General features: G+C 64.4%; 65 protein-coding genes and 1 tRNA gene (1 of these 66 running past the window's edge). 55 read left to right on the top strand and 11 right to left on the bottom strand.

The genetic code is table 11. The features are described from left to right. Positions 1-459 precede the first annotated feature (459 nt). From QM712_RS01990 to QM712_RS01970, 5 genes are all read left to right on the top strand, one after another. The gene (locus tag QM712_RS01990; RefSeq protein ID WP_415021342.1) at positions 460-705 is read left to right on the top strand and encodes a hypothetical protein; all 246 of its coding nucleotides are present in this window, start codon (positions 460-462) and stop codon (positions 703-705) included. A gap of 394 nt (positions 706-1,099) precedes the next feature. Further along, positions 1,100-2,662 carry a 2-isopropylmalate synthase gene (locus tag QM712_RS01985; protein ID WP_415021341.1) on the top strand — a complete coding sequence of 521 codons (1,563 nt, stop codon included), beginning with the start codon at positions 1,100-1,102 and terminating at the stop codon, positions 2,660-2,662. Positions 2,663-2,914: 252 nt separating this feature from the next. After that, positions 2,915-3,928, top strand: coding sequence for a TRAP transporter substrate-binding protein (locus tag QM712_RS01980; RefSeq protein WP_415021340.1), 1,014 nt, complete (start codon positions 2,915-2,917; stop codon positions 3,926-3,928). Positions 3,929-4,123: 195 nt separating this feature from the next. Beyond that, complete coding sequence (locus QM712_RS01975) at positions 4,124-4,696, top strand: Spy/CpxP family protein refolding chaperone (protein WP_415021339.1); 573 nt, start codon at positions 4,124-4,126, stop codon at positions 4,694-4,696. A gap of 169 nt (positions 4,697-4,865) precedes the next feature. Further along, a tRNA-Lys gene (locus QM712_RS01970) sits at positions 4,866-4,941 on the top strand. A gap of 108 nt (positions 4,942-5,049) precedes the next feature. Here the strand turns inward: QM712_RS01970 and QM712_RS01965 are convergent. The 8 genes from QM712_RS01965 to QM712_RS01930 all read right to left on the bottom strand — a co-directional run bounded on the left by QM712_RS01965 (position 5,050) and on the right by QM712_RS01930 (position 8,766). Continuing rightward, positions 5,050-5,547 (bottom strand): GIY-YIG nuclease family protein, encoded by a 498-nt coding sequence (locus QM712_RS01965; RefSeq protein ID WP_415021338.1) that lies wholly within the window; start codon positions 5,545-5,547, stop codon positions 5,050-5,052. Then, a complete protein-coding gene (locus tag QM712_RS01960) occupies positions 5,544-6,845 on the bottom strand; it encodes a hypothetical protein (protein ID WP_415021337.1) in 1,302 nt (433 codons plus the stop codon). The genes QM712_RS01965 and QM712_RS01960 overlap by 4 nt, the downstream gene beginning before the upstream one ends. Positions 6,846-6,881: 36 nt before the next feature. Continuing rightward, positions 6,882-7,202: a hypothetical protein gene (locus tag QM712_RS01955; RefSeq protein WP_415021336.1), complete on the bottom strand. Its 321-nt coding sequence runs from the start codon at positions 7,200-7,202 to the stop codon at positions 6,882-6,884. Next, positions 7,193-7,327: a hypothetical protein gene (locus tag QM712_RS01950; RefSeq protein WP_415021335.1), complete on the bottom strand. Its 135-nt coding sequence runs from the start codon at positions 7,325-7,327 to the stop codon at positions 7,193-7,195. The genes QM712_RS01955 and QM712_RS01950 overlap by 10 nt, the downstream gene beginning before the upstream one ends. A 3-nt stretch (positions 7,328-7,330) precedes the next feature. After that, a complete protein-coding gene (locus QM712_RS01945; protein WP_415021334.1) occupies positions 7,331-7,552 on the bottom strand; it encodes a hypothetical protein in 222 nt (73 codons plus the stop codon). Further along, the gene (locus QM712_RS01940; RefSeq protein WP_415021333.1) at positions 7,549-7,767 is read right to left on the bottom strand and encodes a hypothetical protein; all 219 of its coding nucleotides are present in this window, start codon (positions 7,765-7,767) and stop codon (positions 7,549-7,551) included. The genes QM712_RS01945 and QM712_RS01940 overlap by 4 nt, the downstream gene beginning before the upstream one ends. Then, complete coding sequence (locus QM712_RS01935; protein WP_415021332.1) at positions 7,764-8,045, bottom strand: hypothetical protein; 282 nt, start codon at positions 8,043-8,045, stop codon at positions 7,764-7,766. Before QM712_RS01935 ends, QM712_RS01940 begins: the two co-directional genes overlap by 4 nt. 100 nt (positions 8,046-8,145) lie before the next feature. Continuing rightward, positions 8,146-8,766: an XRE family transcriptional regulator gene (locus QM712_RS01930; RefSeq protein WP_415021331.1), complete on the bottom strand. Its 621-nt coding sequence runs from the start codon at positions 8,764-8,766 to the stop codon at positions 8,146-8,148. 375 nt (positions 8,767-9,141) lie between these two features. Between QM712_RS01930 and QM712_RS01925 the strand changes: the two genes are divergently transcribed. From QM712_RS01925 to QM712_RS01845, 17 genes are all read left to right on the top strand, one after another. Next, positions 9,142-9,453, top strand: coding sequence for a hypothetical protein (locus tag QM712_RS01925; RefSeq protein WP_415021330.1), 312 nt, complete (start codon positions 9,142-9,144; stop codon positions 9,451-9,453). A gap of 5 nt (positions 9,454-9,458) precedes the next feature. Beyond that, entirely contained in the window at positions 9,459-9,593 is a 135-nt protein-coding gene (locus QM712_RS01920; RefSeq protein ID WP_415021329.1) for a hypothetical protein, read from the top strand. Then, complete coding sequence (locus QM712_RS01915; protein ID WP_415021328.1) at positions 9,590-9,937, top strand: hypothetical protein; 348 nt, start codon at positions 9,590-9,592, stop codon at positions 9,935-9,937. Before QM712_RS01920 ends, QM712_RS01915 begins: the two co-directional genes overlap by 4 nt. Beyond that, positions 9,934-10,125: a hypothetical protein gene (locus QM712_RS01910; RefSeq protein ID WP_415021327.1), complete on the top strand. Its 192-nt coding sequence runs from the start codon at positions 9,934-9,936 to the stop codon at positions 10,123-10,125. Before QM712_RS01915 ends, QM712_RS01910 begins: the two co-directional genes overlap by 4 nt. Continuing rightward, a complete protein-coding gene (locus QM712_RS01905) occupies positions 10,122-10,448 on the top strand; it encodes a hypothetical protein (RefSeq protein WP_415021326.1) in 327 nt (108 codons plus the stop codon). The genes QM712_RS01910 and QM712_RS01905 overlap by 4 nt, the downstream gene beginning before the upstream one ends. A 45-nt stretch (positions 10,449-10,493) precedes the next feature. Beyond that, positions 10,494-10,796, top strand: coding sequence for a DUF6948 domain-containing protein (locus QM712_RS01900; RefSeq protein ID WP_415021325.1), 303 nt, complete (start codon positions 10,494-10,496; stop codon positions 10,794-10,796). Then, positions 10,787-11,287, top strand: a complete 501-nt coding sequence (locus tag QM712_RS01895; RefSeq protein WP_415021324.1) for a hypothetical protein — start codon at positions 10,787-10,789, stop codon at positions 11,285-11,287. Before QM712_RS01900 ends, QM712_RS01895 begins: the two co-directional genes overlap by 10 nt. Then, positions 11,284-11,547, top strand: coding sequence for a hypothetical protein (locus tag QM712_RS01890; RefSeq protein ID WP_415021323.1), 264 nt, complete (start codon positions 11,284-11,286; stop codon positions 11,545-11,547). Before QM712_RS01895 ends, QM712_RS01890 begins: the two co-directional genes overlap by 4 nt. Before the next feature lie 413 nt (positions 11,548-11,960). After that, a complete protein-coding gene (locus QM712_RS01885) occupies positions 11,961-12,230 on the top strand; it encodes a hypothetical protein (RefSeq protein ID WP_415021322.1) in 270 nt (89 codons plus the stop codon). Then, the gene (locus tag QM712_RS01880) at positions 12,227-12,682 is read left to right on the top strand and encodes a hypothetical protein (protein WP_415021321.1); all 456 of its coding nucleotides are present in this window, start codon (positions 12,227-12,229) and stop codon (positions 12,680-12,682) included. Before QM712_RS01885 ends, QM712_RS01880 begins: the two co-directional genes overlap by 4 nt. Beyond that, positions 12,675-12,974, top strand: a complete 300-nt coding sequence (locus tag QM712_RS01875; protein ID WP_415021320.1) for a hypothetical protein — start codon at positions 12,675-12,677, stop codon at positions 12,972-12,974. Before QM712_RS01880 ends, QM712_RS01875 begins: the two co-directional genes overlap by 8 nt. Before the next feature lie 9 nt (positions 12,975-12,983). Then, the gene (locus QM712_RS01870; protein ID WP_415021319.1) at positions 12,984-13,454 is read left to right on the top strand and encodes a hypothetical protein; all 471 of its coding nucleotides are present in this window, start codon (positions 12,984-12,986) and stop codon (positions 13,452-13,454) included. Beyond that, positions 13,451-13,600 carry a hypothetical protein gene (locus QM712_RS01865; protein WP_415021318.1) on the top strand — a complete coding sequence of 50 codons (150 nt, stop codon included), beginning with the start codon at positions 13,451-13,453 and terminating at the stop codon, positions 13,598-13,600. Before QM712_RS01870 ends, QM712_RS01865 begins: the two co-directional genes overlap by 4 nt. Positions 13,601-13,618: 18 nt before the next feature. Next, a complete protein-coding gene (locus QM712_RS01860) occupies positions 13,619-14,317 on the top strand; it encodes a hypothetical protein (protein ID WP_415021317.1) in 699 nt (232 codons plus the stop codon). Beyond that, the gene (locus QM712_RS01855) at positions 14,314-15,462 is read left to right on the top strand and encodes a toprim domain-containing protein (RefSeq protein ID WP_415021316.1); all 1,149 of its coding nucleotides are present in this window, start codon (positions 14,314-14,316) and stop codon (positions 15,460-15,462) included. Before QM712_RS01860 ends, QM712_RS01855 begins: the two co-directional genes overlap by 4 nt. Then, positions 15,459-17,420: a hypothetical protein gene (locus tag QM712_RS01850; protein ID WP_415021315.1), complete on the top strand. Its 1,962-nt coding sequence runs from the start codon at positions 15,459-15,461 to the stop codon at positions 17,418-17,420. Before QM712_RS01855 ends, QM712_RS01850 begins: the two co-directional genes overlap by 4 nt. Then, entirely contained in the window at positions 17,417-17,884 is a 468-nt protein-coding gene (locus tag QM712_RS01845; protein ID WP_415021314.1) for an HNH endonuclease, read from the top strand. The genes QM712_RS01850 and QM712_RS01845 overlap by 4 nt, the downstream gene beginning before the upstream one ends. On the opposite strand, the gene QM712_RS01840 is transcribed toward QM712_RS01845, so the two are convergent. After that, positions 17,881-18,198 carry a hypothetical protein gene (locus QM712_RS01840; RefSeq protein ID WP_415021313.1) on the bottom strand — a complete coding sequence of 106 codons (318 nt, stop codon included), beginning with the start codon at positions 18,196-18,198 and terminating at the stop codon, positions 17,881-17,883. The genes QM712_RS01845 and QM712_RS01840 overlap by 4 nt on opposite strands. A gap of 531 nt (positions 18,199-18,729) precedes the next feature. Here QM712_RS01840 and QM712_RS01835 point away from each other — a divergent pair. The 17 genes from QM712_RS01835 to QM712_RS01755 all read left to right on the top strand — a co-directional run bounded on the left by QM712_RS01835 (position 18,730) and on the right by QM712_RS01755 (position 39,996). Then, positions 18,730-19,305: a hypothetical protein gene (locus QM712_RS01835; protein WP_415021312.1), complete on the top strand. Its 576-nt coding sequence runs from the start codon at positions 18,730-18,732 to the stop codon at positions 19,303-19,305. A gap of 327 nt (positions 19,306-19,632) precedes the next feature. Next, complete coding sequence (locus QM712_RS01830) at positions 19,633-21,246, top strand: hypothetical protein (RefSeq protein WP_415021311.1); 1,614 nt, start codon at positions 19,633-19,635, stop codon at positions 21,244-21,246. A 69-nt stretch (positions 21,247-21,315) separates the two neighbouring features. Then, a complete protein-coding gene (locus QM712_RS01825; protein WP_415021310.1) occupies positions 21,316-21,654 on the top strand; it encodes a hypothetical protein in 339 nt (112 codons plus the stop codon). Beyond that, positions 21,655-23,280: a portal protein gene (locus QM712_RS01820; protein WP_415021309.1), complete on the top strand. Its 1,626-nt coding sequence runs from the start codon at positions 21,655-21,657 to the stop codon at positions 23,278-23,280. A gap of 89 nt (positions 23,281-23,369) precedes the next feature. Continuing rightward, positions 23,370-23,579, top strand: coding sequence for a hypothetical protein (locus tag QM712_RS01815; RefSeq protein WP_415021308.1), 210 nt, complete (start codon positions 23,370-23,372; stop codon positions 23,577-23,579). Next, complete coding sequence (locus tag QM712_RS01810; RefSeq protein ID WP_415021307.1) at positions 23,576-24,460, top strand: hypothetical protein; 885 nt, start codon at positions 23,576-23,578, stop codon at positions 24,458-24,460. The genes QM712_RS01815 and QM712_RS01810 overlap by 4 nt, the downstream gene beginning before the upstream one ends. Before the next feature lie 45 nt (positions 24,461-24,505). Next, positions 24,506-25,030 (top strand): hypothetical protein, encoded by a 525-nt coding sequence (locus tag QM712_RS01805; RefSeq protein ID WP_415021306.1) that lies wholly within the window; start codon positions 24,506-24,508, stop codon positions 25,028-25,030. 200 nt (positions 25,031-25,230) lie between these two features. Beyond that, positions 25,231-26,139 (top strand): phage capsid protein, encoded by a 909-nt coding sequence (locus tag QM712_RS01800; protein WP_415021305.1) that lies wholly within the window; start codon positions 25,231-25,233, stop codon positions 26,137-26,139. Positions 26,140-26,203: 64 nt separating this feature from the next. Continuing rightward, positions 26,204-26,704, top strand: a complete 501-nt coding sequence (locus QM712_RS01795) for a hypothetical protein (RefSeq protein ID WP_415021304.1) — start codon at positions 26,204-26,206, stop codon at positions 26,702-26,704. Positions 26,705-26,760: 56 nt separating this feature from the next. After that, positions 26,761-27,399, top strand: coding sequence for a hypothetical protein (locus QM712_RS01790; protein WP_415021303.1), 639 nt, complete (start codon positions 26,761-26,763; stop codon positions 27,397-27,399). A gap of 3 nt (positions 27,400-27,402) precedes the next feature. Then, positions 27,403-29,631 carry a hypothetical protein gene (locus QM712_RS01785; protein WP_415021302.1) on the top strand — a complete coding sequence of 743 codons (2,229 nt, stop codon included), beginning with the start codon at positions 27,403-27,405 and terminating at the stop codon, positions 29,629-29,631. 5 nt (positions 29,632-29,636) lie between these two features. After that, positions 29,637-30,275, top strand: coding sequence for a hypothetical protein (locus QM712_RS01780; RefSeq protein WP_415021301.1), 639 nt, complete (start codon positions 29,637-29,639; stop codon positions 30,273-30,275). Next, positions 30,275-32,980 carry a transglycosylase SLT domain-containing protein gene (locus tag QM712_RS01775; RefSeq protein WP_415021300.1) on the top strand — a complete coding sequence of 902 codons (2,706 nt, stop codon included), beginning with the start codon at positions 30,275-30,277 and terminating at the stop codon, positions 32,978-32,980. Before QM712_RS01780 ends, QM712_RS01775 begins: the two co-directional genes overlap by 1 nt. Beyond that, positions 32,977-35,343, top strand: coding sequence for a hypothetical protein (locus QM712_RS01770; protein WP_415021299.1), 2,367 nt, complete (start codon positions 32,977-32,979; stop codon positions 35,341-35,343). Before QM712_RS01775 ends, QM712_RS01770 begins: the two co-directional genes overlap by 4 nt. After that, positions 35,340-37,769, top strand: a complete 2,430-nt coding sequence (locus tag QM712_RS01765; RefSeq protein ID WP_415021298.1) for a hypothetical protein — start codon at positions 35,340-35,342, stop codon at positions 37,767-37,769. The genes QM712_RS01770 and QM712_RS01765 overlap by 4 nt, the downstream gene beginning before the upstream one ends. Positions 37,770-37,816: 47 nt before the next feature. After that, on the top strand, positions 37,817-38,062 hold the full coding sequence (locus tag QM712_RS01760) for a spike base protein, RCAP_Rcc01079 family (protein ID WP_415021297.1): 246 nt from the start codon (positions 37,817-37,819) through the stop codon (positions 38,060-38,062). Continuing rightward, complete coding sequence (locus tag QM712_RS01755) at positions 38,062-39,996, top strand: SPRY domain-containing protein (RefSeq protein WP_415021296.1); 1,935 nt, start codon at positions 38,062-38,064, stop codon at positions 39,994-39,996. Before QM712_RS01760 ends, QM712_RS01755 begins: the two co-directional genes overlap by 1 nt. Here the strand turns inward: QM712_RS01755 and QM712_RS01750 are convergent. After that, positions 39,993-40,901: an FkbM family methyltransferase gene (locus tag QM712_RS01750; RefSeq protein ID WP_415021295.1), complete on the bottom strand. Its 909-nt coding sequence runs from the start codon at positions 40,899-40,901 to the stop codon at positions 39,993-39,995. The genes QM712_RS01755 and QM712_RS01750 overlap by 4 nt on opposite strands. Before the next feature lie 143 nt (positions 40,902-41,044). On the opposite strand from QM712_RS01750, the gene QM712_RS01745 reads away from it, so the two are divergent. The 9 genes from QM712_RS01745 (at position 41,045) to QM712_RS01705 (ending at position 48,312) form a co-directional block, all read left to right on the top strand. Next, positions 41,045-41,740, top strand: coding sequence for a hypothetical protein (locus QM712_RS01745; RefSeq protein ID WP_415021294.1), 696 nt, complete (start codon positions 41,045-41,047; stop codon positions 41,738-41,740). Next, a complete protein-coding gene (locus tag QM712_RS01740) occupies positions 41,737-43,809 on the top strand; it encodes a hypothetical protein (protein WP_415021293.1) in 2,073 nt (690 codons plus the stop codon). The genes QM712_RS01745 and QM712_RS01740 overlap by 4 nt, the downstream gene beginning before the upstream one ends. After that, on the top strand, positions 43,806-44,312 hold the full coding sequence (locus tag QM712_RS01735; RefSeq protein ID WP_415021292.1) for a hypothetical protein: 507 nt from the start codon (positions 43,806-43,808) through the stop codon (positions 44,310-44,312). Before QM712_RS01740 ends, QM712_RS01735 begins: the two co-directional genes overlap by 4 nt. Before the next feature lie 102 nt (positions 44,313-44,414). Continuing rightward, complete coding sequence (locus tag QM712_RS01730; RefSeq protein WP_415021291.1) at positions 44,415-44,681, top strand: septal ring lytic transglycosylase RlpA family protein; 267 nt, start codon at positions 44,415-44,417, stop codon at positions 44,679-44,681. Beyond that, positions 44,681-45,484: a M15 family metallopeptidase gene (locus QM712_RS01725; RefSeq protein WP_415021290.1), complete on the top strand. Its 804-nt coding sequence runs from the start codon at positions 44,681-44,683 to the stop codon at positions 45,482-45,484. Before QM712_RS01730 ends, QM712_RS01725 begins: the two co-directional genes overlap by 1 nt. Further along, positions 45,481-45,993 (top strand): hypothetical protein, encoded by a 513-nt coding sequence (locus QM712_RS01720; RefSeq protein ID WP_415021289.1) that lies wholly within the window; start codon positions 45,481-45,483, stop codon positions 45,991-45,993. Before QM712_RS01725 ends, QM712_RS01720 begins: the two co-directional genes overlap by 4 nt. 128 nt (positions 45,994-46,121) lie before the next feature. Beyond that, a complete protein-coding gene (locus QM712_RS01715; protein WP_415021288.1) occupies positions 46,122-46,373 on the top strand; it encodes a hypothetical protein in 252 nt (83 codons plus the stop codon). Positions 46,374-47,084: 711 nt separating this feature from the next. Further along, positions 47,085-47,474, top strand: coding sequence for a pyrimidine utilization protein C (gene rutC / locus QM712_RS01710; protein ID WP_415021287.1), 390 nt, complete (start codon positions 47,085-47,087; stop codon positions 47,472-47,474). A gap of 7 nt (positions 47,475-47,481) precedes the next feature. Beyond that, entirely contained in the window at positions 47,482-48,312 is an 831-nt protein-coding gene (locus QM712_RS01705) for an alpha/beta fold hydrolase (protein ID WP_415021286.1), read from the top strand. A gap of 31 nt (positions 48,313-48,343) precedes the next feature. Here the strand turns inward: QM712_RS01705 and QM712_RS01700 are convergent, their stop codons facing one another. Beyond that, positions 48,344-49,075 carry a GntR family transcriptional regulator gene (locus QM712_RS01700; protein ID WP_415021285.1) on the bottom strand — a complete coding sequence of 244 codons (732 nt, stop codon included), beginning with the start codon at positions 49,073-49,075 and terminating at the stop codon, positions 48,344-48,346. A 282-nt stretch (positions 49,076-49,357) separates the two neighbouring features. On the opposite strand from QM712_RS01700, the gene QM712_RS01695 reads away from it, so the two are divergent. From QM712_RS01695 to QM712_RS01665, 7 genes are all read left to right on the top strand, one after another. Then, positions 49,358-50,593, top strand: a complete 1,236-nt coding sequence (locus QM712_RS01695; RefSeq protein WP_415021284.1) for a M20 family metallopeptidase — start codon at positions 49,358-49,360, stop codon at positions 50,591-50,593. Between the two features lie 130 nt (positions 50,594-50,723). After that, positions 50,724-51,935, top strand: coding sequence for an ABC transporter substrate-binding protein (locus QM712_RS01690; protein WP_415021283.1), 1,212 nt, complete (start codon positions 50,724-50,726; stop codon positions 51,933-51,935). An 11-nt stretch (positions 51,936-51,946) separates the two neighbouring features. Beyond that, positions 51,947-52,807: a branched-chain amino acid ABC transporter permease gene (locus QM712_RS01685; protein WP_415021282.1), complete on the top strand. Its 861-nt coding sequence runs from the start codon at positions 51,947-51,949 to the stop codon at positions 52,805-52,807. Positions 52,808-52,809: 2 nt separating this feature from the next. Beyond that, positions 52,810-53,802 carry a branched-chain amino acid ABC transporter permease gene (locus tag QM712_RS01680; protein ID WP_415021281.1) on the top strand — a complete coding sequence of 331 codons (993 nt, stop codon included), beginning with the start codon at positions 52,810-52,812 and terminating at the stop codon, positions 53,800-53,802. Then, the gene (locus tag QM712_RS01675) at positions 53,799-54,560 is read left to right on the top strand and encodes an ABC transporter ATP-binding protein (protein WP_415021280.1); all 762 of its coding nucleotides are present in this window, start codon (positions 53,799-53,801) and stop codon (positions 54,558-54,560) included. Before QM712_RS01680 ends, QM712_RS01675 begins: the two co-directional genes overlap by 4 nt. Next, entirely contained in the window at positions 54,553-55,242 is a 690-nt protein-coding gene (locus QM712_RS01670) for an ABC transporter ATP-binding protein (protein WP_415021279.1), read from the top strand. The genes QM712_RS01675 and QM712_RS01670 overlap by 8 nt, the downstream gene beginning before the upstream one ends. Before the next feature lie 31 nt (positions 55,243-55,273). Next, a protein-coding gene (locus QM712_RS01665; protein ID WP_415021278.1) for an amidase crosses the window boundary here: on the top strand, positions 55,274-55,937 show its start. It continues 770 nt past the right edge of the window; only the first 664 of its 1,434 coding nucleotides appear in the window; its start codon is at positions 55,274-55,276; the stop codon falls past the right edge of the window.

Below are 55,937 nucleotides of genomic sequence, written 5' to 3'. Positions count from 1 at the left end.
GGTAGCGCGTGACTCTCCGCTCGCAACGACAGCTCCAGCCGAGACCGCGCGGCTCGCGTTGTCACCGGTTCGAGACGGCGCGATCCTCACTCGGTGAGCCGGCGCGGACGATCAGCAATTTGCTGCGCCGGTTTCAGCATCCGTCGTGATGGTGTGCCGATCGGCAATGCATGTGTGTCTGGCGAACACAAGGAGCCGGCCCATCCGAACCTGCCTTTCCTGGACTGCTCTTCCGAGCCTGCTTCTTCGGTGACGAAGAGAGCGACGTGACGCAGGGACTCGCGGCTCGTTTTCCGCTGCGGCTCTGTCTGCAATCGACCATCGGGGCTGCGCCTGTGGCGCGCCGGAGACTTGCGGCACTTCGTCCGGCCCAAAGGTGGTCCTTTCCGGACCTGTCAAGCCTTGACCTCGCACCGATTGCTGAGCAGAACCACGGGCGGGAAGAGGCTGGAGCTGACCGTGCAGGGTATTTTCATATTAGTCATATTGCTCGGGGGCGCGTTCGCGGGCGGCTATTTCACTCGTGACTTCATCTCCCGCAGGCGGCGTGCCGAGGCGTTGCGCTGGCGCGACCACAGGCAGTCGGAATGGTTTCAAGCCGCCGCGCCCGCCAACACCAATGAGGCCGTCTCTCCGTCGACCGGCGAGCTGGGCCAGATGCTGACCCGCTGGGAAACCAGGGCGCGGGCCCGCCGGACGGGTTAGTCCGCCCCCGAAGTAGCCCCCCCGCTATAGGTCATCCATACTGACCATCTTTTGGCGTTGCGGTTGCAGGCCTTTCTCGTCTAGAAACGACCCGTTGAGCCACCCGGCAACGAACCTTCAACGGTTTTGCCCGAGGATTTTGGAGCTCAAAAGGGTCTGGCAATGCTGATTCGCGGCCAAATCGATGGGATTTCGGGGGAGGTGGCTCTGGCCGCCGCCACGATTCCGGCTGCGCTCCTGCCCACCCTCCTTCTCGGCGGGCTTCTTCTTACCTGCCCCTGAGGGCCGGCTGGGCGCCACGCGCCTGGGCACTCAGGGGTTTGTACGAGATCACCGGACAACCTCAGGCGCTCCAGGCAGATGAAGGGCGCCGAAGCTCATAAAGGAAATTGAAATGGCCCCCGTGAACAAGTCCGAGAAGGACCGCGTCATCATTTTCGACACCACGCTGCGCGACGGCGAGCAGTGCCCCGGCGCCACCATGACCTTCGAGGAAAAGCTCGAGGTCGCCGAGCTGCTGGATGACATGGGCGTGGACGTCATCGAAGCCGGCTTCCCGATCACCTCCGAAGGTGATTTCCAGGCGGTCAGCGAGATCGCCCGCCGCTCCAAGAACGCCGTCATCGCCGGCTTGTCCCGTGCACATCCGGCCGACATCGACCGCTGCGCCGAGGCGGTGAAATTCGCCAAGCGTGGCCGCGTCCACACCGTGATCGCGACCTCGCCCCTGCACATGCGGGTGAAGCTGAACAAGACCCCGGAGCAGGTGATCGAAACCTCGGTTGCCATGGTCGCGCGCGCGCGCAACCAGATCGACGACGTCGAATGGTCGGCGGAAGACGGCACCCGCAGCGACATGGAGTATCTGTGCCGCATCGTGGAAGCCGTCATCAAGGCCGGCGCCACCACGGTGAACATTCCCGACACCGTCGGCTACACGGTGCCGGAGGAATACACGCACTTCATGAAGACGCTGATCGAGCGCGTGCCGAACTCGGACAAGGCGGTCTTCTCCGTTCACTGCCATAACGACCTCGGCATGGCGGTTGCGAACTCGCTGGCCGGCATCGTCGGCGGCGCGCGCCAGGTCGAGTGCACCATCAACGGCATCGGCGAGCGCGCCGGCAACGCCGCGCTCGAGGAGATCGTGATGGCGATCAACGTGCGCAACGACAAATTCCCCTACTGGAACAAGATCGACACCACGCAGCTCACCCGCGCCTCGAAGGTGGTGTCGGCCGCAACCTCGTTCCCGGTGCAGTACAACAAGGCGATCGTCGGCCGGAACGCCTTCGCCCATGAGAGCGGCATCCATCAGGACGGCGTGCTGAAGGACGCTTCGACCTACGAGATCATGCGGCCCGAGATGGTCGGCCTGAAGCAGTCCTCGCTGGTGCTCGGCAAGCACTCAGGCCGCCATGCCTTCGTGCACAAGCTGGAGGAGATGGGCTACAAGCTCGGCCCGAACCAGCTGGAGGATGCGTTCACGCGGATGAAGGCGCTCGCCGACCGCAAGAAGGACATCTACGACGAGGACATCGAGGCGCTGGTCGACGAGGAGATGGCGGCCTCGCACGATCGCATCAAGCTGACCTCGCTGACCGTGATCGCCGGCACCCATGGCCCGCAGCGCGCGACCATGAAGCTCGACGTCGACGGCCAGATCAAGATCGAGGAGGCCGAGGGCAACGGTCCGGTCGATGCGGTGTTCAACTGCATCAAGCGCCTGGTGCCGCACGAGGCCAAGCTCGAACTGTACCAGGTCCACGCCGTCACCGAGGGAACCGACGCGCAGGCCGAAGTCTCGGTGCGGCTGTCTCACGAAGGACGCGCCATGACGGCGCGTGCCGCGGATCCGGATACGCTGGTCGCTTCGGCCAAGGCCTATCTCGGCGCGCTCAACAAGATCGTCATGAAGCGCCAGCGTGACACGGTGACGACGGCGGCGGCGAGCTGACGTCGACGCCCCTGAGCGATCGGCAGCAAAACAAACGCGGCGCTTCGGTGCCGCGTTTTTCGTTTGGCGTTTCGTCCAGGCTACGCCCACGATCCCGCATTTTTGCAAGGACACCCCTGCTAAGGGGCAATGGCGCCTGTGCCGGCTTCCCTATAAAGCTGCCTCGAGGCCTTGAATCCGTCCCTGAATTCGAGGCCCGAATTCAAGGCTCGAGACCGATGGTCCGAGCCACAGAAACGTGCGGGAGGAAGCATGCGGAAATTCATCTGGGCTGCGGCATCGGTTGCGGTCCTGGCCGGAGCGCTGGCGCTCGCCGGGCCGGCATCGGCTCAATCGCCGATCATCATCAAGTTCAGCCACGTGGTTGCCACCGACACGCCGAAGGGCAAGGCGGCCGAGAAGTTCAAGGAACTCGCCGAGAAATACACCGGCGGCAAGGTCAAGGTCGAAGTCTATCCGAACTCCACGCTCTACAAGGACAAGGAAGAGCTCGAAGCGCTCCAGCTCGGCAGCGTACAGATGCTGGCGCCGTCCAATTCGAAATTCGGCCCGCTCGGCATCCGCGAGTTCGAGGTGTTCGATCTGCCCTACATCCTTCCCGACCTGAAGACGTTGCGGAAGGTGACGGAAGGACCGCTCGGTGCGAGACTGCTCAAGCTGCTGGACACCAAGGGCATCACCGGCCTTGCCTATTGGGATAACGGCTTCAAGCAGATGAGCGCCAACAAGAAGCTGGTGACGCCGGCCGACTACCAGGGCGTCAAGTTCCGCATCCAGTCCTCGCGTGTGCTCCAGGCCCAGTTCAAGGCGCTCGGCTCGCTGCCGCAGGTGATGGCGTTCTCGGAAGTCTACCAGGCGCTCCAGACCGGCGTGGTCGATGGCCAGGAGAACACCTGGTCGAACATCTACACCCAGAAAATGCACGAAGTGCAGAAGTACATCACCGAGACCAACCACGGCTACATCGGCTACGTCGTGATCGTGAACAAGAAGTTCTGGGACGACCTGCCGGCCGACATCCGCGACCAGCTCGCGAAGGCGATGAAGGAGGCGACCGACTTCAACAACGCGCAGTCGCAGAAGGAGAACGACGACGCACTCGCCGAGATCAAGAAGAGCGGCAAGAGCGAGATCATCAAGCTGACGCCGGAGCAGGACGAAGCGATGCGCAAGGCGATGGAGCCGGTCTACAAGGATGCCGCAAGCCGCGTCGGCCAGTCGTTGATCGACGAGTTCCAGAAGGAAGCGAAGAGCACGACGAACTAATCTAAACGAATGATGAATGAAGGGCTTCCGTGCCAGCCGCGGAAGCCCTTTTTTGTTGCGGATGATGTCGGTTGCGACTGGACAGACACGCAGGGCGTTACATCTTCGTAAGAGTGCATTCCCTGTCCAAGTTGTAAGTTGCGCACGGGCTGCGCGGCCCTCATCTTCAATGACATCCTTCCAGAGGAGGTTCGTATGAGGAAGTTCACCATCGCCGCCATCGCCGTGCTCAGCATCGCCGGCTCGGGCGCGGTCTATGCCCAATATCATCGCCCGTGGATGGAGCACTTCCACCACATCCGCATGAACCCGGAGGACCGCGCCGCGTTCGTCGACGCGCGGATCGCCGCCGTCCATGCCGGGCTGAAGCTCAACGCCGACCAGGAGAAGCTGTGGCCGCCGGTCGAGAGCGCCGTGCGCGATTTCGCCAAGCTGCGGATCGACCGCGCCAACGCGCGGATGAACGCCGGTCCCGGCGATGCCGCCAAGCCCGAGGATCCGGTCGCCCGCCTGCGCCAGCGCGCCGACGATATGGGCGCGACCTCCGCCGCGCTGAAGAAGATCGCCGATGCGGCCGACCCGCTCTACAAGACGCTGGACGAGGGCCAGAAGCGCCGGCTGGCCATGCTGACCCGCCACCGCGGCCCGTTCGGGGGCGACGAGGGCCCGCGCCACCGGTTCATGGAGCGCGGCATGGACCGTTTCCATGGCGGTGACCGGTTCGACCGCGACGGCGGCCCGGATCGGGACCGGGAGGGCCGGCTCTGACCGGCCCGGGTTTTCCCGGAGTTTTCATCCTCGCGAAGCCGCTGGAATCCAGCGGCTTTTCGCTTTCTAGGGCCTGTGGATGAATCCTTGGAAAACCTGCGTCGCATCGCTTGCCATCCTCGGATCGCTTTGCTAAACGACCGGCCTCGCAAGGCTTTGACCGCCTTTCGGGCGCATAGCTCAGTTGGTAGAGCAGCTGACTCTTAATCAGCGGGTCCCAGGTTCGAGCCCTGGTGCGCCCACCAAAAAATCCCTCGACATCGCAGTCGTTTAAGTGGGCCTCGATTTGTTCTTTTGAGGCTCGTGCGACACGTTCAGATGTCGCGAATGTCGCACAGCGTGCGACATTCGGGCTATTTAGCTTCCCGCAGATCGTCCTCGATCGCCACCTTGCAGAAGGTCAGTGAGCGCATCATCACCTTCACGACGTCGGGGTGGCATTCAAACCACTCGCGAGCGATCCGATGTTTCGAAAGTGCGCGATGGGCGGCCCGTTCGTCTCGCTCGCTGCCAGGAACGAAGCCGAAGCTATGCACGCCGTCAGCGATGCCGGTGAGGAGCTGTTGGCCGCGGCTGAACGGGTTTTTAGAGAAGCCAATCTTCATGCGCTCGCCCGAGCGCAAAAAATAGACGAACCCGATCTCGTTGGACACGGGAGGTAGCTTCAGCTTGATGTCTCGCGGGACGCCGCGCAGGTGTGCCACTGCGTCGGTATAGGCGATGTTAAAATCCTCGGTGCCTTCAGCGGCGCGGATGCGGATACGCTTTCCTCCGCGACGTACATAGACCCTGTCGTTTCCGTGCCGATCTTTTTCACGGCTGAGAAATCGGAAGTCGGTCGTGTCGATCACGTCAGTCCTTCCCTGCCCAGGAATGCGACCAGCTTGTCGATCGCCGCATCGGCCCGCGCCGGGTTGCGTGCGCGGTAGTGCTTCATGATCAGCTGCGCCGACTGGTAGCTGTGGCCGGTGACGTCGCAGATCGAGAGCAGGTCGTTGCCGGCGCGATCGAGCAGCATGACGCAGGTGTCGCGCAGATCCTGATCGTGCTTCTTGTCGGGCTGGCCGGTGGTCTCGTTGATGAAGGCCAGCGAGGGACATGCCGTGACGCGCGGCACCTGGCTGCCCCGGATCGCGAGGTCTCGCACCTCGGCGAAGACGTGGCGATAGGTGTGCTCGTTGTAGGGGCGTCCCGTCGTCTCGTCGATCACGATCTCGTCGGGGATCTTCTTCAGCTCGAGCTTCCTCGCGATCTCGTTGACGCGAACGCGGGCCTCGAGGAGACGCTTGGCGAGTTGCGGCGTCTGCTTGATCGCGACGATCATGCCCGTCTTGCTCTGGCGCAGCTGCCGGCGGCCGTTGATCATGCCGTCGTCCTTGAGCCGCAGCCTGTCGCCCTGGCGCTGCCCGGTGAAGATGCCGAGATAGACGGCATCGCCGATCGACGGGCGGCCGAGCGCGTCGGCCGCGGCGACCAGGGCATTGAACTCCTCGAGCTCCACCATGACGACGCGGCCGGCCGGACGGTCGAACCGCATGTCGATGCGGGGATTGTTCTTCAGCCGCCACTTCGAGCTTTCCTTGCCCCAGGACAGCGCCGCGGACAGCGCGGCGATGGCGCCGAGCGCCATGTGGTGGCCGCGCTGTTCCTTGAGGTAGTTGAACAGCGCGCGCAGCTCGGGCGCGCCGATCGCGGCCGGGATGACGCTGGCGAGCTGCTCCTTCTCGCGGCCGGGCAGCGTGGCGCCGAGCACGGCGGCGGCGCGCTCGCGTTCGCGGCGCTTCTTCGCATCCTCGCGGCTCTCCGGCTTGTAGATCAGCGCGCGCCGGGCCTTCTCGTAGGACTGGACCGACTTGGGCTTGAGGTTCCGCACCTCGGGCGATGCCAGCCAGTCGTCAAGCAGATCCTCGACGGTCCCCGCGCGCTGCAGGCTCGGCGCCTTGACCTTCCGGCTGCCGACCTGGCGCGACCGCTGGATCTCCGCAAGGTGCTTGTCGGCAAAGGCGCGCGCCTCCTCATAGGTGTACCAGGCGCCGGTCTCGACGTGGCGCAGGTCCCGATCCTCAAAGCCGGCGGCGCGCTCGCGCGGGCTATGGACCACGCGCGGGCGTCCATCGCGCCATTTGATGTAGGGCAGTTTGACGGTCATGGGCCGGCTCCGGTGCGGGCGGAAGCGGAGAGGGCGTCAGCGTCGGTTGTGCTGGCGCCTCGTGTCAAGGGGAGGAGGGGCGTAAGCGGCGTGGAAAAGCGCCTGGTGCTCCTCGATCGTCGCCGCCTCGGGCGGCCTGACGGGGTCGTTGGCCGGCGCCGGCGGCCGCCGCGGGTCGTGGCGCGTGTGCCAGGCGTCGAAACCGGCGCGCTCCCACTTCAGCGGGCCGCGCTCCGAGAGGGGCCTCGGCAGGCCGTCGAGCGCATGGCGGACCTGCCGCGTGCGGTACAGCGTGTCGAGCGTGATGCCGAGCGCCTCGCAGATCTCGCGGGCCGTGTAGGGGCGCATCATGGACATGACGTCAGCCACCAGATCAGCCCGGCGATCACCAGCGCGATGCCGGTCATGCCGGCGATGAAAAGCCCGATGCAGCCCCAGACGGCGCTTTCGTGGTCGAAGTCGTCCTTGATCTCGACCGGCATCGTTCAGGCTCCCACGTCGAGGCGGTAGGGGCGGACGCGGCGATAGGTGCCGGCGCCATCGATGGCGATGTGCGGATCGCCGTTGAACATCACGACTTCCGGGAAAGCCTCGCTCGCCACCACGATGGAGGCGGAGTAGATCTGAAGCCCCTGCTCGTCGACGAGGATGACCCTGGCCGCGCGCAGCGCTGGGGATGGGGTCGTGCTGCGCGCGGCGCTGGTCATCGGCCTGCTCCGCGTGAGCGATCGAGCAGGACGATGCAGTCCCCCGTCTGGCCGGGGAACATGCGGGTGACCTTGTGGCTGGCGATCAGGGTGTCGACGACGCTGTCGCCGACGCTGGTGGCGCCGAAGCGCCATTCGCCGCCGACACGGACGAGCACGCCCCGGCGCAGCAGCGCCAGGGCGCGATAGTGGGTGTTGTTGAGCGCGGGGCTCACGACAGAACCGCCTGCTTATTGGCCAGCTGGCGCGCGGCGGCGGCATGGGTGTCGATCTGATCGGCGGAGTAGCCGAGCAGCTCGAGGCCCTCGCGAGTGAGGCCGCCCTCGCGATAGGCGGCCTCGCGCATGTCGGAGGCCATGCGCTCGATCGTTTCGAGCGGGCTCAGCGCGGCGCGGGCGGGCACCAGCGAGGTCTGGATGTAGTCGGGAACGGTCGGCTGGGGCGTCAGCCGGCTGCCGCGAGCGGGCAGGCGATTGCAGTGGGAACGGCGCATTGTTGTCTCCCCGTGAACCATTTCACGTGAAACAAAAACTATGCGCTATGCATAGTTAAGTCAATGCGTAACGAATATTCTATGCGTTGGGCGTCCTAAATCACCGCGGGACCATCGTTTTCACCCTCGCGGCCCACTCGATCTCGACGTCGAGGATGGGCGGCTCGGCCTGGGAAAGCAGATGGAATAGTCCTCGGGTCTTGCTGCGCTGGATCTTCTTGATCAGGATCCGGCCATCGGTCAGGCCGACGACGCAAAGGTGGTTGATCAGGTCGCCGGTGATCGGCCGGCGCACGTCATCGTAATAGACCAGCCAGCGGTCGAAGAAGGTGCCGAGGCTCTCGCCGCGGATCTCGACCGCGACCGTCGCCTCCGACATTCCCTCCACCGCCGGCGCATCGTCCAGATGGCCGCTATCTTGCGCGAAGAAGTGGGTCTCAGCGCCAGCGCCAACATAACCGACGAGAGGGACCGTTGCATGCGGATCGGCCTTGCTGGCCGTCCTGACGCGCCTGGCGGGCCCTTTGTTGCTCACCAGCCAGTCCATGGAGACATGGAAAAAGGCGGCATAGCGGGCAGCCGCCCGGGTGAACGCCCGGCTCCCGTTCTCGTGGCCGTGATAGGTCTGCGCGTTAACGCCCATGGCTGCCGCGGCGGCTGTTGCCGTTGCGTAGCCCGCTTCTTCCCGTGCCTTTTGCAGGCGCTCATGTGGTTCGCTCATGAGAATGCGTTATGCATAGGGATTGTATGCGTTAGGCATTGACAGCGACTATGCGTAGCGCATAGTCGCGAATATGGATGCACAACTGATTCGCAGGGCCCGCAGATTGGCGGGCGAGAGCCAGGCGGCATTTGGGGTCAGGTTCGGCGTCGACCAAAGCACCGTTCATCGCTGGGAAAAACACGGTCCGCCGCCACGCGGGCCGGGTCGCCGCGCGCTCGAGCGCGAGGTGCAGGCGATCCTCGAGGCGCATGGGCAGTGGGAAGAGGGAATGTCATGCAGCGCAGCCTAGGCGCGCGATCGGGGGCGGACAAAGACGCGTCTTGCCGACCCCGGCAATCAAAGGAGACAACCCGGCAATCGATTTCGCCGGTCATGCAGGCTGTGCAGGACAAGCTGCCGAAGGCCAAGCCCGCACAGCACCTGAACATTTTGACCGATGTGCCGATCTCGACCTGTGAAAAACTTCTCGCCGGCCAGCGCGGCGAAAGCGCCGAGACGCTGATTGCCTTTCTTCGCTCCGATCTAGGCCGCGATGTGCTGTTCGCCCTCATGGGTGACGCCCGGCCGGCATGGTTCGTCCGCTACTGCAAACAGCTCGACGTGAACGCCGCGCGGCGCCAGCTCGCGGAAAGCCAACGGCTGATCGAGCAGCTGCAGCGTGAAGCTTCTGAAGGGGAGGGCTGAGGGCAATGGGAGCACGTCACTTCACCACCACGCCGGAGGGCACGCGGGATCTTCGCCTCGCGCTGGCGTGGATCGCCGCGGCGTTGATCGCCGGCGTCGCGGCGAACATCTGGGCCTGCCTGCTGCAGGTGGCGCGATGAGCGAGAGCTGCGCCATGCCGCGATCGGCGGCCACATCGGACACGCCGTTCGCCCAGGTCGCCGACATGCAGCGCCAGGAGATCGAGCGCACGGTCGGCCTCGATCTCGCCGGCTGCAACGTCTGCACCATCGTCACCGCGCTCGATGAATTCGACCAGCGCCGCATCACCAAGCTCGGTCACCGCATGGAGACCTGGCCGGACGCGGTGCGCGCCATCATGGAGAAGGAACTCGTCGCCTTTTCCGATCGCAACGGCGGCGCCCGGATCGAGGCGATCACCACGGCGATCGGCGGCGCGCCGAAGTGCTTCATTCTCTGTGTCCACTGGAGGCCGAAGCAATGATCCCGCAGCGCACGGCCTCGACGGGCGGACACGTCACCCGCGCCCAGCTGAAAAAATATCCCGACGTCATCACGATGTGGCAGCGCCGGTTCGATACGGCGCAGATCGCGGCCGAGCTGAAGCTGCTCGAGCCGCTGGTGCATGCCTGGGTGGTCAATTTCCGCGAGCTTGGGCGGGAGGCGGCATGATCGACCACTCCCACATCCTCACGCGATTGATCGCGGCCGGCGAGCTGGCGCTGCAGATGCGCTTCGGTGCCGACGCCGAGGAGATCCAGCAGCTGTGCGCCGAGGTCGAGAAGGCGGATCGGCAGCCGGCGGAGACTGCCCGCGTCATCGACGACGTCACGCGGCTCTACGCCCAGGCGCTCTACCTGACCGATCACGCCCTGCGCCGCTACCAGCGCGACCGGGCGATCTGCGCAGGCCGCGTGGTCGCGGTGCTGCTGCCGGACGTCCGCAACGCGCTCGGCATTGCCATCGAGCAGCGCAAAACACGATTGACGCCTTAACCGAGATCGCGCGCCTCGGCGATCCTCAGGGGCAGGAGAGAGACTATGGCTAACCATCCGCACCGTAACAAGCCGACTGAACGCGCCGTGCTTGTGACGACCTCGCATCGTGGCGTGTTCTTTGGGTACGCGACCGACACCGACGGCGCGATCATCAAGCTGCGTGCCGCGCGCAACTGCCTGTATTGGCCGACCGAGAACAAGGGCTTCATGGGCCTCGCTGCCATGGGCCCGATGAAGGGCGCGCGCGTCGGGCCGGCCGTCGACATGGAGCTGCGCGACATCACCTCGGTCTCGCTCTGCACCGAAGCAGCCGTTGCCGCCTGGGAGGCCGCGCCGTGGAGGTAAGCCAGGTTCAAATGCTCCGGGGCTCGCCCCCGGAGCCCCTGTTAGCACGCTCCGGCGACGGCTACGGCTACGGCGACGGCGACGGCTACGGCTACGGCGACGGCGACGGCGACGGCTACGGCTACGGCTACGGCTACGGCTCGAAAGAGTACTGGGAGGCAACCATTCCCCACTTTGTTGGCAAGATGCCGCTTGCGCAGCAAAAGAGGTTTGACGCTCTCCTGGGCGCGGGTGCCACGATCGCCTTCTGGCGTTCCGACAAGAATGGACGGGCATGCAATGGTGGCTCTAACCGCCCGGTCGAGGCCGGTACGGTTGAGGAGATCGCTGGCCCGCTCGAGATCTGCACGCGCAACGGCCTGCACGCGACGTTCATCCCGCCGAAATGGAAGGGTGAGCGCTGGTGGATCGTTGCCCTGATCGGCGAGGTGCAAACGGACGGCGACAAGGTCGCTGCCCTGAAGCGCGAAGTGATCGGGGAATGCCTGTGAGCGAGCAGCGCCTCAGCAATCGTCAGATCGTGACGCTCAAGCAGCTGGCGATCTGCTGCAGTCAGGGAGCTCCGGCCACGCTCACGCGTGACCAGCGCGAAGCAATGCAGCCGCTGTGGCGCCGTGGCCTCGTGGAGATGTGGTTCCGCTGCGTGCCCGATGAGGGTGTGCAGCGGACTGCATTCTTTCGGCCCAGCGCGGACGGCTGGGCTCTGATCCGAGCGATCCTTGGTTCGGTGCGGGAGGAGATCGCGGCATGAAGCAGCTGATTGCCTATCACCAGCCGGAGGGCGAGCGGTGAAGATTGCTGCGCTCTTCGTCGAGAAGGATGGCTGCTATTCCGGGCTGCCGCACGTCGACGTGTGGGACGAGGGGCGCGACGCGCGGCTCTATCAGGGGCCATGGCCTGTTGTCGCGCATCCGCCCTGCAAACGTTGGGGACGGTACTGGCATGGATCGCCACGGAAGCCGCATCAGTACAAGCTCGGAGACGACCAGGGCTGCTTCGCGGCCGCGCTCGGTGCGATCCGCCAATGGGGTGGCGTGCTAGAACATCCCGCTTATTCGCGCGCATGGGAGAAATTCAAGCTGCCCGAGCCCGATCATAGGGGGGGGGTGGAGGCTCGCGGACGGCTTTGCTGTCGCTCACGTCGAGCAGGGACACTACGGCCATATGGCCCGCAAGGCGACGTGGCTGATCGCGCACGCGCCGATTGTTCTTCGAGATCTGAAGTGGGGGCCTTCGTCGCAGCGGCTGCCGGAAGTCGGTCTAGAGCGCCACGGCTACGAGAGAGCCAGGCGCAGCGGCGTCATGGCCTACGTCGGCGGCAAAGACAAAGAAAAAATTCGCGCGGCGACACCGCCGGCATTCCGCGACGTGCTGATCGCGATGGCGGCATCCAAGCAGCTAAACACGTCTCACCGGCCCAAGGAGCCATCATGAAGCACGAGCAACTGAAGCATCTGGTAGACCGCTTTCTCAGCTGGCATTTGCCGACGGATTTCAACCCCGATGGCGGCATCGGCTATTCGCGGCCTGTCTATGCGACGCGTGAGGCTGCCGACAATCACCAGATGCCGACCGGCACGAACCTGTTCGACGCCAGCCAAGCGTACCAGATGGTGCGCCACATGGTCGAAGGCATGCCTGCAGAGCAAGCCGAACAGGCCATGCCGGACAAGGAAGCCGTCGACATGATGCGCCGCTGCAAAGACGAGATCGTCGGGCTGCGCGCAGAGATTGAGCGCCTCAAGCCGAAGGCGCACGCCTATGACAGTGTTTCGACCGTCCTGCGGCTGCTGCCTCAGCCGAGCGCCGGGATGAGCGAGGACCTCGTCTGGCGGCTCGACAAGCGCATCCGCGAGCTCGTGAAGCCGGAGAGCGCCAATGGGTGAGGCCAAGCGCAGGCGCGAGGCCGCGGCGCGTCTCGGCGACGCTCCGATACAGGAGCAGTACACAGCCAAGATGAACGCCGTGGCCCGAGGGCTCGACGGGCTGTTCAACGGCGAGATGCGCGGGGCCGATCGAAAGACCGGCTTTGTGCTGCTCGTGTTCCCATTCGGCCAGGATCCCGCCGGCCGCTGCAATTTCATTTCGAACGGCGCTGATCGCGCCGACGTCGTCACCCTGATGAAGGAGATGATCGCTCGGTTCGAAGGCCAGCCAGAAATCCAAGGCAAGGCATAGGAGCAGGCGATGGCGGATCGGAAGGAAGTCATGTGGTGCACGCTCTGCGGCGCCCGCTTCACGCAAGACGAAATCAAGGGCTGGGGCTGCCCGAAGTGCAGCAACCAGGGCATTCCCTGCGCGTGCGACAAGGACACCACCGTCGAGGTGAACTGGCACGAGCTGCACATCCTGTGCGTCTGGGCCGAGAATTGGGCCCATCGCTCGATGGGTCACCCATCGTCGGATCCCAGCTCGAAGCAGATGGACCAGGTCGTGCACGCGATCGCGCGCCGTCTGCAGGCGCAGCATCCGACATTTGGTCACTTGACGTTGTCAGGCGAGATCGCAGCGCTGCCTGCGGACCTCGCGCAGAAGGGCATCGAGATCGGCAACGTCGAGACCAACATTCCGAAGCCCGGCCTGCTGCCTGTGAACGGTCCTGGCGCCGTCGGCTACGGCAGGCAGCTAACCGACACTCAACAGCCGGAGCCGAAGTGAGCACGTTACCCGAACTGCGCTGCGAGGAGTGCGGAGAGGCCGCGGTTGGCATCGACGACGACGGCTGCGCCATCTGCGACGATTGCGCTCTTGAGACGTATGGCGATCTCGAGAGCCTGTTGCGTGTTGCACTGAAAGATAACTGAGCCGGGGCCTGCATCACCATGAGCTATCTCGCGTCCGCGCCGACGCCTCGACAACTCGACATCATCGCAGACACGGCGCTGCGCTCGTCGGTCAAAAACCACAGTGATTTGTCAACCGACCGCAAGCCCGAAAACCACAGTGGTTCGTCAACCGAGACCGCGAAGAAAAACCACAGTGATTTGTCAACCGAGCGTGGGAAGCGCATCTCGTCGCGGCGCAAGCAGCTGGGGATCTCGACCTCGGCGCTGATCTCGGCTGCGGGCGTCTATCCCCAAACCTATTTTCTCGCGATCCGCGGCAGCACCAACACACGCGGATCGACCTATGACGCCCTTGAGCGCGCCCTCGATCGGCTGGCCGCCGGCGTCATCCCGTCGGCGAAGCTGTCGCTCTGCCAGGCCTATCTTCGTACAATCACGGTGCAGTTGGCGGTCAAGACCGGCTGGGATCCCGAGCTGATGCTCAGTCAGGATTACGGCGCCGAAAACACGAACGACCCGATCTGGCTGCAGGCCTCGCGCCTACGACGCTGCGCGATCTATCTGCTCGTGGAGGGCCTCGACCTCGGCAAGGCCGACATCGGCCGCGCTGTCGGCGTCTCGCGCCAGGCGATCCACAAATCCGTTGCCGCGATCGAGGCCGAGCGCGAGCGTGACGGCGCGTTCGACGGCCTCATGAGCACGATGATGCTGCAGGTGCGGGGAGAGCGGCTGTGATCAACCTCCGCACCCGGCAAGGCTGGGACGATCTCAAGCAGAAGCTCGACGACCGGATCGGCGAAGTGCTGCGCTTGTGCAAGCTCGAGGAGCCGACGCGCAAGGGCTGGACGCTGTACGACGACCCCCGCGGCGACGGCCAGAAATGCTTCGGGCTGTGCCTGAGGGCGGATGGCCTGTCGTGGAAGAAGTTCAACGGCACTGAGAAGGGCAGGGCGCTCGAGCTCGTGGCCTATTGCTACGGCTGGTATCACATGGACAAGCGCGGCGCCGATGCGGCTGCGCGCTTCGTGATCGAGCGGCTCGGCCTGGCGCACGTCTCCGAGGAGGAGCTCGCGCGCGATCGCGCGGCCGCCAAGGTGAAGCGCGTCCAGGCCGAGGCCGACAACCACAAGCGCCGCGACAAGAAGGCGGCCGCGGCGTTCGCGGCCTTTGCCGGCGCCAGGCCGATCATCGGCACGCCGGCGGATCTCTACCTGCGCGATGCCCGCGGCATCGACCTCACCGCGCCGCCCTTTGTCGGCCCGCGCAGGGGCAACATCGCCCCCGGCTCGCTGCGCTTTGCGCCGTCGCATCGCTATTTGCTGCGCGACAAGACCGGCAATGTGATCGGCGAGCGCGCGGCTCCCTGCATGATCGCCTGCTGCACCGACGCGCAGGGGCAGATCCGCGCCATCCACCAGACCTGGCTGAAGGCCGACGGCAGCGACAAGGCGAAGTTTCCGCCCGCGCCCGACGGCACCGAGCAGCCGGCGCGCAAGGTGCTCGGCGAGTTCGCAGGCCTCGTCATCCCGCTCTGGCGCGGCGCGGGGCATTTCTCGGTGAAGGAAGCCGAGGCGAACGGCCTGCTGCAGACCGTGATCCTGACCGAAGGCGTCGAGGACGGCCTGTCGGCCATCCTGGCGGCGCCGCAACACCGCGTGTGGGCGATGATCTCGCTGTCGAACATGGCCAACGTGGCAGCCCGCCTGCCGGCCTGCATCGACAGCGTGATCGTGCATCGCCAGAACGATTGGGACAAGCCGAGCGCGGTGGCCGCGTTCGAGCGCGGCATGACGGCGCTGCGCGCGACGGGGCGCGCGGTCGCCGAGGTGCACGCCGTCTACGGCAAGGATCTAAACGATACGTTGAGAGGGGCGGCGTGACCAAAGGCAAGGGCAACGTCGTTCAGATGGCCAAGGCGCAGCGCGAACTCGATCGCCAGCGCAAATCGCGCGAAGACACTACGCCGATGACGCCGCGCGGGCCGAACGAGGTGCTCGCCGGCCAATGGTCAGCCGACATGTACGGCATGCCGTCAGATCCCGGCTGTGAATGCCCTGTCGAATGCATCGGCTTCGAGGGCGCCTACAAATACGTGATCGACAGCTCGGGCCAGTTCCGCGCGATGAAGGCGGCCGACTTCAACCAGGTCGGCATTCAGGATCTGTTTTCGGCAACGCCCAACTATCCCAAATGGATGCGGCCGCGCTGGCATCTGCCTAAGGGCATCGACGAGACCACGGGCAAGCCGCACAAGCCGATCATTAAGAGCTTCGAGGCCGACCAGATCAAGGAGGATTTCTTCCGCGCATGCGCCCGCAAGGGCTTCTTCTCGCCCAATGACAAGATGCGCGGCCGCGGCGCGTGGACATTCCGCTCCGGCAACCTCGTCTATCACTCCGGCGATGCGCTCTGGATCTGCGAGAAGGGCCGCTTCAAGACGCTCGCGACCGGCGTGCACGAGAACATGCTCTATCCGCGTCTGTCGGCGCTGTCCGAGCCGTGGACCGAGGCGATCACGCCCGACGAGAACCCGGCGAAAAAACTGCTGGAAACCTTCCGCAAGTGGAATTGGACGCGGCCGGAGGTGGATCCCGTGCTGCTGCTGGGGTGGATCGGGTGCGCGCTGATCGGCGGCGCGCTTGAGTGGCGGCCGGCGGTGCTGCTGATCGGCGATCGCGCGACCGGTAAATCGACGCTGCAGCAGGCGCTGCGCAACATCTTCGGCGACACGCTGTTTCGTTCGGCCGACACTACGGCCGCAGGTATCTACCAGGCGATGGCGCATGATGCGCGACCCGTCGCGCTCGACGAGCTCGAACCCGACAGCGACCCGCGCAAGCTCGATAACGTGGTGCACCTGATGCGCACCTCGGCCTCCGGCGACATCGGCCGGCGCGGCGGCCCGACCAAGGGCGAGGCCAGCGAATTCCAGATGCGCTCGGCCTTCCTGTTCTCGGCCATCAACAACCCGCTGCGCTCCGCCCAGGACATGAGCCGCGTCGCGGTGCTGCGGCTGATGCCGCTCAATCTCAACCAAGCCAAGCCTGATCCGGTCGACATCGAGACCACGGGCTCGATGATGCTCTCGCTGATGATGCAGGGCTGGGGCGACAACGGCGCCCGCTTTGCCGACACACTGCAGCGTTTCAAGCGTGCGCTCGAGCAGGGCGGCCATGGCGGCCGCGGCCAGGACACCTACGGCGTTCTGCTCGCCTGCGCGGCCACGCTGCTCGGGGATGAAGTCGCCGCAGAGATCGGCGTGCCGCTTGGGCCCGACGAGGAGCGCGAGTGGAGCAGGCTGCTCGGCGCCGAGACTTTGCCGGAGGTCGAGGATGCGAAGCCGAACTATCGGCAGTGCGTCGACCAAATCCTGACCGCTGTGGTGAAAAGCTGGCGCAATGCCAGCCGCAACACGATCGGGCAGACGATCGAGGAGCTGCGCACCAAGGACGAGGACGGCAACCCCGTCGAGGCGCCGCTCGATCGCGGGACCGCCAAGCGCGACCTCAACATCGCAGGCTTTGGCCTCTTCAACACGCATGAGATCGTAGCCGGCGTGATGCGCCAGGAGAGGATCGGCCTCGATGAGGCCCTCGCCCGCTACAATCTACCCTCATTCGGCTGGGTGCTGGCAGTTCCGAACAAGAGCACCAAGGTCGCCGAGCATCTCGTCGGCAGCGACTGGCAGCACGGCGCATGGAAAGACGCGCTGCGACAGTGCCCGATCGACGGCGTGATGATCACCAATTCCGAGATCAACAACCGGCGCATCGACGGCACCATGACTAGGTGCACGCTGATCGTGCTGGACCGCTACCACGGGGCACCGGAGAAGTGAGCAAGCGGCGTCGCCAGCCTCAGACGATCGAGGAACTCCTCGCGCCTGACCGCGCGTGGGTCACGCCTGGCGGCTGCTGGCTGTGGCTCGGCGGTGATGACGGCACTGGCGAGTGGCATGGCCTCGGCGCCTATGGACGCATTCTGCGGCCCGGCACCAGGCGCGTGATGCCCGTGCATCGCTACGTCTATGAGACCTTTGTCGGGCCGATCCCTTACGGCTACGACGTCGACCACATGTGTGCGAAGTGGGCGCCGGACCCTCGCCCGTGTCGCAAATGCGTCAACCCGGATCACCTGCAGGCTATCCCGCCGCGGCTCAATCAGCAGCTGAAGCTGTTGCGCCGCATGGGCTACGGCACAGAGGACATGGACCTCGAGGAGCCGCCGATCGAGCGGCCGCTGCGGCCGGTGTGCGAGCCCATCCTCGCGCCAGGCGAGCGCGACGAGGATCTCTGGATCTAGATCTCAGTCGTCGTGCGGGGCCTGCGCCGGGTCAAGCGCACGATGCCATAGATCAGATACGCCCAGGCCGCGATCAATAGCCACTGACTGAACCATATCTGTCCGGCATTGGCCGTGACACCGATCCTCTGTGCCGTGCCCATGACGATGTAGGTAACAAACGCAGCTCCGGCGCCGGCCGCCAGACCGACCCACCACCACGCGGAGCGTGTGAACGCGACCGCGGCCGCACATAGCATCACCACCCACGTCACCGGATCCATCGCCTTGCCTGCAAGCGAGCCCAGTAGTGTTCCCCATGCCGCTGCGCTCATTCCCTCGCCCTCGCCCCGTTGACTTTCCAAAATGTCCGCGCGGCTTGCCTCGCGACAGCGCTTCGCACCACTTATTTTCACTCTCACCATCTCGCGCACGCACTGTCGCGCGCCGCGCGGCCTCTGAATTCTCTGCAAACAACGGTTGACGCACGTCTGTCGGTACCATCGTGACCGATGCGCCCTGCCGCGAGCGATCGGGTGAGGGGATGCTACACCAGATTAGAGAGGTGTTGCATCAGGTGTAGCAGGCCAAGCCGCTGACATCACTATCGAATTCTCAATCTGCAACACTTGCAACACCTGCAACACCACTTGAGACCTCGTGTACGCGCGCGCACGCGCGCGCGCGAGGCGAAGTGGTGTTTCAAGTGTTTCACCTGTTGCATATTGAAAATTGAATAGAGAATATAAGGAGATAGGCTGCAACACCCACTGCAACACCTGAAACACTACAACTCGATCGGCGCCGGTTGTCGCCGCGTGCGCTGAATTAAATATTCGCGGAAATTCAGCGAGGTAGCGTCAGCGATGCCGAAGAAGGACCAAAAGGCCGCGGTCGCGGAAGTGATTGCGTCGGCGGCGGCCGCCGCGGCGCCGGCGCCGGTCGAGCAGCTCGAGCTCATGCCGGCAACGCGGTTCGAGCCTGGCTCCGATCGCCACGACAAGCTGGTCGAAGCCGTTCGAGCGAACAAGCGCGGCCGTCCGCCAGGCGCAGAGAACGTCGCGACGCGCGAAATGAAGGCCTTTGTGCTGAAAGTCTTCGGAGATCCGCTGCTCTGGCGCTTCCGATATCTGCAGCACACGCCGGAGACGCTGGCGCGCGAGCTCAACTGCACCATGCTCGAGGCCTATGACCGGCTCGATCGCCTAGCGGCGGATCTCTCAAAGCTGTTCTACGGGCAGATGGCCCAGGTCGACAGCGCCGGCCAGGCGGTGGCGCCTCGGTTGACGATGGTGTTTACGGGCCAGTCTGCGTCGGCGAGCGGGCCGGACGGCTCGGCGCGGGCACCGTGGCTGTACATTGAGCAAACGCAGGAAAATCAAGCGCTTAGCGCACCAGAGCAGAGCGTGTCGCACGGTGACGTGTCGCACGGTGACGACTAGCGCAGCATTCTCAAGGGCTTGTGGCTGTAGGGCAGCTACTCCCAAATCACCGGCCGCGAGGCCTTCAAGGCCGGTGACGTCGGCCTCGATCGTGCGGATCGAGCGTCGACCTGGCCGCAGGCGCCGCAGCGATGCGGAGGCCTGCGGCCGAGTTTTCAGGGGTGTACCCCCCGGGGGCGGCCGGGGCCGGGTACCCCCAAAACCCAACCTCGACGGCCCGTGCCCCCCAAGCGCGCGATTTTTTCCGCGCTTCGCCGCTGTCGGCGATCCGGTCTCAGCCAAGGTGCGCGAACGTTGGAAGGGCGAAACGGGGCGGGGGGATTTCGCGTGACTGAAGCGTCAAGCCCGCAGGCGCTGCTCGAGCAGACCTCGCTCGCCGATGTTCTGGGATCGGCGGACCCGTACAAAAATCAGATGAGCCACGTCGAGGCCGACGACGAGTTTCGCAAGCAGCATCCGGACGTCGTCGACCATCTGCACAAGCAGGAGAAGACCGGCACGGTAAACCTGATGCGGAGCGCGGGGCCGATCAGCGACCGCTACATCCTCTCGCACAACCCGGCAGATATCATCATCGGGCCTGGCGGCTCCGGCAAGACGATCGCGAGTGGCAAGAAAGCGCTGGTCGAGGCCCAAAGGATTTTTCCCGGTGCGGACGGGGTGCGCCGATATGTGCTCGGCACGTGGCGACAGAAGTACGTGAATATCTGGAAGGCGACAATACCTTCCTGGTGGAAACTTTTCCCCAAGGACATGCCCGGTTCGAAGTGGACTGGTGCGAGCCCGCGAGAGGCCGAGCACACGCTGACGTTCGAAGACGAGTTCGGCCGGATCGTGCTGACCAACCGCTTCCGCGCCTTCGGCGAGACGATGGATCCCGACGACATCCTGGGCAACGAGTTCACCGATTGCTATTTCAACGAATGGCCGACGCTGCCGGAGGAACTTTGCTCGGCGCTCGTCGATCGTGTCGGACGTGAACCGCCGCGCGAGATTATCAAGCGCGCTGGCCGCTTCTACGGCGACGGCAACGCCCCCGACGTCCTGCATTTCATCTTCCGCGACTTCTATGAGAACAAGAAACCGGGCCACGTGCTGCACGAGCAGCCATCCGGTCTCGCGCCGAACGCCGAGAACATCGAGGCCATGGGCCGCGGCTACTATGAAAACTCCGCGATGATGAACGCGCACAGGCCGTGGTGGATCAAACGCATGATCCACGCCAGGCCGGGCTTCACCCGCGCAAACAACCCGGTCTGGCCCGAATGGGACGAAGACCGCAACATGTCGAAGCACCCGATCCCGGTGATCAGGGAGTTGCCGGTCATCACGGGCAGCGACGGCGGCCTGACGCCGTCGACGGTCTACATGCAGGAAAAATCGAACGGGCAGCTTCGCATCCTCGCCGAATGCCCGCTCGATCGCGGTGGCATGCGAGAGCTCGCCACCGCGATGCTGCAGCTCGAGGCGACGCGGTTTGAAGGATGCGAGTTTCTTTCGCTGTGCGATCCGGCGATGTGCGCCGGCGAGGATCTCGAGGCGGGATCGGACCGGCAGAACCTGGCGAAATTCCTCGGGAGGAAGGTCCAGGCGGCGCCGACCAACAACCCGACGACGCGGCACGAAGCGATCAAGTCGAAGTTGCGTCACGCCTGCGAGGCCGGCGAACCGGGGCTCATCGTCGATCCCAGTTGCAAGACGATCCGCCGCGGTGCGGCGCAGACCTATCACTTCAAGCACATCGCCGGAACCGACGACCTGGGATCCGTCGCAAAGACCAAGGATGGCCACACCTGCGAGGCGGCCGAGTATGGCGCGCTGGCATGTGGCACGGCTGAAGCCAAGCGTCGCGTCGGCGAGGCAGCCGCGAACCGGGCCCGGCGGCGTGAAGAGGCCAGGGGCGCCGGCCGCTACAATCCGATCAAGCGGAAAAGGGCGTGAAAACGGCGGTTGACGCCAAATCGTCGCCCGTAGGGTCGGCAGCCTGACAAACCTCAAGGCTTCCTTCCCATGGGTTGGTTTTCCTCGCTGATGCACGATATCGGCACGCCGAGCAGCTGGTTCGGCAGCTCGAATTCGTCGCTGCAGGCGTCGATCGACGCGCAGACGGCCGCGACCAAGGCGGCGAGCGCGCAGGCCGCGTCGGATGCGGCTGCCGCCCTGAAGGCACAGCAGGACGCAAACCTTCTCGCGCAGGCGGCGTCGGTGCCGCAGAGCGACAGCGAGAGCGCGCGTGCAGCGTCCGACGATCAGAAGCGGAAGCTGATGCAGGGATCGAGCTTCGGGATCGGGCTGCAGTCCGCTCTTGGTGCGCCGCCGGTCGGCTTCCGCATGCTCTCGGGGCAATGAATGTCCGCCTGGTCCGATATCGAACCGCGTCATGCCGAGGTCAAGAAGAAGCGCGCGCTCGAGGAGCCGCGCTGGCGCGAGATCGCGCGGCTGATGCAGAGCGACGAGGATCTCTCCGGCGGCAATCGCAACGATCAACGGCAGCCGAACGGGGATGATCCGTTCGACAGCACGCCGCTCTATGCCAATGACGACTATGTCGGCGGCATGTTCTCGAAAGCGACCAATCCGGCGGAGCGCTGGTTCTCCTGGGGTGTGCCGGCGGATCCCGAGCTCGCCAAGTGGAAGCCGGCCAAGGATTATCTCTGGAACTACACCACGCTGATCCTCGCCTCGATCGACCCGACGATCGACAATTTCTATCTGAACGTGCCCGGCTGGTTCGGTGACATGGGCATGTTCGGATCCGGCTTCATGTGGCAGGAGGAGATGGTCGGGCAGGGGCGCATCGTCACGCCAAACCTCGCGCTCGCCGGCTGCTACAAGGACGTCGATGCGAACGGTGATCTCGACACCTTCCATCGCGAGTTTCGCCTGACCGGCCGCCAGGCCAAGGGCAAGTTCGGCGATCGGGCACCGACGGCGCGCGACGACGAAGAAATCCTCTTCGTGCACGCGGTTTCGCCCAACCCGGACTATCGGCCCGGGAGCCCGTTCGCGAAGTACATGCCGTTCAAGTCCTGCTACGTGTCGCCGGACAAGACCAGCTTCTACACCGAAAGCGGCTACGGCGACCTGCCGGTGCATCAGATCGAATGGTCGATGCGCGCCGGCCGCGTCTGGGCGAGAGGCCCCGGTCACAACGCATTGCCGGACATGTCGTCGCTCGACGAGGTCGCGCGGTCCACGATGGTCGGGATCCAGTTCGATGCCGAGCCGATGTGGTGGGCGGCCGACGAGGACGTGATGACCACGGCCGATATCGTGCCGGGGAACGTCCTTTACGGCGACAGCACCGGCGGCAAGCCGCCGGCGCAGATCCTCGAGCGCTCCAAGCAAATGGCGCTGCCGCTGCAACTGCAGAACGACCTGCGCAACCAGGTGCGGCGGGCATTCCGTTTCGCGCTGTCACAGGTGCTGGCCAACCGGCCGCAGATGACGGCCGAGGAAGTGCAGGCCTTCAGCCAGGACGAGTTGAAGGCGCTGGCGCCGAACCTGATCCGCGTGCAGCGCGGCCTTGCCGGCTTCATCCGCCGGCGCGCGCAGTTGCTCGACCGGCTGGGGGTCGTGCTCCGCACCATCGGGCCGCCGCCGCCGGAATTGCTGCGTACGCCCGTGACGCCGACTTTCGTGTCGCCGTTCGTGAAGGCGCAGAAGGCGGACACGGCCAACGGCGCGACCAGCTGGGTCTCCACCAAGATCAAGCTGTTCGAGGCGACGCAAGATCCGCGCTACATCGACGACATCGACGTCGACGGCTATTCGTCGGTGCTGCATGACGCGTTGTCGGGTGTGCCATCGATCAAGCTGGATCCGCGCCAGGTCGACCAGATCCGCCAGGCGCGCGCGCAAGCGCAGCAACAGCAGGCGGTGCTGATGCAGCAGGAGCAGGCCGCAGGCATCGTGGCTGACCTGTCGCATGCCGAGCAGGCGAAGACGCTCGCGCGGGGCCGTGCGACGAAATGAGAAAACAGAAGTTCGAAAACTGGCCGCACTGGTTTCGGTCGTTCTGGCCGGATGAACAGGCGCGTTTCGCTGCGATCAGCGGCTACAGGGTGCTCGCGACCAATTTCCCTGCGACGCTGGCAGACATCGCTCTGCGCAACAACGTTTTTGCGCCGATCAATGAGCCCGATGCGCACAAGGCAGCGATAGCCGAAGGACGGCGCCAAGCAGCGCTGGAAATCTTCAAGCTCGCCAACATCGATCCCGCCACCCTGTTCGATCGCACGAAGATCGACCGCACATCAGGAGGTAACAAGTGAGCACAGAACCCGTCACTCCCGCGGCGCCAGCCGCCCCGGCAGCTCCGGCCGCGCCTGCAGCGCCGGCCGCACCCGCAGCGCCGGCGACGCCGCCCGCTCCCTCAGCCGATCAGGGCTGGTGGCGTGGGGAAAGCTACAAGGGCCTCGACGGCGACACCGTCAAATTCCTTGACGGCAAGAATTTTCCGGACGTCAACACGGCGTTGTCGTCGGCGCGCCAGGCCGACACGATGGCGCGCGACCGCAACGTGATCGCCAAGCCCGACGCGAACAACCTGAAAGGCTGGGGCGGTTATACCGATCTCGGCTGGATGGCCGATCGGCAGCAGTACAAGTTCGACGCTCCGACGCTTGCCGACGGCGAGGTGCATGACGAAAAGGCGTTCGGCAAGTTCGCCGATCTCGCGCACGAGGCGCGACTTGCGCCATGGCAGGCCAAGGCGCTGTACGACGGAATGCATGCGCATGAGAACGCCCAGCTCAAGGCGTTTCGCGATGCCGGCGCGGCCGCCAACCGCGACCTCGAGAACGGCCTGCGCGGCAAATGGGGCGACAAGTTCGATGAGCGATCGGCGCTGGCGAAGCGCGCGTTCTCCTTCTTCAAGCCCGATGCGATCTCCGGCGCGCAGATGGATCAGATCATGGGATCCGCGGCCATGGTCGAGCTGTTCGAGAAGATCGGCGCGGCGATGGGCGAAGACAAGCTCGTCAATCCCGGCGGAGCGACGTTCGGGCAGAAGACGCCGGCGCAGGCTCGCGCCGAGCGCATGAAGCTGGAGGCCGATCCCGGCTGGATGGAGATTTTCCGCGATCCGCGGCACCCGCAGAACAAGGACTACATCAAGCAGCGGCAGGATCTGATCGATATCGAGGCGCGCTGACGGCGCGCCGCGAGCGAGTGAGGCAGGCAACGTCAGGAGAACGACATGGACCCGGAGAAACTAACTGCGGCCGAAGAGGCGGCAGAGAAGCAACGCAAGGAAGGTCTTGCGGCCGAGATCAAGCGCAAGGATGACGTCGAGCTCAACCTGTTCGCGCAGCAGATCGGCGTGGATGCCACGAAGTATCCGAAACGCGAGGACCTCGAGGCGGCGATCGAGCTGAAGGCCGAGCAGGATGCGGCGGCCGGCCGCAAGGCGATCCGCGACGCGGATCAGCAGCAGGCCGACAGCGTCGCCGGCGAGGAGGACAAGCGGAGCATGCACGCTCGCGCCGTGCGCGCGCTCGACGCTGAATTCTGCCGCCAGGTGCCCCAGGAGGCCTTCAGCGGAAGCTTCGACCCTGGCGAGGAACATCCGCGTTTCGGCGGCGAGTACAACGTGCCCGACGGCAAATATCGCCGCACGGGGTCGGAATGGGTGTTCGAGTTCAAGAAGAAGCGGCTGGTCGGCGCGGTTCGTGCCAACGAGGCCAACAGCTACGGCGGCAAGAACGTCAAGCACGTCGACTGATGCGGTTGACGGGCCGGCGCTGGCCATAGGTTCAGCGCCGGCCGCACCCTCGAAGCCGACCGCCGAGAGGCCCGCCTGACCTGAGCAAAAGCCGCTTCGCCGATCGCGGGCGTTAAACGATAGCCAGGCCCGCTCGGTTTCGAGCCGCACCCTGACGAAGCAACCCGAACCGTTCATCCGCTTCGACAGGAGATCGTCCCGTGGGACCGATTACCGACGCACATAAACTGACCTATTCCGCGAACGTCGCGCTGGCTGTCCAGCAGCGCAAATCGCGCCTCGAGATGGGCTATTCGTACCAGCCCGGGCTGTCCGGTCGCCAGATGACCATGCTCGAACTCATCGGATCGACCACGGCGGTGGTCGACCTCGGCCGCAAGGCCGACACGCCCGACATCGACAATTCGATCGAGCCGGTGTGGATCCGCCCGCGGCAGCTCGCCTGGGGCAAGCTGATCGAGAAGGAAGATGCCATCAAGGCATTGACCGACTACCAGTCGCCCTTCGTGCAGGCCGGCGCGGCTGCGATGGTGCGGGGCAAAGATGTTATCCTGGCTGCCGCAATGTTCGGTTCGCGCGTGATCGGCCAGGACGGCGCGACCGTATCGGCCTGGTCCGGTCAGACCGTCGCCGTCGGCATCGGCGCCAGCTCGACCGACGACACCACCGCGACCGGCATGAACGTGCGCAAGCTTCTGCGCGCGCGGCGCTACATGCAGGCTGGCCAGGTCGAGACCGGCGACGAGGAACTGTTCTTCTCGGGCAATGCGCAGCAGACCGAGGAGCTGTTCCGCGATCTCACCTACATCAGCCACGACTATCGCAACGGGAAGCCGCTCGACAGTCCGGACGAGCAGCAGAGGATCCTCAACATCACGATCCTGCCGCCGAACGACGGTTCGGCCGCCTTCGCGGACTACGACGGCAGCACCTACACGGCCGCGCTGTTCTGCAAGAGCGGCATGCATTGGGGCCCGTTCGATCCGCTCTCCGTCAACGTGCCGCTGCGGCCGGACAAGATGATGCGGCCGCATCCGCAGATGGAGGAGTGGCTCGGCGCCTCCCGCTCGGAAGACATCAAGGTCGTGAAGATCCTGACCAAGAAGTAACGCGCTCGGGCGCCGGCATCGCGCCGGCGCTCTTCCCCCTTTCGATGTTCACCAGGAGACCACAATGGCAGTCGTTACCAAATACGGCACGGGCTATCGCGATCCGACCTCGCTGAAGGCGATCGACGCGATCAGCCGCGGCGCCGAGCTTCGCGTCATCAAGTCGCGCGCATCGATCGCCAACGGCGACAATTCGGGATCGCTCTACTATCTCGGATCGCTGCCGAGCAACGCCAAGATCAATCCCGGCGCAACGCTCTGGTGCACCGCCATCACGGGCGTCAGCTCCGCCAAGCTCGGCTTCTACTATCCGAACGGCGGCGCCAAGATCCTCGATACCGCGCTGTTCAGCGGCCAGACGCTGGCGTCGGCGACGTCGGTGACGATGGCCGCGGCCGCGAACTCCGGCATCGCCACCCCGGCCAATATGGACAAGTTCGTCTGGCAGCTGGCCGGTCTGTCCGCCGATCCCGGCGGCGAGCTCGACCTGGTGCTGACGACCGCGGCGGACGCATCGGCCGCCGGCGATGTCTGGCTCGAACTGTCCTACGCCAAGGGCGTCTGAACCTTCTGCCGCCGCGCGGGCAACCGCGCGGCTCTCCTCCCGGTGATGGAGCGACAATGACGGCTGCTATCGGCACCGAGGAGTATGCGGCGAACCTCGCGCTGGGCCATCTCGGGCAGCCGGAGATCGCGGCGATGTCGGATGCCACCACGCGCGCGCGCAAGGTCCGGCAATTCTTCCCCTCCGCGCGCCAGGCGACACTGCGGCTCAAGGAATGGAACTTCGCAACCGGCTGGGTGCAGCCGGCGCAGGATCCGGTGCCGTCGCTGGGGCACCTCAAGAGGCGCTTCGCCCTGCCTCCCGATTGCCTGAAGGTGCGCTTCATCAAGGGGGACAATCGTCGGGAATGGGACGTCGAAAGCGGCGCCGCATCTGTGAGCGGCGTTTCGGTCGAGGTGATGATCCTGGTCACCAACATCAGCGATCCCGTCGTCTGCTACACCAAGGACGTGACCAAGCCGCGCCTGTGGGACAGCCTGTTCCTTCGAGGCTTCGGTTTCATGCTGGCCGGCGACCTCGCTGAAAGCCTCGGTCGATCGCGCGAGCTCGGTGAGGCGATGCGCGCGCAGGCTGAGAGGGAAGTCTCCGAGGCGGCCACCGTCGATGCCAGGGAGCGTCGTCAGCATCGCCGCCCCGAGACGTCCTGGGAGGCGACGCGCCGGGGGCGCGGCTTCTCCGGCCGCAGGCTCTGGTGAGCCATGACCGTCGCCTCGAAAGTCGACCGCGTCACCTTCGCCGGCGGTGAGCTGGGCGTGCAGCTCGCCGGCCGCTCGGATCTGGCAAAGTATCAGATCGCGGTCGAGAAGATGGAAAACTTCATCGTCATGAAGGGCGGCGGCGCCACGCGTGCGCCGGGCACGCGTTTCGTGCTCGAGCTCAAGGATCCGTCGCAGAAGGGCAAGCTGATCCCGTTCCGGCGCACCACGACCGACTATTACGCGCTGGTGATCAACGGTGGCGCGTCGCGCTTCGTGCGCCAGGGCGGTTTCCTTCAAAACCCGAATACGACGCCGTACGAGATGTCGGTGCCGTGGGTGGAGGCGGATCTCGCGGCCCTGCGCGCAGGGCAGGCCGGTAACTCGATCTATGTTGCCTCGGGAACGGCGAAGAAGCCGCAGGTGATCACGCGCAGCGACGTGCTGAGTTGGGCTTGCGCCGACTATGCGCCGGCCTCGGGGCCGGTCGATACGCAGAACGTCGACACGACGATCACGGTGCAGGCGAACGCCGTGACCGGCGACGTCTCGCTATCGGGTGTTAATGGGCCGTTCGCCGCGGATATGATCGGCGGCGTCATGAGGCTCGACGATCGCGACCTGTCGCTCACGCCCGAATGGCTGGCGACGGAGACGGCGATTGCGGTCAATTCGCAGCGGCGATGGAACGGCAACGTCTACCAGGCCATGGTCTCCGGGGCTGATGCGGGACCGAACGCGCCGGTTCACAGCAGCGGCGACGTGTCGGCTGGACAGGGCAAGCAGACATGGCGCTTCCTTCATCCGGGCTACGGCTATGTTCGTATCACGGGCGTGACCAATCCCAACGTTGCGACGGGGACCGTTCTGAGCCAGCTTCCGGCGACCGTGGTGTCGGGAGCGACCTATCGCTGGTCGGCGCCGGCATGGACGGCCGGCAAGGGCTATCCGGAGCTGGTCGCGTACAACTACCCCCGGCTCGGCTGGTACCGCGGCAACATCTATTGGCTCACCGCCAATGACGATGCGCAGAACTTCGATCTGGGCGTCGCCGACGACACCGATGCGATGGCGGGGCGCGTGATCCCGCCGGATGGATCGCTGGTCGAGATCAAGTGGGCGCTCCCGTCGTCCGGCATTCTCCTGCTCGGTACGAGCGATATCGAATGGGTGGTGCGCGGCCCGTCCGCGTTCGACGCGCTGACGCCGAAGGCGGCGCGGCCGTTCGCGATGGGATCGGATGGGTCGGCGCCGCAAATCGCGAGCGCGATCGACGGCGGCGTGATGTTTCTCGGCCGAACGCAGAAGAGGCTGCACTACACCAAGATCGACCCGACCAGCCAGTCACAGCAGCTCAACAGCCAGGAGCTGTCGGTGATGGCCGAACACATCTTCGCGCCCGGCATGGTCGGCGGCTGCTGGCAGCGCGACCCGTTCCGTGTCTATTGGATGTGGTTCGCCGACGGCTCGATCGCTTCGCTCACGTTCATGCCGGAACAGCAGGTCGCCGCGTTCTGCCGGCATCCGCGCGTCAATGCCTTCGTCGAGGACATGTGCTGCATCCCCTCGGTGTCGTCGGGCACCGACGAGATCTATCTGATCGTGCGACGGACCATCAACGGCGAGACCCGGCGCTACGTCGAGCAAATGGCGGAATATTTCCAGGAGCCGCAGGATCTGTCGGCGCCGACCGCCGCGGGCGCGTGGTTCCTCGACTGTGCCCTGCGGATTACCGGCGTCGGCCTGACGGCAATCACGCAGCTCGCTCATCTGGAAGGGCAGACTGTCGGTGTGTTCGCCGACGGCGCCATGCAGAACGTCAAGGTCGTGGCCGGCGGGAAGATCACGCTCGATCGACCGTCGAACGATGTTCTCGTCGGCCTTCCGGTGCGGGGCTATATCCGCGACCTGCCGCGGAACTTCAATACGCAGACCGGCGGCACCATGGGCGACCAGAAGACGGTGCACGAGGCGCTGGTGCGCGTCCTCTATACCGGCGGCGGGCGTGTTCGCGTCTACAGCAAGGAAGAGGATAACCCGGAGCTCTGGGAGCCGCTGATCCAGACCGGCGCCAACAATTATGGTGGCCTGCCGCCGCTGTTTTCGGGCGAGCACAAACTCACGGTAGAGGGCGCCTGGTCGAGCGAAGCCCAGCTCGAATTCGAGTGCGACGACGCGATGCCGTGCACGGTGCTCGCGCTCTCGCCCAAGATCGAAGTCGTGGAGACCTGAAGGCCATGGATCCTTTCACCCTCGCCACGGTCGCCAGCGCCGGCGTCAACGCCATCGGCAAGCTTCTGTCCGGATCCTCGTCCTCGACGATCGACAAGATGCAGGCGCAGGCCTACGGCGTGCAGGCCGACACCGCCAAAACAAATGCCGGAATTCTCAACACCCAGGCCGACATCGCCGGCATGGGCGTCGACTTCGCCGCTTCGAAGGAGCGCGCGGCGCTCGGCAAGATCGCCGAAATCGGCCGGACTACGCTGGCCTCGCAGCGTTCCTATTTCGCCGGAAACAACCTCGATCCGACCTTCGGTTCGCCGCTCGTCGTCCAGGCCGTGACCGCAGGCCGCATCGCGACCGACATGGATCTGACGAAGGCGCAATTCTCGATCGACGCGGCCAACGCCAAGACGACCGAGGCGAGCCTGCGCGGCCAGGCCGCCGGTGCCGAGAGCTCGGCGCTGACCGCCATGATCGGCCAGGCGGGCGCGATGGCAAAATCCTCGTCGGACATGATGGCCGGAATTCTCGGGGCCGGCTCGGCGTTCCTCTCGGCGGCGGGCTCGCTCGGCAAGGGCGGCTTCAGCATGCCGCAACTCAACCTGACCAGTTTCGGCTTCAACCCGATCGCTGGCATCTCGGGGCAGTGATGGCAAACGGTCCGGTCGAATATCAGCAGCGCGCGGCTCTCGGCGATGGACCGTCGCCAGGCGTGCGCGGCATTCCCTTGCCGGCCATCCCTGCAGCACCGGATCTCGGCGCGGCTGACAGGGCGCTGTCCAGCCTCGGGCAGGAGCTCTCGGCTGTCGCCGAGAAGATGCAGCAGGGGCAGCAGCAGACCGCAGCGTCGCAAGGGATGGAAACGTTCCTGACGAAGAACGCCCAGCTTCGGCAGAAATTTACCGAGAGCCAGGACTATCAGGGCGCCGAGGCGTCCTACCGCGAGAATGCTGTTTCGGTGAAGCGTGACGCTCTCGCCGGCATCAGTGACCCCGCGATCCGTGCGCGGGCCTCGCTGGAGATGGAGCGCCAGATCATCTCGGGCGGGAATGACGTCCGCACGGCGCAGGTGAAGCGCGAAAGCGATATCAACATTGCGGCCAACGACACGCTGATGCAGGCCTCGCTCAACGAGGCGGTGACGGCAAAGTCGCCGCAGGAGCGAGGCGCCGCGATCGACCGCGTCAGCGCGGATCTGGAGCGGCTACATGCTGCAGGCTGGATTGACGCGCAGACGGCAACCTCTCGCTTCAAGACGTTCTCGGGCCAGCTCGACCAGGCCGATGCGATGGCACTGGTGCAGAGCAATCCGGCGCAAGCGATCAAGGCACTCGATACACCGGGCGTTTTTGCTTCGCTCGATCCCGTGCGGCGCGAAAGCCTGAAGATTGCCGCGCAAGGGCGGATCGATAGCCTAAGCCAACAGACAGTGGTGCAGGCCGCAGCGTTCCATCCTGAGGCCGCCTCGCTTACAGTGGGGCGCGTCGTTGCTCCGGATCATGCCCAGAAGATTTTCGACAATGGCATCGTCTCGATCGAGAGCGGTGGCGACAACTCGGTGGTGTCGCCGAAGGGCGCGCTCGGTATTTCTCAGATCATGCCAGCAACCGCGCGCGAAGTGGCGACGGCGCTCGGCCGCAAGGACATCGCGGCGCTCTCCGACGATGATCTGAAGAAGCGGCTTCTCTCCGACCAGCCGTTGAACCTGCAGCTCGGGCGCGCCTACTGGCAGCAGATGGTGACGCGGTACGACGGCAATGTGGCACTGGCTGCTGCTGCGTACAATGCCGGTCCCGGGCGGGCCGACGCATGGAAGGCCAAGGCCGAGGAACAGTTCGGGACCGGCTTCTCGCCTGGCCAGCTGGCCTCCGTCGTCGACATCAAGGAGACCCGGGACTATCTCGGGAAGCTCTACGGCCGCTTCAACGCGCCGATGGATGTGCGGTTCTCGTCGCCCTCGGCGACGCTGCAGGCCACTGCCGCGGTTGGTGCTGTCCTGCAGCAGCAGGATGCGCGAGAAAAGCATCTGCTCTCGGTGCAGGCCGGCGCGGCTGACAGCAGCGATCCGATCCCGACGCTCGTCAAGGCCGGCTTCGAGGTAGATCCGCAGCGGATCGCGGACTACCGGGCCGTCCAGACCGCAGCGGCCTCGAAAGGTGATGCTGCTGCCGCAGGCCGCCTGCGGGATCTCGATTACGCCGAGAAAGCCCAGCCGTTCGTCCGTCAGGCATGGTCGACGCCGCCCACGCTCCTCGACGCCGGAATCAAGCAGATGGAGGCCGAACTCTCTTCGCCTGGCGCGAATGCGACGCAGACCGGCCTCAATATGCTCAATGCCTTCAAGGCTGTGCGGGACGATCAGACCAAGCGGCGCGACAGCGAGCCCGTGACACTGGGCGGCCAGAATGGCGGTCGGTACTATGCGCTGCAGCCGATCGACCCTGCCGGCGAACTCGGCGACGAATTCATCGGCGCGCTGAAGAACCGAGATGCGCAGGCCCAGATCGCACATCGGGTCTACGGCGGATCCGGTTCGCCCTTCACCGTGCAAGAGGCCGAAGGATTTCACCAGCGCTATGCCGACGCGACACCGCAGGACCGGGCCGCCATCATCGGCCAGCTCGCGCGGGGCCTCTCGGCGCAGACGTTTGCGGCGGCACTCCCGCAAGTGGTGTCGGGCTCGAGCGCGAAGAGCGACCGGCCGGCGATCACCATGGCCGCCGGCCTCTACGGCCAGGCGCCGGAGGTGGCGAGCTCCATCCTGCAGGGGGTCGACGCCCAGAAGACGGACGAGAAGTATGTGCCTGTCGGTACCAACCGGCAGACCTATGACAGCTCCCGCGCGTCGTACCTGCCGGCGGCGGCCTTCAATGTCGCGTCGCGCACGGACCCGCGCGGCTCCTACGCGTCGATGCAGGATGCGATCGATGCGCGCTATGCGTTCCTCTCGGCGCAGGCCAAGGACACCAGCGGAAATCTCAACACCTCGAGGCTGCAACAGGCTGTCACGGACGTCACCGGCGGCGTGCTGACGCATAACAGCGCGCCGGTGATTGCGCCGGCGCGCGGGATGAGCCAGGCACTGTTCGATGGGGTGATGTGGGGGATCACGGATGCCGATCTCAGCGGCGTGCAGACGACGTCCGGCAAGGCGATCGACGCGGCATTTCTGAGGTCGAATGCAAAGCTTCAGGCGGTCGCCGACGGCCGCTATCTCGTCCAGGTCAACCGGGACGATGGCAATCCGCAATATGCTGCCCTGGCCGGCAAGCCATTCGTGCTGGATCTGCGCGGACGTAAGCCCATGCCCGTCATCGCGCCTGATCCGCTGGCACTGTCCGGAGCACTGCCGTGAGCCTGGATCTTTTCGATCCCCAGCCGGCCCTGCAGAATGCGCAATCCAATCTGGCGCACGATCTGCCGGCCGAGTTTCTCGAGGCGTTCGACGTTTCGACCCGGGTCATGACCGAGTGGAATTCCTCGGTCAACTACGCCAATGCGCGCGATCACGCGCTGGCGTCCTTCTATGACAACGTCAAGGCCAGGACCGGCATCCAGCTTCCGCTCTACGGAATGGGCGGAAACGTCTCGCTCGACGAGCTCAACGACGCCATTGCAAAACTGCCGCAGGATCCGAACCAGCCGGAGCCGAGCTATCGGCCACTGTCGGAAGGCGACATCGACAGCATGGCGCTGACGCGCATGCGGCGTGCTCATGACGACGCAGCCGCTTTTGGACGGCGTGAGACGACGTGGGGCGGCACGATGGGCACCATCACCGGCACGCTCGCCGCCGGGGTCTCGGACCCAATCGCGATTGCCACGCTGCCACTTGGCGGCGCAGGACAGGCCGGCATCGCGCTGCGAGCGCTGGAGTTCGCGCTGATCGGCGGCGGAACGGAAGCCGCGATCGTCGGCGCCGGCGGACCATCGCGGGAGCGGGCGGCGCCGGGGTCGCTGCGGAAGGAAGCGCCGAGCGAGATTGCCTCGGCCGTTCTGTTCGGCGGTGCCTTTGGTGCCGGCCTTGGCGGTCTGCAGAAGCTGATAGGAACGGGCGCCAGGCCGCTGCCCGTGACTGTGCGCGATGAGGTGAACGCGGCGGCCTCGGAAGGTCAGCTCAACCTCTCCAACCCGTTCCCCGGTGCTGCGGCCGACGCAGCTCATCGGGACGCGGTCGTTTCATCTGTCCGTGCGGCTATTGATGGGCGCCCCGTCAAGGCAGGGGATGAATTTTTCGAGGCTTGGCACGGCTCTCCGCACGACTTCGACCGATTTGATGTTTCGAAGATCGGTACCGGCGAAGGCAACCAAGCCTATGGTCGAGGGCTGTATTTTGCCGAGAATGAAGATGTGGCTCGCGGATATCAGCGAAGCTTGGCGGAGCGCGATCAGCTCGTTGCTGATCTCGTGGAGCAAAGCGGTGGCAACTGGGAGAAGGCGCACGCGGCGTTTAAGTCAGATATCGAAGGCCGTCGGCGCTTAGCGGAGAGCGTCGGTGGGAGTTACGAGCCGACCGCAGCAGAACAGGCGACGCTCTCGCGTCTGGAAGCCGGTCAATTCGGCAATCTCTACAAAGTCAAGATCAACGCCAATCGGGATAATTTCCTCGATCTCGATAAACCCCTCTCCGAACAAAGCGAATTCGTGCGTAATGCGTTGCTCGGTCACTCCGATCCCGGCGTCGCTGGCACGGCCGAGAAGTGGGGGCACGACGTCCAAAACATGATGCGCCGGATCGGCTACCGCGCCGGTCCGAAGGAGTTGAATGAAACCATTGAGCGTGAGGCTGCCGTCGCGCGTGTGCTGTCGGAAGCCGGCATCCCGGGCGTGAAATACTTCGACGCTGGTTCGAGGGATGCGGGCGCTGGTTCGCGGAACTATGTTGTCTTCGACGACAAGCATGTCGCGATCACGCACAAAAACGGAAAGCCGCTCACGATTGCCGAGGCGCGGGCGGCTGATTATGCGTCAGCGGCCAAGTCGCAGACGCCGGAGGAGTTTGCCCTTGCCGGCGAGAAGCACCTGCGGCCGGAGACGTTCGACCAGGTGCCCGACGTCGAGCATTTCGAGCGGATGCCGGCCGAGACCGACGACGCGGCCAGCTATTGGGATGCGCGCCTCGAGGCGGCGTCGCCGGAGGAGAAGGCGGCGCTGGGCGCGACCGATGGTCAAGAGACGATCACCAGCGCCGCGATCCGGTACGACGGGCATGTCTTCGAAGGGGCGCTGCATTCCGACGCTTACGAGGCTGCGGCTTCCGCGACAGGTCGAGACTTTGGGGAGGTAATCTCTGCGACGAAGCCGCAGGACAGCGGCTTCTTGACCAGTTCAGGACGCTTTGTCGATCGCGAGGAGGCGGCTCGCATCGCCAATGGTGCACGGCAGACGACGCATCAGGTTGACGAGCTCGTGGGCGAGCACCTGCCTGACGGATACTTCCAGCCGACGCGTAAGCGGTTGCCGACGCAGGATCTCTCACCCGAGCAGACTGCTGCGCTCGAGGCGGATCCGGTGACGGCGGCCAATACGATCCATGATCTCGACCATTACGTCGAGGCCAACCCGGATGCCGAGTTCGCGACGCAGGTGCGCATGCCGGACGGATCGTATCAGTTCACCACGCAAAAGCTCTCGGACGTCATCAAGGAGCTCGACGAATTCGAGCGGGCGGGCAAGGAGATCGAGGCCTGCGTCGTTGGTTTGGAGGCGGCTGAATGAGCGTCAAGGATTGTCTGGTCAAGCTGCAGAAGCAGGGCAAGATCACGCGCGCGCAGGCGGACGCGGCCGACGCGCTGTGGCGGCGCTACCAGAACAAGTTCTCGCTCGACATGCCGGCGGCGAAGGCCGACGCCGCGGCCGCGCTGCAGGCGGCGCGGCAGATGATGGCGACGTCGCGGCAGCAGAAGAATTCCGTCGCGCTGCAGGTGAAGCGGCAGACCTCGGCCGAGCAGGTGGCCCAGGCGCATCCCTGGGGGCCGGCCGCCGGCGGCATGGCGGTGCTGACGCGCGACATCTACCGGACGGGAACGCAGAACGTCGACACCCGCGCGCAGACGCTGCGCGAGATCCTGTTCTCCAAGTTCAATGCCGGCTTCGAGGCATACAAGTCCCAGCTTGCCGGGCTGAAGCAGAACACGGCGGGCGCGCGCAACCTGGTCGCCGAGCTCTTCAACGTCGACAGCGGCGATGTCGTGGCCAAGGCGGCCGCGGCCGGCTGGAAGGACGCGACCGAATGGGGCGTCAAATTCGTCCAGTCCGCCGGCAAGATCTTCGAGGAGGCCGAGAACTGGCGCCTGCCGCAGTTCTGGTCGGCCGATAGGGTCCGGCGCTTCGGCATGGGCGATGAATTCCGGCGCGACGTCGCCAACGCGATCCAGTCGGGCGGCCTCAAGATCTTCGACAAGGAGCGCCTCGAGATCGCGAGCAACCCGGCGCGCATCGCCGTGCTGGTCGAAAAGGCGGCGCGCGACATCATCACCGAGGCCGGCGCCGCGCCGGCGTTCTCCAAGGAAATGCGCACCTTCCAGTTCCAGGACGGCGCCGACGGGCTCAACGCCTTCCTGATGCTGCAGGAGAAGTACGGCTCCGGGTCCGATATCTTCTCCACCCTGATCGGCCATCTCGGCGCCATGGCCCGCGAGAGCGCGCTCGTCGACGTGCTGGGGCCGCAGCATGCGGTGACCGCGGCGATGCTGGGGAAGAACGCGCGCGCCTGGGAGAAGCTCGGGCGGCCGGGCTCGGCGAAGCTGCGGCCGGCGCGCATGCTCGGGCTCGAGAGCGGCAAGTCGATCGACCGCACCTACAGCGTGCTGTCCGGCCGCGCCAACGGCGTCGAAAACGCGATGTGGGGCGGCGTGCTCGGTTCGGCGCGCTCGCTGATGGCGGCCTCGTCGCTCGGCTCGGCGACGGTGTCGGCCTCGATCGGCGACAGCGTCACGGCGCTGCTGGCCGCCCGCTACAACGGCATGGACGGCGGCAAGGTGCTCTCGCGCGCGATCGAGACCATCTTGGCCGAAAACCCCAAGATGCAGGAGGACGCCGCGCGGCTGCTGGTGACGGGCCATGCGATGAGCGATCACGCGGTATCGACCTTCCGCTATGCCGACCAGATGTTCACGCCCGAGCTGGTGAAGAAGGTTTCGGACTTCGTGATCCGGTCCTCCGGCCTCAATGCCTGGACGGAGGGGATCAAAAAGGCGTTCACGATGGAGATGCTGGGCTACATCGCCCGCAACTCCGATCGGGGGCTCGCCGATCTCGATGGGCCGTTCAAGGCGTTCCTGGAGCGTTACGGCATCTCGGCGGGCGAATGGGACAAGCTGCGGCAACTGCCGCAGTTCGATTTCCACGGCGCCAAGTTCTTCGACAGCTCGATGGCGGCCTCCGACGAGACCGTGCGCAAGCTGTACGAGGGCGTGCTGCAGGAACGGGCACTGGCGGTGCTCGAGCCGGATGCGCGGATCCGCAACGTCACCACGCAAGGCGCGCAGGCCGGCACCTTCATGGGTGAAGTCGCGCGCACCGCGACGATGTTCCAGTCGTTCTCGATGACGATGATCGCGACCCACATGACGGCGCTGGCGATCAGGGACGGCGTCGCCGGCAACCGCGCCATGAACAATGCGCTGTTCTACGGCCTGCATCTGCTCGCCGGCGCGGCGATCATCCAGGCGCGCCAGATCCTGATGGGGCGCGACCCCATCGACATGCACCATGTGAAGTTCTGGGGGCAGGCCGCGATCCAGGGCGGCGGCGCCGGGTATTTCGGCGACCTGGTCGGCGGCGTCTCGCAGGCGGCCGATCGCAGCATCATCGGCAAGTTCTCCGGGCCGATCGGCGGCTTCATCGACGATGCCGGCCGGTTCGGCGCCGCGGCCGTCAAGGGCCAGCCGGGCGCGATCGGGCAGGGCATCGAGCTGGTCAAGCACCTCACGCCCGGCTCGAACCTGTGGTTCTCGCGGCTCGCGACCGATCGGCTGATCTTCGACCAGCTGCACCGTGCGATCGACCCGACCTATTCGCAGAGCTTCGCGCGCCGCGCCCAGCGGGCGCAGAAGGAGTACGGGCAGGGCTATTGGTGGGGGCAGGGCGAGACGGCGCCGGAGCGGGCGCCGAACCTCGGCGCGGCGTTCGGGGGCGGTTGACGCTCGGCGGGCGCTCATAGGGTCGGTTCCGGACAAGGGAGCCGATCATGGGCATCGAACGGGAAATCGCCACTCTAGCCTCTGCCTTTGACGCGGTTGTCGTGACGCCAAGCGACAGCACCGTGCTCAGCGGGGTCCGGGCGCTCTGGGTCGGGACCGGCGGCAATCTCACGCTGAGCTTCCCCTCAGGCGACATCGTCGTGAAGAACGTTGCCTCGGGACAGCTGTTGCCCGTGCGGCCGAGCAAGGTGAAGGCCGCCACCACGGCTGCCGATATCGTCGCGTTCACCTGATGATCGGGATCAGCCTCGACGTCCCGACCGTGGCTATCCTCGGTAAGGCGATCGGCAGCGCGCCGCAGTTGCCGTTTATCACCAATGGCGCTTCCCAGCCTTGGGCATCCGTGTCGTTCGGCTACAGCTCGCTTCATGTGCCGAGCACCAACACCGATTGGCATTTTTGGGAGACTTATGACGTCGTGAACGGCAGCCAGTATCGGCGGCCCTATTGCGCGACGTTCAACCAGACGACCAAACAATGGTTGGGCAACTACGTCGTGGGCACCGAGAACACGCTCGATGCGACCGACCCTCACGGCATGCCCCTCACGTTTCAGGACAGCGCTGGCTACGTGTATGCGCTGTACGGCCCGCACTCCAATGTCTCCATCAAGATTGCGGCGACGCTCAACCCGAACGATCCGACGGCGTGGGTGCAGTTGCCGCCGCTTGGCAACAATGCGACTTTCGTAAACGCGCTTTGGGGAAACTCAAAAGCCTACGTTTTCGCGAACGACTATGGCGCGGGGCTCGGCTATCAGGAGTCGATCAAGCTCTACACCGGAACGCCTTCAAACGGCTATATCACGTGGGATGCCGGTTCGATTTTGTTCGACAGTGCCACTGCCGGGATCGACGGGTGGCTGCCGAACAGCTTCTTCGTTCAGAACGGCACCGACATCCACATGCTGTTCAACTACGGCCCGACCGTCGGCGCGGATATCTCTGCGCTTTACCACGCGATACTTGATGAGACGACGGGCACGATACGCAATCTGAGCAACAGCGCCTCGATCCTATCGGGGGGCCGCCCCGGCAGCCTGTCGGTACTCAACAGCAACTTCCGCGTGGTGAACTCGACCAACATCAGCGGCGGCACCTTCGCTATCGACAGCTCCGGCAATCTGCACATCGTCTATGCGGATGGGGCGACGTCGCCCCCGACCTTGAAGTACATCAAGAGCAGTTCTGGCGTTTTCGCAGCGCCGGTGACGATCTACACCTATCCCGCGAGCCTTTACGCGGGTTCGGTCGAGGCAGCGGTCGTCATAAACGACAGCGGAGATCTCGACGTCTATTTCCCCGACGCATCTGTCGGCGTCGGGCAGCCCAACAACTCGACGGACGACATCGGCAACCTGATGAAGATGACGCGCAAGGCGTCCGATGGGTCATGGAGCTCGGCGGCCGTGGTGCTGTCGAAGTCTCTGGTCAGCTCGGGGCATGGCCTCGGCTTCCCGCTCGCTGTTCTAGGCGGCACAAGCCAGGCTAGGCTGAAGACGGCGGAGTTGGCGCCGAATTACACGACCCCGATCTCGACGAATAAGGGCTTCATCCTGAACGATGCGGGAAAGGTTCTGAGCCGGCCGGCTGGCTTTGCTACGATCCTCCCGCCTTCGACTTCGTTCGACCCGGCGCACACCAGCGCGAACCTCACGTTGTCCGACGGCAACACGGTGGAGGTCGCAGTCGCCCCCGGTGGTTGGACACGCGCGCTGGCGTCGAAGTCGTCCGGGCTGTGGTATTTTTCAGCCACCATTCTCGCGGATACCGCAAACCAGAGCGGTGTCGGCCTGATGAATGCCTCCGAGCTGGCCGGAAACTATATCGGTCAAACGAACAATTCGATCGGTTATTACCCGGGCGGCGACGTGTATCTCAACGGAGCCGCCGTGGCGTCGATCGGCTCCTACGCTGTCGGCGACGTGATCGGCGTTGCCATGAACCGGACCACCAACAAAGTCTGGTTTAGGAAGAACGGTAACGGGTGGAATGGCGGAACGCTGGCGAGCCAGAACCCCGCAACCGGCACGGGCGGGATCTCGATCTCGAATATCAGCGGAGCGCTGTTCCCTGCCGTCGTGAGCGGTGCCAACAACGGATCAATATCGGCGTTCAAAACACCCTATCTCTTCGGGCCGCCGCAAGGTTTTGCCAATTTCAGTTAGGCTGCTCCGGTCAGATCCGGCCGGCCTCTGACGAAGGCGAGCTGGCACTCCGGGCATCCCTTCCAGAGCATCGGGTGCAACCGGCCGTCGCGGTGGAATGGATCGTAGTCGTTCAACAAGACCCATGGCGTGAAGCCTGCCTGTTCGAACGGTGCCAGAAAATCGGCGGGCGACACTCCGAAATCCGCCAGCGTGATCGACGTGATTTCGACGATGATGACAACGTCATGTCGCAGCAGCGGCATGGCGCCCAGCATGCCCTTGATGACCAGCCATTCGCTTCCTTCGACGTCGATCTTGATGAGGCTGGCCGCGCTGAGAACGTTCTGCGGCAGGAGATCGATGAGCGGTTTCCCCTCGGCGATCCCGTCCGGGATGAAGGCGGCATCGTCGACCTTGATGGTCGTCGAACGCCCCGTGCTGGCCGTGTGCGCGTACATCGGAACGCTCTCGGTGCGGTCGAGCACGGCAACGTTGTACGCCGTGACGTTTCGCGCCTGGTTGGCCTCTAGGTTCTTCTTGAGCCTCAGGAAGGTGCCCGATGACGCTTCGATCGCGTGAACGGAGCCGGGGCCGACCAGGTGGGAGGCAAGCAACGTGTGTGTCCCGATATGGGCGCCTATGTCGATCACGATGTCACCGGGCCGGAGCGCAGCTCGATAGAACGCCGTAACATCGCGTTCCCACACCCCGAAGAAGAACACCTGGCGGTGGATGACGTCGCGGAGACTTCCTTCGACGATCGCGCCGGTTTTCAGTCTCGCGGGCAGGTCAGCGTTCATCAGAAATGACAGGCGCTGGCTCTGGATCTTATTCCAGACATACACCTTGCCGGCTTGAAGCGGAAAATGCTGAAAATAAAGCCGCAGCGACCCGAGTAGCAGACGCTTCAAAAAATATTCCATCAAAGCCTCCTACCTCAAAGTGGGCGACGCTAATTGGCAAAACTCCCGGTTGCAATAGGCGAAAGGGCGAAGATCCCGCGCGCGGCCTAGCCGTTCGCGCACCAAGCGGTTGACGTTGGCGGCCACGGCCTACCTTGCCGGCCATGACCGTTGCGACCGAAGCCAGTTATGCCGAGCTGCTCTACACGGGCGTGGAGACCGTCTTCCCGCCCGGCTTTTCCGCGCAGGATGCGGCTGACGTCCAGGTCGGCTATTTCGATACCGATGGCCTCCTGGTGCCGTTGATTGCCGGCACGCATTTCATCGCGACGCTGGATGCCTCGGGGGCGGTGACGGTTACGCGCGTCGCGTTCCCCTATGCCAGCCCGAGCCAGCCGGTCCGGATCGCGATCGAGCGCGTCACGCCAGCAACGCAAGGTGTCGATTTCGACAATCTCGAGGCTTTCGACGCGAGCGTGCATGAGCGCCTGGCCGACGCCGCGGCGATGCGGGATGCCGAGCTGCGCAACCGCCAGGCGCGCACCGTGACGCCATTCACGGGCAGCAATGACGTGGTCGATTTCAGGCCGCGTCGCGTGCGTGCCGCCGATCCGGTTGAGAGCACGGATCTCGCCACGAAGTTCTATGCCGACGAAGTGTCCGGGTCGAACGCGCAGGCTGCGGCCGAGGCCGCGCGCGACATCGCCGTGAGCGCGGCGAGCACCGCGACGACGCAGGCAGGCATCGCGACCGGCGCGGCAGGCCTCGCCGCGACCTATGCCGCGATGCTCGGCAATCCGGACTACCAGTTCTACACAGACGCAACCTCCACCTCGCGCGACTACGGAACATACGTATGAGCACACGTGTCCAGCACATCCGCGGCACCACGTCCGAGGTCGAGGGCGTCACGCCGCTGCCGGCCGAGCTCGGCTTCGACACCACCAAGAAGGAGCCGCATATCGGCGACGGCTCGATAGCCGGCGGCATCCGCCTGGCGAAGAAGAATATCGTCGAGGTGCTGGTCGCGGCCCAGATCACGGCCAACACCAACGACTACAGCCCGGCCAATCTGAAGCATGCCGGCTCGCTGATCATCTCGACAGACGCCGCACGCGACATCACGGGCCTGGTGCCGACCACGGTGACCGACGCAACGGACGGCCGCGAGATCACGATCTACAATGCGGGCGGCTTCAATGCGACGCTGAAGGACCAGAATGCGGGATCGCTGGCGGCGAACCGCTTCGATCTCGGTGGCGCCGACGTCGTGCTGGCACCGAAGACGTCGGCGACGCTGCGCTATCGCGTCTCTGGCGGCCTCAACCGCTGGGAGCTGAAGTCGCAGACCGTCGGCGCCGCGGTCGCGGCTCTTGCCGTGATCGCGCGCACGCTGGCGTCGTCCTCGCAGGGCGTTCCGCTCGTGAACGGCACCATCGTCTGTTCGGTCGCTGGCGGCGCACTGACCGTCGCGATCAAGACGCTCGCCGGCGCCGATCCGTCCGTGAGCGATCCGGTCCTGGCGCGCGTCCGCGGCGGGACGCTGGCGAACGGCGATTATTCGATCCTGCCCGTGTCGACGGCAACGTCGCTGGTGCTCTCGTCCGGGTCGTCGCTGGGCGCCGTCAGCGCCTCGGCCTTCACGCTGCGCCTGCTCGGGATCAACGACGCTGGAACGTATCGGCTCGGTCTCGTCAACACGGGCCGTGCGGGCGCCTCGATGCCGGTGCTCAACCCGGCGCAGCAGCTCGTTACGTCGACGGCGGAGGGCGGCGCCGGCGCGGCCAAAAGCCTGTACATCATCTATACCGGGACCGCCGTCGCCGGAAAGCCGTATGCGATGCTGGCGGATCTCGACTGGAGTTCGGGCCTGACGGCGGCCGGGACCTGGGATGCCGTGCCGACGACGATCTCCCTGTTCGACGGCGTCCCGGATCTGTCCGGTTACGGGATGCCGGCGATCGCCAAGAAGTTCACCGGGATGTTCGGCGGCCAGATCGTCGAGAGCCGCGCCGGCAACGCGGTGACGTTCGCGGTCAAGACCCATGCAGGCGCAGATCCGTCGACGATTGATCCCGTCTATTTCACGGTGCAGAGCGGATCCGGCGGCCTCGTCGTCCGCACGATCACCTCGGCGCTCTCGCTGACGGTCCCGGCCTCGCAGGCGCTCGGCACCAGCAGCGCGGTGCCGTTCCGGCTATGGCTGGTGGCCTTCGATACCGGCTCGACCATCGCGCTCGGGGTCGTGAACTGCCTGTCTGGCGTCAGCGTGATGCCGCTGATCGAGAGCATGTCCTACTCGGCAACGGCCATCGCGACGGCGCCGAGCGCCCAGGTGATCTATTCGGGCTCAGCCCTGACCTCGAAGTACCTCTGCATCATCGGCCACGCCGACTACGACAGCGGCATGGCGACGGCCGGCACCTGGAACGCGGCGCCATCGCGCATCGCGCTGTTCAGCCCCGGCATGTCGCGCCCTGGCGAGGTGATCGCGACGCTCGGCCGCTTCTCCACCGGAGCCATGGCGACAGGGTCGACCGCGGTGCCGACAGACAACACGATCCCCCAGAACAATGAGGGCGATCAGTACATGGCGGTGACGGTCACGCCGTTCTCGCCGATCAACCTGGCGCGTGTGCGGTCACAGGGCATATTCGCAGTGACCGCAACCGTTGCGCTCGGCGTCTCCCTGTATCGCGACAGCACCGCGAATGCGCTGGTGTCTGTCTGCCTGAGCGAGCCCCTCGCGAGCGGCGTCATGCTTGCGACCCTCGACTACGCCGCTCAATTCGTGAGCGCGGGCGGCACGGCCTTCAAGATCCGCGCCGGCGGAAGCAGCGGGACCACGACATTCAATGGTTCGGGCGGCGGCGCGCTCTATGGCGGCGTGTTCAATTCGTTCCTCGAGGTGCAGGAGATCATGGCATGAGCCGGATCTGTTGCATCTACGGGGAGCAGCCGACGTTCCCGCCGAAGGACCAGCAGCCCGACGCCGAGCGATACGGCCCGATCACGCTCGACAACGGCGCGATCGTCTATGTCGATGCGATCGGCGGGGAGCCATCGCGTGAGGACATAGAGGCGGTCTGGCTGTCGCAGGCCTCGCCGGCGCCGGCGCAGCGGCTCGACGAGCATCTGGTTGCCGCCATCTCGGAGTTTTCCGCACCAACAGAGGATCCACCGAAAATGCGCGGCATGCAGCGCCTGGCGTTCCTGACCCAGGACCTTGTGAAGAACATGGACGCGGAGGCAGACAAGGTCGCCGACGAGATCCAGGAGGCGCACGATCGCGCGCAGGCCGCGATCGGCAAGTTCCGCGCGCACGGCAAAGACATCCGCAAGGTCGCGGACGATATCGAGGCCGCGCTCGGGCAAATCACCAACAGCCCTACCGAGGCGTCGACCGGCTCATCGGGTACAACGAGCGGTTGACGTAGGGCGCTCGGCCGCATTGTCGCGGCCATGATGCGCGTGATCATTCTCCTTTGTCTGCTCTTGGCTTCCCCGGTGTGTGCCCACGCCGGGGAAAGCGTTTTGGCGTCCTGGTACGGCTTCGAGAGCGGATCGCGGACGGCAAGCGGAGAGCGCTTCAATCCGCACGCGCTGACCTGTGCGCATCGCTCCCTGCCGTTCGGCACCCGTCTGCGCGTCACCTATCGCAGCCGCAGCGTCGTGTGCCGCGTCAACGATCGCGGACCTTTCATCCGAGGGCGCTCGCTCGATCTGTCGCTGGGGGCGGCCCTTGCGATCGGCTTGACCGGCGCCGGCGTCGACCGCGTCACCATCGAAAGGATTGACTGATGTCGCGCTGGCCTCACGACGATCCCGCTTCGCTCGCGGCGTTCTACGGCGACCCCGCAAAGGACGAGCCCGGCAGGCAACTGGTGCCGGTGATCCCGCCGTTCCAGATGTACTACGAAGGCCAGCCCGTGAAGCAGATCCAGTTTCACCGGAAGGCTGCCGGCGCGCTGAAGGCGGCGCTCGAGGAGATCTGGGAGCACTACGGCCGCGATCAGGCGAAGCTCGACGCCTTGCGGATCTCGCACTATTCGGGCGCCTACAACCATCGCCTGATCCGCGGCTCCGCCGATCGCTGGTCCAACCATGCCTATGGTGCGGCGATCGATCTCGACGCCGAACACAACGGCTTCAACACGGGCCACGGCACCATGCCGCAGCCGGTGATCGACGCATTCAAGCGCCAGGGCGCGCTCTGGGGCGGCGACTATCGCGGCCGGACCGATCCGATGCATTTCGAGTTCTGCTCGCGCGAGCCGATCGCGCGGCCGCTGGCGCTCGTCGGCGACGTGCAGGCGGATGGCGACAGCGACGGGCAGGGCGATCCGGACGTGGATCAGGCGCCGCAGGGAAGCCCGCCAGGGCCGTCCCCGTCTGCGACCGGCTTCTTCAGCCGTGCCCGCAACTGGATTGTTGGCGCAGCGTCAGGCGTCGGTTTCGGCGGCCTTGGAGCTCTCACCGACTGGCAGATCGCGGTCGCGCTATTCGCCTTCATCTTCCTGTCCGTGGTCTGCACGGTCACCTTCGTCATTTGTTTCTTCGGCGCCGAGCCCGTCCGGGTCTGGGTGCGAAAGCACGTGGCATGAGCGGGTTGTTCTGGGATCTCGCAACGTCGGACGTGGCGCTTGCGATCGTCGCGACCATCCTGGTCGCTTCCTTTGTGGTGTCGCGCCTTCCGTTCGTCAGCATGATCCCGGCCGTTGCGCCTTACGTGGCGCTCGCCGGCTTCGTCACCTATCTGGCGCTCGCCGGCCTCATGCTGTGCGTCGGCTACCGGCTGAGCGACGAGCGCGCGGCGATGCGCCAGATCAAGGTCGAGCTCGCCTGGCGCGAGAACGAGCTCGAGCAGCAGAAGGCGACGGCCGAGGACAAGGAGCGCCTCGCCAACGAGAAGGCGGCGGAAGCCGAGGAGTTGAAGGGGAAGGTCGATGAATACGAACAGCGCCTGGCGACGCAGCCGGTTGGCGATTGCGGTCTCGATGACGGCGATCTTGCTGGGCTGCGCGCACTCCGAGGTCGAGCCAAGCATCCCGACGGTCGCCATTCCCCGCGACTGCGAGGCCCTGGCGGAACCGGTCGCCCTGCCGGACCTTAAGAAGGGGCAGAGCGCGAAGTCGGCGCTCGCCCAGCACCGGGCCGCGCTCGTCAACGCCGACAACAATCTGGACGCCACGCGGACCTGCCAGGCCCGGCAGCGTGAGCGGTTTGCCAAGGGAACCTGAGATGGAAAATCTGGGCCTCATCATCTCCGCGATCGGCGTGGCCGTCGCCGCGGTCTCCGGCATCGTCGGCGTCGTCTGGCGCCTATCGACCAAAATCTACCAGGTCGAGATCTGGGCGCGTGACGAGTTCGTGCGCAAGTCGTCCTTCGAGATTGCGATCTCGCGGATGGAAAAGAGTATGGAGAGCATGGCCACGAAGGTCGAGACGGCGGTCGAGAAGATGTCGCGGCGCTTCGAAAAGGTCGACCACTGAGAACGTGCGACACCGGCGCCCAGAAGGCCCGCGGTTCACCCCATGTTCTCCCCCAGCGTGCGACGCATAAGCCATTGAGAACAGGTGAATTGCCGTATCTCTTAATCAGCGGGTCCCAGGTTCGAGCCCTGGTGCGCCCACCATTTGAAAACCCTGTTTTCAAGCCCTTCGTCAAGAATTCGCCGACCGCAAGATGGTCTCGCGCGATGCTTTTGGTCGTCGGACCTGGTGCGGTCAGGTTGCCGTGCGCCGTTCTCCTGCTGCTGTATCTCGGTCCCCAGCGATGCAACGTGAAGACGCGCTGCGTAGGCGCGTGATCGCGTAAAGGTCGTTCCGCGAAATCGGCGCGACGCGAAAGCATCGATGCTCCTGAGAGGCGACCAGCTCCTCGCATGCAACTGCATCAGCGCTTCGCCGGGGGCGGGGAAATATCGATCGAATATTTCCCGCCCAGTTCGTTGAAGCGAAGCCGATCTGCCGGCTGCAACCTTGCCTCAACGACATCTCCGCAAAGCGGATCGAGCATGTCGGCGGTTCGCGTGATCCCAACGACTGATGCAGCTGTTTTTCTGGCTTTGCTTCGGCTCAATTCGCAACGGTTCAACATCTTGAGTATGCAATTAATATATTCATGTATACACGAAGTGCGATCGGTGATACGTGAATTTCGGGCGGGCATGTCGTCTGCCTCAGTCACAGGAGAGAGGACAGATGCCCCGCAAGCCCATCATTCCGAACGGATCGCCGCCGCCGCTCGCCCCATACTCTCCGGGTGTCATCGCCGGCGATACACTTTACGTCTCGGGGATGCTTGCGATGGACACGAGCGGACGGACGATCGGGGAGGGAGACGTCGCGGCGCAGACGCGTGCCGTCCTCGAGGCGATCAAGTCGGTGGTCGAAGCCGCAGGCGGGACGATGGATGACGTCACCTTCAATTCGATTTTCTTGAAGGACCTCGCCGACTATCAGGCGATGAACGTGGTCTACAGGGAGTATTTCCCGGAGAAGTTTCCCGCGCGCTACTGCATTCGTGCGGACCTGGTGAAACCGGAGTTCCTGGTGGAAATCGCGTCCATCGCTCACCTGTCAACAAAGTGAGCCGGCGATGCCTCTAGCTTCCATGCCCGGCGGCGGGGACATCTTCTTTGAATCGAAGGGGGATGGGGCGCCCGTCATGCTTGTCGCCGGACTTGGCGGCGCATCCGACTACTGGCTGCCGCAAGCGGACGAGTTTGCCAAGCGATACCGCGTGATACTGCACGATCACCGCGGGACCGGCCGGTCCAGCAGGGATCTGATCGACTATACGGTGTCGCTGTTGACGGACGACATGGTCAGGCTGATGGATCATCTGAGCGTCGAGCGCGCGCATGTGGTGGGTCATTCGACGGGCGCCGCGATGACCGAGGATATGGCGCTGCGGTATCCGGAACGGCTTGCGAGCGCGGTGCTCTATGCGGGTTGGGCGCGTACCGATGCCTACTTCAGGCGGATCTTCGACATCCGCAAGGAGCTGCTGTCCAAGTCGGGGGCGGCGGCCTATGTGAAGACGACATCGGCTTTGCTCTACTCCCGCGACTGGTTCAACAGCAACGTGAGCGCGATCGAGGCGGGCGAGCTTGCGGCCATGGACCTGCTCCCACCGGCCGAGATCATGCTCAGACGGATCGACGCGATCTGCTCGTTCAATCCCGGTGAAGCGTTGCGCGGAATTCGCTGCCGCAGCCTGATCGTGTGTGCAGAGGATGACATTCTGACACCCGCGGAATATTCACGGGAGATGGCGGAACTCATTCCCGAAGCACAAACCTGGTTTTTCGAACAGGGAGGGCACGCCGTTTCGCAAACCGCACCGCTCGCGTTCAATCGGGTCGTGATGTCCTACCTCGACGCAGCAATCGAGGATAAGCCCTGGCAAGCTCACGGCGACGCCTAGACGAGTGGGGCGGGCTGGCCTCCCAGTTTCGCTATTTTGCGTCGCCCCATAGTTCGGCCAATTGGGCCGGAGCCAGATTCAGATTGGCCCTCGTGATGCCGGTCCGCTCGAGAGCCATCATGAACTCGGAAAAGACCTGTTGCTGCACCTTGACATGGTCGCGAGCCGCTTCCGCCGCCTTGTTGCTGTCGCGCGCCAGAAGCGCCTTGACGAGCAGGTTCTGCTCTTCAAGGCAGGTCTCCGCACGGCCCGCGCTGTGCAGCTGATGACGCAAGTATCGGAGAACACGGTTTCGCAAGGCACGTGCGCTGTCTGCGAGGTACTGATTGCGCGTGCCCATGTACATCCGCTCGTGAAGCTCCTTCCCGAGATGATAGTATTTGTCCACCTCGTGCTTGGCGACAAGCTTGGCGCATCGTTCGTCAATCTGCGCGAGTTCCTTCAGTTCCTTGTCCGTCATGTTCTGGGCGGCGAGCCTTGCCGACAGGGCCTCCAGTTCGGCGAGCACTTCGAGCATTTCAATGATCTGTGGCACGGAGAAACTCGCGACCATTGCGCCGCGGCGAGCCGACATGGTGACGAGCCCGGCATTTGCGAGATAGTGGAGCGCTTCGCGCACAGGCGTCCGGGAAACGCCGAAGCGAGCTGCTTCCTTCTGTTCGTCGAGATGGTGTCCAGGCGGCAACGCTCCCAGGTAAATCTCCTCCTCGAGGGTTACCCGGATTCTCTCGGATGCTGATTTACGTACGGAGGATACTTTCATCTTGAAAGTGGTGCCTTCTCAATCGTGGCGGCGAGGAATCGCATGCCATCGTCAGTTTACAATGGTGGGCACTCAGCAACCACAGTTTGGTTGATCGATGGGCGTTCCATCTTTCGGCGCACCCGGATGCAGGTCGTGACCCGGGATTTGCTGCCGGATATTCGGCCAGATCTGATCAAAATTTTCGCTTGCCTCGTGTATCCATACTATATATCCATGTATACATGAGGATCAAGCGCGGCACGATATGTTGCCGTGGGAAGCGGACGGCGCGGGGGCGTTATGGACCAGGCTGCGGCAAGACAGAAAGTGCTCGACGTTATTGAGGCCGATGATGCGGTCGCTCTGACCCAAGAGCTCGTGCGGATTCCAAGCATCTTTCCGGAAGAGGCGAAGTGTGCGGCGCTCCTCGCTGAGCGCTACAGGGATTGCGGACTGGATGTCGAGTTGCAGGAGGTCGAGCCTGGCCGCCCGAATGTTCTCGGAACCCTCAAAGGGGACGGCGAGGGGCCGACGCTGCTGATCGAAGGGCACACCGATGTCGTGGCCCTTGGCGACGAGCGCAATTGGACCGTCGATCCCTGGGGCGGGCTCATCACTGACGGGCGATTGTACGGACGCGGTGCGAGCGACATGAAGGCTGGTCTGGCCGCGGCTGCAATCGCCGCCCGCGCTCTCCGGCGCGCCGACATCGAGTTGAAGGGCACTCTTCGTCTTGCCGGCTTTATCGACGAAGAGAACCAGATGTCAGGCGTCCGTCACTTCGTGAAAAACGGAGGCGCCGATGGACTTGGCGCGGCAATCACGGTGGAGCCGACCTTCGGCCTGGGCATCGGGACTTGCTTCTGCGGCCGTAGTCGCTGCGATGTCACTTTTCATGGGCAGCCGGGACACACGGGTATCCCGCCGCAGTCGATCGTTGGCAAGAACGCCGTTCACATGGCTTGGAGGCTGATCAAAGCTGTGAACGAGACATGTCCGCCGCATCAGCCGCACAATCTATATGGGCCCAGCCATTGGCAGGTCGTCTCGATCACGGGCGGCAATTCGAACGAAGCAACGATCCCGGAGACCTGCACTGTCAGGATCGATGCCCGCCCCGTACCCGGTCACGACGCCAACTCGATCTGGGCGTATGTGAACGAGCTCCTTGAGCAATTCAAGCGCGAGGATCCCAGCATCGATGCGCGAGTCCAGCTTGTTGAGGGCTACGGTACGTCGAGCTGGAGCACGGATACGGACTCCGATATCGTCAAAGCAACGCAGCGTGCCTATCGCGCTGTCGTCCAGACCGAGGCGCCGCTGAACCAGGTCACGCAGATACCTCCAGGAAGTGGACATACGTTGAAGGTCTCCACGGACGTCCACCATATCGCTGCCCTGGGTGTGCCCTGCCTGAACATCGGCGCTCGCGGAGCCAATGCGCACATGGCGGACGAATACGTGTTGGTCGAGCAGATCCCGGTGCTGGCGAGGATTCTGGCGCTGACGACGCTCGACTATCTCGGGTTTCGCTAGACCGGTATCGACCGCGGAATTCTGATCCGAACTGCATGACGTGCTTGAACGGCGCGAGCCGAATGAATTCGCTCGCCTCGATCGTATGTATGCAAATAAATAAATTTTGTATGCAATAACGGGGGCTAACATGACACATACTCGCCGACGATTTCTCGGAGCCGCGACCGGTGCATTCGCTGGGGCGATCGCGGCACCCTCGATCCTGAGGGCCGCGGGAGGCGCCGAACGCCTCGTGATCACCAACATGCTCCCGTTGTCCGGTTTCATGGCGATGCCGCGCGGAGAAGCAATGGAAGGACCCAGCCTGGGTATCCGTCTTGCGGGAGACTTGCCGGGGATATCGCCCTCGGTCGAACTCCTGGACGATGAGGCGGACCCCGGCAAGGCAGTCCGACGGGTGAAGGATGCGATGGAGCGGGACGGACGCCGATATTTTGTCGGCCCCATCCTCTCGTCTGTCGCGGCGGCGGTCAGCAAGGAGATCTATCGCAATCAGGGCGTGCTGGTCACCGGTTCCGGGGCGGACGAATTGACCGGCGTCGATTGCAATCGAAGCACGTTCCGCTGGTCGGTGCCCACCTACGGGGTTGCCAAGGCCACCGTCGGCGTTCTCATGGACATGTACCCGGACGCACGACGCTGGTACGCCATCGCTCCGAAATACAGCTTTGGAGAAAATCTCGTTCAGCACATGAACGACCTGGCCGTTGCCAAGAAGCGCGAGGTCGTCGGGACGAGCTTTCATTCGGTCCGCGATCAGGACTTCTCCGGGATCATCACCGCGGCCAGCAACGCAAAACCCGATGTCCTCGTGATCTTCAACGTGGCGGGGCAGGCGCTCAGCACCATCCGCGAGGCGATCGGGTTCGGCATGAAGGAACGCGCCAAGATACTGGTGCCGTGGTCGTTCGGATTGCAGGAATACCGCGCACTCGGGCCGGACCTGACCGAAGGACTCTTCTTCGGCGTTCAATACTGGCACAAGATCGATACGCCGACGAACGCGCGCCTGGTCAAGATCGCTCGTGAGGAATTCAATCGGACTCCCGACTTCGGAATCGCGACGACCTCATCGCTGTCGCGGATCATCCTCGAGGGCGCAAGGAAAGCCGGTTCCCCTCGAGCCCAGGACGTCATCGCCGCTCTCGAGGGATTATCCTATGAGGGCCTCACGGGACGCGAGACGATCCGCCCCGGCGATCATCAAGTGCTGCGTCCGTATTACCTCCTGCGCGGCAAGGCAAAGGCGGCCATGACGAACGCCGATGATTTCTGCGACATCCTGGCAGCGACTTCGGAATTCGTCGATCCGTCCGCAAGTCAGTGCAAGATGATCTAGGCGAGACGTTCATGCAGCTTCTCCCATCCCAGATATTCAACGGGATCGGCCTGGGTCTCGTCTACTTCCTGATTGCGGTCGGGATGACCCTGATCGTGGGTATCATGGGCATCGTCAACTTCACCCATGGTGCATTCGTTCTGCTCGGCTGCTACTTCAGCTATCAGATCGTCCAGATCGCTCATAGTTTCTGGTATGCGCTTCTCCTCGCGCCACTTCTGGTTGGCGGCATGGCATTCATCGTCGAAAGGGTTCTCCTTTCGCGGCTGTATGGTGCCTCTCACCTCGACCAGATCCTGGCGACCCTCGGCCTTTCGATCATCATCGTCGAATTGGTCATCGCGTGCTGGGGTGAATACGCCCTCCCGGTTGGCGTGCCTCCTGCGCTGAGTGGCGCGGCCGTGCTGTGGTCCGATTTCAGCTATCCGCGCTATCGTCTGTTCCTTCTCGCATTCTCTTCGGTCACAGCTCTGACGCTATGGTTGGCGCTGGAGCGTACGACTTACGGCGCGATTATTCGCGCCGGCAGCCAGTCGAAGACCATGGTCGAACTGCTCGGCGTCAACATCGGCCTTCTCTACAGCGCCACCTTCGCTCTTGGGGCTGCCTTGGCTGGCCTTGCGGGCGTCCTTTTTGCTCCCTTGCGGGGCGCAAGCACATCGGTCGCCCTGGAAGCACTCGGGATCAGTTTCGTGATCGTCGTCCTGGGTGGGATGGGAAACTTCACCGGAGCGCTGCTTGGCGCGTTGCTGGTCGGACTCACCCAGAGCATCACGAGCGCCTACTATCCTGCCGTCTCGGAAGCGATGATCTATGTGAGCATGGCGGTGGTCCTGCTCCTGCGGCCCCACGGCCTGCTTGGTCGGAGCTGAAAATGGCGATCGTGCGCAGCATGCAAAACCACCTGCCGGCGATCGTCTGCCTCTATTTGGCAATTCTGCCCGCGGTGCTCCCGTCCTATTTCATCGCCACTGAGGTCGTCATCCTGGCGATTGCGACCCTTGCATCGGTCTTCCTGCTTGGAAGGCTCGGGCATCTTTCGTTTGGCCAGGCGGCGTTCTTCGGACTGGGCTCCTACGTTTCCGGCTATGCAGCCAAATTTTGGGGGCTCGGGATCGTGCCGAGCCTGGCACTGTCCGCGGTCCTGGGTACAGCGGTTGCCGCGGCGATCGGCTGGCTCGCACTGCGGCGCCATGGGCTGTACTTCATCATGCTGACGTTGGCGTTCGGCCAGCTCTGCTACCATCTTGCCTTCGCGTTGGAGCCGCTCACGGGCGGCGAGAGAGGCTTGCTCGATATCCCGCGCGGTTCGGTCGGATGGTCGCCGATGGCGGCTTCGATGGAGGCGCCCCTTCCATTCTATTGCATGTGTGCGATCGTCCTGAGCCTGCTGTTCTACATGCTGCGACGCATAGAGCTCTCTCCGTTCGGCTTTGCTCTGGCTTCCATCCGCGTCAATGAAAGCCGCGCCTCCGCGGTGGGGTACGACACCCACATGCTCAAGACGCTCGCATTTGCGATCAGCGGCGGCGTTACGGCGATTGCCGGGGGACTCAATGCGTTCTTCCTGAACTCGTCGCCACTGAGCAGCATTGATTTCACGTTGAGCCTGCAGATCGCCGTGACGTCCATCATTGGCGGATGGACGTCTCTCTTCGGAGCGATCCTCGGCGCCACCTTCTACGTCGTCCTGAGCGGAGTTCTCGCCGAGCATCTCAGCCGCTGGATGCTGATCTATGGCGTGTTGCTGATCGTGATCGTGCTGTTCATGCGCGGGGGGCTCTGGGGCGGGATCACCTCGCTGGCGTCCCTGCTGCGTTCGACCAAGGGTGGGCAGTCCGACACCTCGGAGCTGCGCATCTCATGACGACAATTCTCAGAGGCAGGAACATCGGCGTCACCTTCGGAAAGTTTCAGGCGGTGCGTGACGTCGATCTGGATATTGAGACGGGGCACGTTCACTCAATTATCGGCCCAAATGGCGCCGGAAAGACGACCCTGTTCAACGTTCTGTCCGGTCGCCAGCGCCTGACCGCCGGTCGTATTGCGATCGACGAGACCGACGTCACCGCGCAGCCGGAGCACCTGCGCTCCCGCATCGGGATGGCGCGATCGTTTCAGATCAACAGCCTGTTCTGGACGTTTTCCGTTCTGGAGAACATGCGGCTGGCCGTCCAAGCCCGCGACTATCGAATTGCGCGGTCAGTCCTGCGATCCGATGCCGACCGCTCGGAAGAGGTTTCGGTGGCCACATCCCTGTGTGTCAGTATCGGCCTGGGCGATCAACTGCACGCCGTCGTGGATCATCTTTCGCATGGCCAGCAGCGCAGGCTCGAGATCGGCCTCGCACTTGCTTCGAAGCCGCGTCTGCTGCTTCTCGACGAGCCGACATCCGGGATGGGCGTCGATGACTTGCCGGCGATGGCCTCTCTTATTCGGTCGCTCAAGCGGGACGGGTATACGGTCGTGCTGGTGGAGCACAACATGAACTTGGTCATGAACCTGAGCGACCGGATTACGGTGATGCATCAGGGACGGGTTTTGGCGGGCGGATCTCCCGCCGAGATCAGCTCCGATGGTCGCGTCCGGGAGGCCTACCTCGGCAAGGGACTTGACCGTGCTTGAGCTCAGTCATCTCAAGGCCGGATATGGCAAAGGAGAGATCCTGAGCGACCTTTCCCTGTCGGTTGGCGAGGGCGAGATTGTAAGCCTGCTGGGTCGCAACGGCGCGGGCAAGACGACCACGCTCCGCTCGATCATGGGGCTTTCAGACGTGCGCGATGGTGGCGTTCACTTCCTCGGCCGGGATATTCGCCAGCTCAGCACGTTTGAAAGAGCGAGGCTCGGTCTGTGTCTGGTTCCGGAAGACCGGATGATCTTCTCTGCCTTGACGGTCGAGGAGAACCTCCTGGTGTCGCGCAGCCGCAAGTCCAAGTGGACGCTCGCCGACGCCTACAGATATTTCCGCAGATTGCATGAGAGGCGGCACTCTCGCGGAGGAACGCTGTCTGGAGGCGAGCAGCAGATGTTGGCTATCGCACGTGCGCTTCTGAACGGGCCGCGATTGCTGATGCTCGACGAGCCCTCCGAAGGGCTGGCGCCGACGATTGTCGAGGAGATCGTCGAGATCATGCGAACGATCCGTGAAATGGGTGTGTCGATACTTCTCGTGGAGCAGAATCTCGAAGTCTGCTGTGCCGTGTCCGAGAGATTGTACGTGATTGACGACGGTCGCATCGTCAGCGAGAGCGGACCTCGCAAGTCCGCGGAACTCGACGAAGTCGTCAAGAAATATCTCGCCGTATAGCTCGGGGTGATGCTCAATTTGAGCTGTCGTCATGCTGGATCCTCTCTCGCGCCTCTCGGCTACTGAAGTCGTCGGCCTGCTCCGTGCGGGCGAGGTGTCGCCCGTCGAGCTGGTCGATATCGCGCTAAGGCGTATTGCGGAGGTCGAACCCTTGATCAACGCGCTGCCGATCGTCTGTAGCGATCGGGCGCGCGAAAGGGCGCGCGCGATTGCGGATTCTCGTGGCGGAGAAGATAAGTCGCCTCACTATCTCTGGGGCATTCCGATCGCCGTCAAGGACAATGTCGATGTCGAAGGCGTTCGGACGACGCACGGCTCGATGATCTACAAGAACCGCGTTTCAGCCAGATCTGACATCGTTGTCGAGACGCTGGAGCGGAACGGCGCGATCGTCATCGCCAAGTCCAATCTCCCGGAGTTTGCTGCGGGCGGGAACACGTTCAACGATGTCTTCGGTGCAACTCTGAATCCCTGGAATCGACGGCTCACGGCTGGTGGATCCTCCGGCGGTTCGGCGGCAGCGCTTGCGGCCGGAGAGGTCTGGCTGGCGACAGGGAATGATCTGGCGGGAAGCATTCGAGTGCCTGCATCGTTCTGTTCGGTCGTTGGACTCAGGCCGAGCCCGGGACGAGTTGCGCGCGGGCCGCGGAAGCAAATGTTCTCCCAGCTCTCCGTCGAGGGGCCGATGGCGCGCT

The sequence above is a fragment of the Bradyrhizobium sp. genome, from assembly GCF_047605465.1.
GTDB lineage: Bacteria > Pseudomonadota > Alphaproteobacteria > Rhizobiales > Xanthobacteraceae > Bradyrhizobium.
The sequence above is the reverse complement of the archived record's forward strand: the minus strand, read 5'-3'. Positions and strand labels throughout refer to the sequence as shown.

Coding starts and splice junctions, on each gene's coding strand:
- QM712_RS01985 (WP_415021341.1), top strand. CDS start 1,100: ATGGCCCCCGTGAACAAGTCCGAGAAGGACCGCGTCATCATTTTCGAC.
- QM712_RS01980 (WP_415021340.1), top strand. CDS start 2,915: ATGCGGAAATTCATCTGGGCTGCGGCATCGGTTGCGGTCCTGGCCGGA.
- QM712_RS01975 (WP_415021339.1), top strand. CDS start 4,124: ATGAGGAAGTTCACCATCGCCGCCATCGCCGTGCTCAGCATCGCCGGC.
- QM712_RS01960 (WP_415021337.1), bottom strand. CDS start 6,845: ATGACCGTCAAACTGCCCTACATCAAATGGCGCGATGGACGCCCGCGC.
- QM712_RS01955 (WP_415021336.1), bottom strand. CDS start 7,202: ATGTCCATGATGCGCCCCTACACGGCCCGCGAGATCTGCGAGGCGCTC.
- QM712_RS01950 (WP_415021335.1), bottom strand. CDS start 7,327: ATGCCGGTCGAGATCAAGGACGACTTCGACCACGAAAGCGCCGTCTGG.
- QM712_RS01945 (WP_415021334.1), bottom strand. CDS start 7,552: ATGACCAGCGCCGCGCGCAGCACGACCCCATCCCCAGCGCTGCGCGCG.
- QM712_RS01935 (WP_415021332.1), bottom strand. CDS start 8,045: ATGCGCCGTTCCCACTGCAATCGCCTGCCCGCTCGCGGCAGCCGGCTG.
- QM712_RS01930 (WP_415021331.1), bottom strand. CDS start 8,766: ATGAGCGAACCACATGAGCGCCTGCAAAAGGCACGGGAAGAAGCGGGC.
- QM712_RS01925 (WP_415021330.1), top strand. CDS start 9,142: ATGCAGGCTGTGCAGGACAAGCTGCCGAAGGCCAAGCCCGCACAGCAC.
- QM712_RS01920 (WP_415021329.1), top strand. CDS start 9,459: ATGGGAGCACGTCACTTCACCACCACGCCGGAGGGCACGCGGGATCTT.
- QM712_RS01915 (WP_415021328.1), top strand. CDS start 9,590: ATGAGCGAGAGCTGCGCCATGCCGCGATCGGCGGCCACATCGGACACG.
- QM712_RS01910 (WP_415021327.1), top strand. CDS start 9,934: ATGATCCCGCAGCGCACGGCCTCGACGGGCGGACACGTCACCCGCGCC.
- QM712_RS01905 (WP_415021326.1), top strand. CDS start 10,122: ATGATCGACCACTCCCACATCCTCACGCGATTGATCGCGGCCGGCGAG.
- QM712_RS01900 (WP_415021325.1), top strand. CDS start 10,494: ATGGCTAACCATCCGCACCGTAACAAGCCGACTGAACGCGCCGTGCTT.
- QM712_RS01885 (WP_415021322.1), top strand. CDS start 11,961: ATGGCCCGCAAGGCGACGTGGCTGATCGCGCACGCGCCGATTGTTCTT.
- QM712_RS01880 (WP_415021321.1), top strand. CDS start 12,227: ATGAAGCACGAGCAACTGAAGCATCTGGTAGACCGCTTTCTCAGCTGG.
- QM712_RS01875 (WP_415021320.1), top strand. CDS start 12,675: ATGGGTGAGGCCAAGCGCAGGCGCGAGGCCGCGGCGCGTCTCGGCGAC.
- QM712_RS01870 (WP_415021319.1), top strand. CDS start 12,984: ATGGCGGATCGGAAGGAAGTCATGTGGTGCACGCTCTGCGGCGCCCGC.
- QM712_RS01860 (WP_415021317.1), top strand. CDS start 13,619: ATGAGCTATCTCGCGTCCGCGCCGACGCCTCGACAACTCGACATCATC.
- QM712_RS01840 (WP_415021313.1), bottom strand. CDS start 18,198: ATGAGCGCAGCGGCATGGGGAACACTACTGGGCTCGCTTGCAGGCAAG.
- QM712_RS01835 (WP_415021312.1), top strand. CDS start 18,730: ATGCCGAAGAAGGACCAAAAGGCCGCGGTCGCGGAAGTGATTGCGTCG.
- QM712_RS01825 (WP_415021310.1), top strand. CDS start 21,316: ATGGGTTGGTTTTCCTCGCTGATGCACGATATCGGCACGCCGAGCAGC.
- QM712_RS01820 (WP_415021309.1), top strand. CDS start 21,655: ATGTCCGCCTGGTCCGATATCGAACCGCGTCATGCCGAGGTCAAGAAG.
- QM712_RS01805 (WP_415021306.1), top strand. CDS start 24,506: ATGGACCCGGAGAAACTAACTGCGGCCGAAGAGGCGGCAGAGAAGCAA.
- QM712_RS01795 (WP_415021304.1), top strand. CDS start 26,204: ATGGCAGTCGTTACCAAATACGGCACGGGCTATCGCGATCCGACCTCG.
- QM712_RS01790 (WP_415021303.1), top strand. CDS start 26,761: ATGACGGCTGCTATCGGCACCGAGGAGTATGCGGCGAACCTCGCGCTG.
- QM712_RS01785 (WP_415021302.1), top strand. CDS start 27,403: ATGACCGTCGCCTCGAAAGTCGACCGCGTCACCTTCGCCGGCGGTGAG.
- QM712_RS01780 (WP_415021301.1), top strand. CDS start 29,637: ATGGATCCTTTCACCCTCGCCACGGTCGCCAGCGCCGGCGTCAACGCC.
- QM712_RS01775 (WP_415021300.1), top strand. CDS start 30,275: ATGGCAAACGGTCCGGTCGAATATCAGCAGCGCGCGGCTCTCGGCGAT.
- QM712_RS01765 (WP_415021298.1), top strand. CDS start 35,340: ATGAGCGTCAAGGATTGTCTGGTCAAGCTGCAGAAGCAGGGCAAGATC.
- QM712_RS01760 (WP_415021297.1), top strand. CDS start 37,817: ATGGGCATCGAACGGGAAATCGCCACTCTAGCCTCTGCCTTTGACGCG.
- QM712_RS01755 (WP_415021296.1), top strand. CDS start 38,062: ATGATCGGGATCAGCCTCGACGTCCCGACCGTGGCTATCCTCGGTAAG.
- QM712_RS01750 (WP_415021295.1), bottom strand. CDS start 40,901: ATGGAATATTTTTTGAAGCGTCTGCTACTCGGGTCGCTGCGGCTTTAT.
- QM712_RS01745 (WP_415021294.1), top strand. CDS start 41,045: ATGACCGTTGCGACCGAAGCCAGTTATGCCGAGCTGCTCTACACGGGC.
- QM712_RS01740 (WP_415021293.1), top strand. CDS start 41,737: ATGAGCACACGTGTCCAGCACATCCGCGGCACCACGTCCGAGGTCGAG.
- QM712_RS01735 (WP_415021292.1), top strand. CDS start 43,806: ATGAGCCGGATCTGTTGCATCTACGGGGAGCAGCCGACGTTCCCGCCG.
- QM712_RS01725 (WP_415021290.1), top strand. CDS start 44,681: ATGTCGCGCTGGCCTCACGACGATCCCGCTTCGCTCGCGGCGTTCTAC.
- QM712_RS01720 (WP_415021289.1), top strand. CDS start 45,481: ATGAGCGGGTTGTTCTGGGATCTCGCAACGTCGGACGTGGCGCTTGCG.
- QM712_RS01715 (WP_415021288.1), top strand. CDS start 46,122: ATGGAAAATCTGGGCCTCATCATCTCCGCGATCGGCGTGGCCGTCGCC.
- rutC (WP_415021287.1), top strand. CDS start 47,085: ATGCCCCGCAAGCCCATCATTCCGAACGGATCGCCGCCGCCGCTCGCC.
- QM712_RS01705 (WP_415021286.1), top strand. CDS start 47,482: ATGCCTCTAGCTTCCATGCCCGGCGGCGGGGACATCTTCTTTGAATCG.
- QM712_RS01700 (WP_415021285.1), bottom strand. CDS start 49,075: ATGAAAGTATCCTCCGTACGTAAATCAGCATCCGAGAGAATCCGGGTA.
- QM712_RS01695 (WP_415021284.1), top strand. CDS start 49,358: ATGGACCAGGCTGCGGCAAGACAGAAAGTGCTCGACGTTATTGAGGCC.
- QM712_RS01690 (WP_415021283.1), top strand. CDS start 50,724: ATGACACATACTCGCCGACGATTTCTCGGAGCCGCGACCGGTGCATTC.
- QM712_RS01685 (WP_415021282.1), top strand. CDS start 51,947: ATGCAGCTTCTCCCATCCCAGATATTCAACGGGATCGGCCTGGGTCTC.
- QM712_RS01680 (WP_415021281.1), top strand. CDS start 52,810: ATGGCGATCGTGCGCAGCATGCAAAACCACCTGCCGGCGATCGTCTGC.
- QM712_RS01675 (WP_415021280.1), top strand. CDS start 53,799: ATGACGACAATTCTCAGAGGCAGGAACATCGGCGTCACCTTCGGAAAG.